The sequence below is a fragment of the Acetobacterium sp. UBA5834 genome, from assembly GCF_002435675.1.
GTDB lineage: Bacteria > Bacillota > Clostridia > Eubacteriales > Eubacteriaceae > Acetobacterium > Acetobacterium wieringae.
Window position 1 is genome coordinate 1 of the sequence record NZ_DJGY01000047.1, and the last position, 57,671, is coordinate 57,671.

At 43.7% G+C, this 57,671-nt stretch carries 48 protein-coding genes, 1 other RNA gene and 1 pseudogene (1 of these 50 running past the window's edge); 18 read left to right on the top strand and 32 right to left on the bottom strand.

The genetic code is table 11. From position 1 onward, the window contains the following. A partial coding sequence (locus B3F51_RS09265; protein ID WP_286946725.1) for a DegV family protein occupies positions 1-808 on the top strand: 808 nt, incomplete at its 5' end. A gap of 158 nt (positions 809-966) precedes the next feature. Here the strand turns inward: B3F51_RS09265 and B3F51_RS09270 are convergent. Further along, positions 967-2,394, bottom strand: a complete 1,428-nt coding sequence (locus tag B3F51_RS09270; protein ID WP_148638279.1) for a 2-hydroxyacyl-CoA dehydratase family protein — start codon at positions 2,392-2,394, stop codon at positions 967-969. Then, a complete protein-coding gene (locus B3F51_RS09275; RefSeq protein WP_148638280.1) occupies positions 2,394-3,542 on the bottom strand; it encodes a 2-hydroxyacyl-CoA dehydratase subunit D in 1,149 nt (382 codons plus the stop codon). Before B3F51_RS09275 ends, B3F51_RS09270 begins: the two co-directional genes overlap by 1 nt. A gap of 272 nt (positions 3,543-3,814) precedes the next feature. Between B3F51_RS09275 and B3F51_RS09280 the strand changes: the two genes are divergently transcribed. From B3F51_RS09280 to B3F51_RS09290, 3 genes are all read left to right on the top strand, one after another. Beyond that, positions 3,815-4,672: a transposase gene (locus B3F51_RS09280; RefSeq protein WP_148638281.1), complete on the top strand. Its 858-nt coding sequence runs from the start codon at positions 3,815-3,817 to the stop codon at positions 4,670-4,672. Further along, on the top strand, positions 4,602-5,477 hold the full coding sequence (locus tag B3F51_RS09285; protein WP_187389313.1) for a transposase: 876 nt from the start codon (positions 4,602-4,604) through the stop codon (positions 5,475-5,477). The genes B3F51_RS09280 and B3F51_RS09285 overlap by 71 nt, the downstream gene beginning before the upstream one ends. 119 nt (positions 5,478-5,596) lie before the next feature. Next, positions 5,597-6,385, top strand: a complete 789-nt coding sequence (locus B3F51_RS09290) for a type I restriction-modification enzyme R subunit C-terminal domain-containing protein (protein ID WP_148638282.1) — start codon at positions 5,597-5,599, stop codon at positions 6,383-6,385. Between the two features lie 226 nt (positions 6,386-6,611). Here B3F51_RS09290 and B3F51_RS09295 read toward each other — a convergent pair. The 13 genes and pseudogenes from B3F51_RS09295 to B3F51_RS09355 form a co-directional block, all read right to left on the bottom strand. Next, positions 6,612-7,852 (bottom strand): annotated as a pseudogene (locus tag B3F51_RS09295) (IS256 family transposase). 459 nt (positions 7,853-8,311) lie between these two features. Then, positions 8,312-8,710, bottom strand: a transfer-messenger RNA (tmRNA) gene (ssrA, locus tag B3F51_RS09300). 9 nt (positions 8,711-8,719) lie between these two features. Continuing rightward, positions 8,720-9,178, bottom strand: a complete 459-nt coding sequence (gene smpB, locus B3F51_RS09305; RefSeq protein WP_148638283.1) for an SsrA-binding protein SmpB — start codon at positions 9,176-9,178, stop codon at positions 8,720-8,722. A gap of 53 nt (positions 9,179-9,231) precedes the next feature. Then, on the bottom strand, positions 9,232-11,364 hold the full coding sequence (gene rnr / locus B3F51_RS09310; protein WP_070372028.1) for a ribonuclease R: 2,133 nt from the start codon (positions 11,362-11,364) through the stop codon (positions 9,232-9,234). A 14-nt stretch (positions 11,365-11,378) separates the two neighbouring features. Next, entirely contained in the window at positions 11,379-14,024 is a 2,646-nt protein-coding gene (mutS, locus tag B3F51_RS09315) for a DNA mismatch repair protein MutS (protein ID WP_070372029.1), read from the bottom strand. After that, positions 13,978-15,396 (bottom strand): tRNA (N6-isopentenyl adenosine(37)-C2)-methylthiotransferase MiaB, encoded by a 1,419-nt coding sequence (gene miaB, locus B3F51_RS09320; protein ID WP_286946732.1) that lies wholly within the window; start codon positions 15,394-15,396, stop codon positions 13,978-13,980. The genes mutS and miaB overlap by 47 nt, the downstream gene beginning before the upstream one ends. Before the next feature lie 243 nt (positions 15,397-15,639). After that, positions 15,640-16,833, bottom strand: a complete 1,194-nt coding sequence (locus B3F51_RS09325; RefSeq protein ID WP_070372031.1) for a cation diffusion facilitator family transporter — start codon at positions 16,831-16,833, stop codon at positions 15,640-15,642. 191 nt (positions 16,834-17,024) lie between these two features. Then, positions 17,025-18,518 (bottom strand): NAD(P)H-hydrate dehydratase, encoded by a 1,494-nt coding sequence (locus B3F51_RS09330; protein ID WP_228879381.1) that lies wholly within the window; start codon positions 18,516-18,518, stop codon positions 17,025-17,027. A gap of 132 nt (positions 18,519-18,650) precedes the next feature. Further along, positions 18,651-19,334: a peptidoglycan-binding domain-containing protein gene (locus tag B3F51_RS09335; protein ID WP_070372033.1), complete on the bottom strand. Its 684-nt coding sequence runs from the start codon at positions 19,332-19,334 to the stop codon at positions 18,651-18,653. After that, positions 19,327-20,064, bottom strand: a complete 738-nt coding sequence (locus B3F51_RS09340; protein ID WP_070372034.1) for a YebC/PmpR family DNA-binding transcriptional regulator — start codon at positions 20,062-20,064, stop codon at positions 19,327-19,329. The genes B3F51_RS09335 and B3F51_RS09340 overlap by 8 nt, the downstream gene beginning before the upstream one ends. A gap of 82 nt (positions 20,065-20,146) precedes the next feature. After that, complete coding sequence (locus B3F51_RS09345) at positions 20,147-20,950, bottom strand: GTP pyrophosphokinase (protein ID WP_070372035.1); 804 nt, start codon at positions 20,948-20,950, stop codon at positions 20,147-20,149. Positions 20,951-20,955: 5 nt separating this feature from the next. Further along, a complete protein-coding gene (locus tag B3F51_RS09350) occupies positions 20,956-21,891 on the bottom strand; it encodes a TIGR01212 family radical SAM protein (RefSeq protein ID WP_070372036.1) in 936 nt (311 codons plus the stop codon). Positions 21,892-21,964: 73 nt separating this feature from the next. Next, a complete protein-coding gene (locus B3F51_RS09355) occupies positions 21,965-22,375 on the bottom strand; it encodes a hypothetical protein (RefSeq protein ID WP_148638290.1) in 411 nt (136 codons plus the stop codon). Positions 22,376-22,515: 140 nt separating this feature from the next. On the opposite strand from B3F51_RS09355, the gene B3F51_RS09360 reads away from it, so the two are divergent. The 3 genes from B3F51_RS09360 to B3F51_RS09370 all read left to right on the top strand — a co-directional run bounded on the left by B3F51_RS09360 (position 22,516) and on the right by B3F51_RS09370 (position 25,514). After that, positions 22,516-23,298 (top strand): PP2C family protein-serine/threonine phosphatase, encoded by a 783-nt coding sequence (locus B3F51_RS09360; protein WP_286946736.1) that lies wholly within the window; start codon positions 22,516-22,518, stop codon positions 23,296-23,298. Between the two features lie 93 nt (positions 23,299-23,391). Beyond that, positions 23,392-24,528 carry an MGDG synthase family glycosyltransferase gene (locus B3F51_RS09365; RefSeq protein ID WP_148638294.1) on the top strand — a complete coding sequence of 379 codons (1,137 nt, stop codon included), beginning with the start codon at positions 23,392-23,394 and terminating at the stop codon, positions 24,526-24,528. Between the two features lie 140 nt (positions 24,529-24,668). Further along, complete coding sequence (locus B3F51_RS09370) at positions 24,669-25,514, top strand: DegV family protein (protein WP_286946738.1); 846 nt, start codon at positions 24,669-24,671, stop codon at positions 25,512-25,514. Between the two features lie 80 nt (positions 25,515-25,594). Here the strand turns inward: B3F51_RS09370 and B3F51_RS09375 are convergent, their stop codons facing one another. Together B3F51_RS09375 and leuS are read right to left on the bottom strand one after the other, a co-directional pair. Beyond that, a complete protein-coding gene (locus tag B3F51_RS09375; RefSeq protein ID WP_148638296.1) occupies positions 25,595-26,059 on the bottom strand; it encodes a ribonuclease H family protein in 465 nt (154 codons plus the stop codon). A gap of 5 nt (positions 26,060-26,064) precedes the next feature. Further along, positions 26,065-28,476 (bottom strand): leucine--tRNA ligase, encoded by a 2,412-nt coding sequence (gene leuS, locus B3F51_RS09380; protein WP_286946740.1) that lies wholly within the window; start codon positions 28,474-28,476, stop codon positions 26,065-26,067. A 305-nt stretch (positions 28,477-28,781) separates the two neighbouring features. Here leuS and B3F51_RS09385 point away from each other — a divergent pair, with 305 nt between their 5' ends. Together B3F51_RS09385 and B3F51_RS09390 are read left to right on the top strand one after the other, a co-directional pair. Then, complete coding sequence (locus tag B3F51_RS09385; protein WP_070372042.1) at positions 28,782-29,900, top strand: alanine/ornithine racemase family PLP-dependent enzyme; 1,119 nt, start codon at positions 28,782-28,784, stop codon at positions 29,898-29,900. 32 nt (positions 29,901-29,932) lie between these two features. After that, on the top strand, positions 29,933-31,051 hold the full coding sequence (locus tag B3F51_RS09390; protein WP_228879391.1) for an Ldh family oxidoreductase: 1,119 nt from the start codon (positions 29,933-29,935) through the stop codon (positions 31,049-31,051). Between the two features lie 73 nt (positions 31,052-31,124). Here B3F51_RS09390 and rbr read toward each other — a convergent pair whose 3' ends face one another. The 3 genes from rbr to B3F51_RS09405 all read right to left on the bottom strand — a co-directional run bounded on the left by rbr (position 31,125) and on the right by B3F51_RS09405 (position 34,239). Then, positions 31,125-31,721, bottom strand: a complete 597-nt coding sequence (gene rbr, locus B3F51_RS09395; RefSeq protein ID WP_070372044.1) for a rubrerythrin — start codon at positions 31,719-31,721, stop codon at positions 31,125-31,127. Between the two features lie 73 nt (positions 31,722-31,794). Further along, positions 31,795-33,576, bottom strand: coding sequence for a hypothetical protein (locus tag B3F51_RS09400; protein ID WP_286946743.1), 1,782 nt, complete (start codon positions 33,574-33,576; stop codon positions 31,795-31,797). 9 nt (positions 33,577-33,585) lie between these two features. After that, positions 33,586-34,239, bottom strand: coding sequence for an HAD hydrolase-like protein (locus B3F51_RS09405; protein WP_070372045.1), 654 nt, complete (start codon positions 34,237-34,239; stop codon positions 33,586-33,588). A gap of 236 nt (positions 34,240-34,475) precedes the next feature. Here B3F51_RS09405 and B3F51_RS09410 point away from each other — a divergent pair, with 236 nt between their 5' ends. Next, entirely contained in the window at positions 34,476-35,033 is a 558-nt protein-coding gene (locus tag B3F51_RS09410; protein WP_070372046.1) for a LemA family protein, read from the top strand. Positions 35,034-35,128: 95 nt separating this feature from the next. Next, a complete protein-coding gene (locus tag B3F51_RS09415; RefSeq protein ID WP_148638301.1) occupies positions 35,129-37,054 on the top strand; it encodes a DUF2207 domain-containing protein in 1,926 nt (641 codons plus the stop codon). An 88-nt stretch (positions 37,055-37,142) separates the two neighbouring features. Here B3F51_RS09415 and B3F51_RS09420 read toward each other — a convergent pair whose 3' ends face one another. The 3 genes from B3F51_RS09420 to B3F51_RS09430 form a co-directional block, all read right to left on the bottom strand. After that, a complete protein-coding gene (locus B3F51_RS09420; protein ID WP_228879398.1) occupies positions 37,143-38,075 on the bottom strand; it encodes a sugar-binding transcriptional regulator in 933 nt (310 codons plus the stop codon). A gap of 114 nt (positions 38,076-38,189) precedes the next feature. Then, positions 38,190-39,050 carry a sensor histidine kinase gene (locus B3F51_RS09425; RefSeq protein WP_070372049.1) on the bottom strand — a complete coding sequence of 287 codons (861 nt, stop codon included), beginning with the start codon at positions 39,048-39,050 and terminating at the stop codon, positions 38,190-38,192. Next, the gene (locus tag B3F51_RS09430; protein ID WP_070372050.1) at positions 39,047-39,760 is read right to left on the bottom strand and encodes a LytR/AlgR family response regulator transcription factor; all 714 of its coding nucleotides are present in this window, start codon (positions 39,758-39,760) and stop codon (positions 39,047-39,049) included. Before B3F51_RS09430 ends, B3F51_RS09425 begins: the two co-directional genes overlap by 4 nt. A 276-nt stretch (positions 39,761-40,036) precedes the next feature. On the opposite strand from B3F51_RS09430, the gene B3F51_RS09435 reads away from it, so the two are divergent. Further along, positions 40,037-41,035 carry a dihydroxyacetone kinase subunit DhaK gene (locus B3F51_RS09435; protein WP_148638304.1) on the top strand — a complete coding sequence of 333 codons (999 nt, stop codon included), beginning with the start codon at positions 40,037-40,039 and terminating at the stop codon, positions 41,033-41,035. A 256-nt stretch (positions 41,036-41,291) separates the two neighbouring features. Here B3F51_RS09435 and B3F51_RS09440 read toward each other — a convergent pair whose 3' ends face one another. The 6 genes from B3F51_RS09440 to B3F51_RS09465 form a co-directional block, all read right to left on the bottom strand. Next, positions 41,292-42,779 (bottom strand): FGGY family carbohydrate kinase, encoded by a 1,488-nt coding sequence (locus B3F51_RS09440; protein WP_070372052.1) that lies wholly within the window; start codon positions 42,777-42,779, stop codon positions 41,292-41,294. Positions 42,780-43,076: 297 nt separating this feature from the next. Continuing rightward, the gene (locus B3F51_RS09445; protein ID WP_286804795.1) at positions 43,077-43,889 is read right to left on the bottom strand and encodes a methyltetrahydrofolate cobalamin methyltransferase; all 813 of its coding nucleotides are present in this window, start codon (positions 43,887-43,889) and stop codon (positions 43,077-43,079) included. A 96-nt stretch (positions 43,890-43,985) separates the two neighbouring features. Next, positions 43,986-44,627 carry a cobalamin B12-binding domain-containing protein gene (locus tag B3F51_RS09450; protein WP_414632369.1) on the bottom strand — a complete coding sequence of 214 codons (642 nt, stop codon included), beginning with the start codon at positions 44,625-44,627 and terminating at the stop codon, positions 43,986-43,988. Between the two features lie 19 nt (positions 44,628-44,646). Continuing rightward, positions 44,647-45,801 (bottom strand): uroporphyrinogen decarboxylase family protein, encoded by a 1,155-nt coding sequence (locus tag B3F51_RS09455; RefSeq protein ID WP_228879409.1) that lies wholly within the window; start codon positions 45,799-45,801, stop codon positions 44,647-44,649. Positions 45,802-46,167: 366 nt separating this feature from the next. Continuing rightward, positions 46,168-46,935, bottom strand: coding sequence for a DeoR/GlpR family DNA-binding transcription regulator (locus B3F51_RS09460; protein ID WP_070372056.1), 768 nt, complete (start codon positions 46,933-46,935; stop codon positions 46,168-46,170). Between the two features lie 176 nt (positions 46,936-47,111). Then, on the bottom strand, positions 47,112-48,035 hold the full coding sequence (locus tag B3F51_RS09465; RefSeq protein WP_286946751.1) for a sugar-binding transcriptional regulator: 924 nt from the start codon (positions 48,033-48,035) through the stop codon (positions 47,112-47,114). A 206-nt stretch (positions 48,036-48,241) separates the two neighbouring features. Here B3F51_RS09465 and B3F51_RS09470 point away from each other — a divergent pair, with 206 nt between their 5' ends. From B3F51_RS09470 to lsrF, 4 genes are read left to right on the top strand one after another with little or no spacing between them, the layout of a single operon-like run. Next, a complete protein-coding gene (locus B3F51_RS09470; protein ID WP_187389314.1) occupies positions 48,242-48,868 on the top strand; it encodes a DAK2 domain-containing protein in 627 nt (208 codons plus the stop codon). A 26-nt stretch (positions 48,869-48,894) separates the two neighbouring features. Then, positions 48,895-49,215 (top strand): VOC family protein, encoded by a 321-nt coding sequence (locus B3F51_RS09475; RefSeq protein ID WP_070372059.1) that lies wholly within the window; start codon positions 48,895-48,897, stop codon positions 49,213-49,215. 43 nt (positions 49,216-49,258) lie between these two features. Then, positions 49,259-50,257 (top strand): dihydroxyacetone kinase subunit DhaK, encoded by a 999-nt coding sequence (locus B3F51_RS09480; protein WP_148638314.1) that lies wholly within the window; start codon positions 49,259-49,261, stop codon positions 50,255-50,257. Between the two features lie 2 nt (positions 50,258-50,259). Further along, the gene (gene lsrF / locus B3F51_RS09485; RefSeq protein WP_148638315.1) at positions 50,260-51,138 is read left to right on the top strand and encodes a 3-hydroxy-5-phosphonooxypentane-2,4-dione thiolase; all 879 of its coding nucleotides are present in this window, start codon (positions 50,260-50,262) and stop codon (positions 51,136-51,138) included. Between the two features lie 62 nt (positions 51,139-51,200). Here the strand turns inward: lsrF and lepA are convergent, their stop codons facing one another. Continuing rightward, positions 51,201-53,006 carry a translation elongation factor 4 gene (gene lepA / locus B3F51_RS09490; RefSeq protein WP_070372183.1) on the bottom strand — a complete coding sequence of 602 codons (1,806 nt, stop codon included), beginning with the start codon at positions 53,004-53,006 and terminating at the stop codon, positions 51,201-51,203. Positions 53,007-53,182: 176 nt separating this feature from the next. On the opposite strand from lepA, the gene rpsT reads away from it, so the two are divergent. After that, a complete protein-coding gene (gene rpsT / locus B3F51_RS09495; RefSeq protein WP_070372062.1) occupies positions 53,183-53,449 on the top strand; it encodes a 30S ribosomal protein S20 in 267 nt (88 codons plus the stop codon). 238 nt (positions 53,450-53,687) lie between these two features. Here the strand turns inward: rpsT and holA are convergent, their stop codons facing one another. Beyond that, positions 53,688-54,704, bottom strand: coding sequence for a DNA polymerase III subunit delta (gene holA / locus B3F51_RS09500; protein ID WP_286946755.1), 1,017 nt, complete (start codon positions 54,702-54,704; stop codon positions 53,688-53,690). Positions 54,705-54,762: 58 nt separating this feature from the next. Beyond that, on the bottom strand, positions 54,763-57,183 hold the full coding sequence (locus B3F51_RS09505; RefSeq protein WP_286946758.1) for a DNA internalization-related competence protein ComEC/Rec2: 2,421 nt from the start codon (positions 57,181-57,183) through the stop codon (positions 54,763-54,765). Positions 57,184-57,373: 190 nt separating this feature from the next. Here B3F51_RS09505 and B3F51_RS09510 point away from each other — a divergent pair, with 190 nt between their 5' ends. After that, on the top strand, positions 57,374-57,671 hold the 5' end (the start) of the coding sequence (locus tag B3F51_RS09510; protein WP_070372065.1) for an alpha/beta fold hydrolase. Its footprint extends 641 nt past the window's final position; the window shows 298 of its 939 coding nt (coding positions 1-298); the start codon lies at positions 57,374-57,376; its stop codon lies off the right edge, out of view.

Consider the following 57,671-nt stretch of genomic DNA (forward strand, 5'->3'; position numbering starts at 1 on the left):
AAATTATACAGGAAGCTTTCGTTTTCAACTTAACGATAAAGACTATGAAGATATTCATGGACAGTACATAACCCATCAAAATTTTTACCATTCCCTTCGCTTAGGGGATTGGGCTACATCAACTCAAATCAATCCCTATCGCTTTGAAAAAGTCTTTTCAAAATATGTCACTCTCGGATATGCCATTATTTATATTGGTTTCTCATCTGGTTTAAGTGATACTTATAATAGTGCGCTTCTTGCTAAAAAAGCCATCCTTGAGAGGCATAAATCTGCAGATATTTCTGTTATTGATACAAAAGGAGCCACTTCTGGTCAAGGTTTACTTGTCCATTCAGCTTGCAATATGCTAAAACAAGGGCGGTCCAAAGAAGACATTGTTCATTGGATCGAAGAAACCAAATTAAACGTGAATATCTGGTTTACAGTTGATAGTTTGGAACATTTAAAAAAAGGTGGTAGAATATCCCCAACGAGCGCTGCGCTGGGATCGCTCATCGACGTAAAGCCGATCTTAATGGTGAATAGAAATGGCAAGCTAGTTGCCGTGAAAAAAGTTAGACGAAGAAAAAAAGCCATCAAAACATTGGCCGCCGAAATCAAAGAACGCATTATTGAACCCCACAATCAGGTCATCTTTATCAACCATGGCGATTGTGCAGAAGATGCTTACCTTTTGAAATCAATCATACACGAGCAAAATAATGTTAAAGATGTAATCGTTAATTTCATTGGACCAGTAATCGGAGCTCATTCAGGACCCGGTACTTTGAGCGCTGCTTTTATTGGACAACCTCGTGAGATGTAAACCTCAAAAATTTAACTTCTAATTTGATCTTGTTTCAGATCAAAAATGCTCCCAAACGACTCTATAGTGATATCGTTTGGGAGCAATATAACTGGAGGATTCGAGCGCAATCGATCTATCGTTACTAAATGGATTTCTACTATCTATTACACGATCATTTACTCTGCAAAGCCCATCATTTCCATTTCTTTGTTGAGTTTTAAAACTTCAGCAAACGATTCAACTCTAGTTTTCTGCTGTTCTGGACTGTAAAGTCGACTATCATAGAAATCCGCTTCCATGATCATAACCGGTTTATTGATTGTTTTTTCAATGTAATCTTTCCCCATCACCGCTCCTAGCGACCATGGACGGCAGTTGAATAGGTAGGATAAAATAGCACCGTCGCAGTTGTATTGCTTCATTGAATCTGCTTCATATTGGTACAAATTTCCTGCATTGGAAAGCCCCGGTCTTTTGAAAAAGAATTCAGTGGCTTGTATTTCAGGTGTTGGGTTTTCAATAATCGGTGGCATTAATTCATATTTCGTGAATGCATCCATAAAAATATGTGTCACATGAAGACCCGCTTCTTCAATTATTTTTAAATTTTTAACATCACAGATGGTTCTCATTCCAAGATAAATTTTTGGTGAATTTTCTGGAAGAATTCCCTCGCCTTTTTCGACACGTTCTGTCGCCGCCTTAATGACCTTTTCGACTGCTCCCAACACTTTTTCTTCATGTTTAAGATCCGCAGCAACAAACATACTCCAATAGACGAGGGAGATATCAGCATGAGAAAAAATCTGGCGACTTGCTTTTGCATTCATATCAAGAAGATTAACAGTTGCATTGGCCAGAGTTCCAAAATACTGCCAACCTTTGTTAGTGTCTTCTGCATTAGCAACTAACCCAGTAAGCTCTTCGATGCGATTGAAGACGCGCTTGATTGAATTTGCATCATAATGAACTATTCGTTCATCCAAATTTTCTTCCCAAGTCCAGTCCATAACGCCTTCTAGGTATAATGGTTCAAATCCAAAAATTCTACTGAGCATTTCATCTGCTTCGGCTGCCTGATCACAAAACCAACCTGAGACAATAACCTGATCCGGAACCGGTAAAATCCCAAGCTCAAATAAACCTGCTTCAGCTTGATATTGTGCGCAATGGGCACGACCAGCAGCCTGTCCAACCAATTCACCTACTTCAAGTACCCGAGTATACTTGTCAAAAATGTTGCCTAGAACATTGATCGAATTTAACGTCGATGCGAAAATATAAATATCTGCATTTGTCCGTTTTTGAGCATAGTTCAAACCAAGTGTTACCGATGGTAGAATTGGATAATTAACCGCAATTACATATTTATGATCGAGTCGTGCATGGATTGAATCAATAAAATCTTCCACTAAAACTCCCACTAGAGTTGGAACTCCAGGAATCGAAAAATCGAAATTACTTGTGACATGTTCCACCGCATGATCAATATCCGCTTCAGACGCTGCATCAATTTTTTCTAACATTAATTCAATTCGAGAACGGTTACTTTCAATTTTTTCAACAGTCCATTCCATCAATTTAAATAATTTATCATAATACATTACTGTCTACCTCCTATGACGATTTCGCAAAGTGTTTCAACTCTTGTTTTTATATTACCTTTTTCAGAGGCATCATAATCTGTTTCGATTTTAACCATCGGCACCCCTGTTTTTTCCTGAATAATTTTATCAAAGTAGAAACCCTGCATATCATAAGATTCGCGATAAAGCATTTCATACCAGATGACGCCATCACAATTGTAGTTTTTGATATCATCGATCAGATAGTCAACCCGATGTGCTGATGGGCGGAACCATGCACCTTCTCTGCGTTTTGTGAAGTAAGCATCGGTGAGATCGGCATACAAGTCGCCGCTATTATACTCAACATTATTTAGAATATTTCTGACTCCGCCAGCAAAGTCTTCGCATACAATCTCCGCACCGACCTGATCGACAATTTCATAAAGACCATAATCGCCAAAAGCTAATGTGCTTCCTGTGAGATAAAGTCTAATTTTATCCGATTTTTCAACAGTCATCGTTTTAAGTTCTGCATAGATTTCGTTTAGACATTCAATTAAAAAATCCGGATCGGCTTGCATCGAATAATGCTGCAGCTTCATAAATTCAAAACCTGTGATCGGAGGGTTTTCAGCTTTTCGCAATTCGCTGATATTTTTCAAAAGTGACCGGATGGTGTTCTGTTTATTAATTTCCGCCTTGAGCTTTTCATCAGTAATTTGATTTCCGGTAAATTTTTCCAGCTTTGCTTTTACCCGCTTTAATGACTCCTGATAATAGTCAATCGCATCGGGTAATTTATTATGAGGTACCCCATAATACATGGTCTCAGTATCTGACCAATAACTGAACATATCACCAATACTTTTAACATTGCAATCAGTGGTGGGAATTAGGATTAATTCAGGCAGATCGTACCAGATATCGCCAGTCATTTTATAAGCAATCTGAGTTCTGCACCAGGTACATGTAAAACGAGTAATATAACGTAGACTTTCAGCAACCATCTCATAGCTGCCGCCCTTTCCCAGCGCCACTGGTATCGCTCCTGCTGCGTACGCTAGTTCTTCCGGAAAATAGCCTTCCGGAATATAACCCACAATTTTTGCTCCGTCTTTTTTCATTTTCACCAATTCTGCTGGCCGACGTTTCGCATGGTTTTCCAGCTTTGTGTAAATACCCATAATATCCTCCTTGTAAAAATTTATTAACACATGATGATCGCTGTTTACAATAGTTCCTCTATCTCAATAATCTGTTTTGAAAACCTTGACCTACACCACCACCTTAATTTGTAAATTTTAAATTTTTCATTATATAAATCTTAAACCTAACTTCGCATTGTGTGTATATTCCGACAGTGAAAGGTTCTTCCGTAAAAACCCGTAAATTAAGCTATATATTAAACCTGAAGTGATATAATAAAAGTATCAAATAGATAGAAAGGGTGGTAAAAATGGATTCACCAAATACTCTGATTTTGGATCATTACTTCCCATCCGATATTTTAAAGATCACGGAAATAATTGAAACTGATAACATCATTATCCATATGAAATCTCTTTCCAAAACCTGTATCTGTCCCAGGTGTCACCAGACACTTAAGCATTATCACGGTACCTATACAAGAAACGTTCAGGATCTTCCCATACTGGGAAAAAATGTTCAGCTCCGAATTAAAGCCCATGAGTACATTTGTGACAATGAAGCGTGTCCGGTCAGAACCGTTGCTGAAACATTCAATGGCTTTCTTAATGCAAACCGAAGAATGACTCAGCGCTGTGAAGATTTCATCTGTATGCTGGCAATGGAAACCAGTTGTGAGGGGTGCGCACGGATCTGTCAGGCAATGAATCTGCATATCAGTGGTGACAGTGTGATCCGCTTTCTGACAGAACATTATGAGGCTCAGCCAGCTCCGGTTTGTGGTGAAACAATCGGTGTTGATGATTTCGCCTTTAAAAAAAGAAGCCGATACGGAACGGTGATTGTTGATGAAGCCACACACAAACCGGTTGCTGTTCTTAATGGTCGTGACAGCAACACGCTGAAGGCCTGGTTGCAGCAGAACAGACAGGTCAGACGTGTCACTCGAGACCGGGCCGGAGCCTATGCTTCTGCCATTGGGGAAATCCTTCCTGATGCCATGCAGATTGCCGACCGGTTTCATCTTCATCAGAATTTACTGGAGGCCGTTCAGAATGCACTCAAATCAGTTGTTCCGGCTGATATAAAAATAGCAGTTGATCAGGAACCGTCTGATCGACAGAAACCGGAAGAAAAAACTGGAAAAGAAGGTTTTAAAAAAAAATAGTGTCCCGTTAAACACGGTCAGTTATGATGAAAACCGGATCCATCGCTACAATGCAGTTAAAGAATATATTGAGGCCGGATTCACCATCAGTCAAACGGCAAAAATCCTGCATTGCAGCCGCAAGACCGTACGAAATAATATTAATGGCGATTTTGATGCATTATGTCGCCGGGAACTGCGCAGTTGTGTGGATCGCTATTACGATTATATAATGAAAGCGTTGACCTCCGGGATGATCCGGAAAGACATCTATCGCGAAATTAGAAAGCAGGGCTATCCCGGACAAGTGTCCACCGCATATGACTATATGAACAAACTGATTGCGATGCATGGAATCGAAATCGCAGTTAACCGAAGCTCTTCGGTTGAAGCGATCACTCGGAGAAAGCAACTGAACAAATTTGACCATATAACCCGGCAAAGCATCTTCCGGTATCTCTGGATGAATGATGTCGTTGTATCCGGATATCGTGACTATCTGATGAAGACATATCCGATTATCGGTGAGCTTTATAAATGCATCAAAGAATTCCGCCAGATCTTTAAAGAAAAAAGTCTGCCCCAACTTTATTTGTTTATCGATAGGTACAAAACCTCTGAGATCAAACAGCTGGCAGTTTTTGCAACCGGACTGGAAAAAGATCTCGAAGCAGTAGAAAATGCTGTTGTAAGCGATTTGTCAAACGGATTTGTAGAAGGGGTCAACAACAAACTTAAAATGATAAAACGAACCATGTATGGTCGATGTGGTCAAAAATTACTGACGGCTAAATTGATGTACGATCCACATTCAAAGTCTGGATAACGGGTTTTTGCGGAAGAACCTGCATTGGTGCAATTGAAGCCGGTAATATCATATCCCACTTGGCGGGACTAGTTCCTGCTCATGATGATGATGAGTCCGCACGTCGGCTTGATGCACTAATGTACAAATTATCTATTGCTCATGTAACTGGTGATGATAACACTCAGCGTTCTATCATTAATCGAGTTAAAACAATTGCTTGTACCCTAGAGCCAAAGGCAACAATCCCTCAAGTACTGGAGCGCCGAGAGATAATAAATCAAGTGCAGCAGGATTGCTTTTGGGCGTCAGCTACACTTCTTGACATTGAAGAAGTACGCCAGCAATTACGTGATCTGATGCAATACCTGAAGAAAGAAATGCGCGCAAAAGTAATCAATGTAACTGATAGCGTCTTGCTAGAAAAAGAAGGAGAACGCTTTGCTGATGACCCTGCCATGGAAGGTTACTATCAAAGAGCTGAGCGGTACGTTAAGGATAATGAAAATAAACCTGCCATTCATAAATTAAAGAATAATGAAATGTTGAGTGATGCTGACTGGGATGAGCTTGAAAAAATATTCTGGCATGAGGTCGGTACAGAGAAAGAATATGAAGCAGCAGCTAACGGTGTTTCGTTGGGGCGTTTTATTCGTGGAATCACCGGGCTGTCACAAGATGCAGCTTTAGGGGCTTTCTCAGGTTTTCTAGATGGTACATTATTTACAGAACCACAAATTACATTCGTCCACTATATCGTAGACTGGATTACCCGGTGGGGTACACTGACCCCGGAAGATATGAAAGATGATGAATTTGCTGGCGGCGCAGACATCTTCGAAATTTTTAATGACAACCTAGATGCCTTCCAACGAATTAGGTCAACTATTGAAAGTATAAATTCGAATGCTATACGGGCGGCAGCATAGACAATATAAGCTTCAGCCAGACAAAAGTCTTAGCATGTGTTATACTTGTATTAGCTGTATAAGGAGTGAGTGTATGAAGAAAAGTCTGTAAATTGAAATCTTCTATGAAAAAAAATGAAATGGGGTAAAATATTTCAGAAAAATATGATTGTATTTTTAAGAATGTTATACCCCATAAAAATAAGCATGTCAAGAACAGGTGGTAAATCACCTGTTTTTTTAAGAGCTATTCTGAAAGACGACCCTCATACATAATGCTGAGTTCGCCGTAAATTTTACCCCATTTCTGTATCGGCATCGACCATTTTTTTGTTGCCTCAAAAGTTGCCAGATAAAGGGCTTTCAAAAGCGCCTTATCGCTGGGAAAAACACTTCTCTGCCGATTGAGTTTTCGATACGTGGCATTCAGGCTCTCAATGGCATTGGTCGTATAAATCACTTTTCGGACATCGGCTGAAAATTTAAAAATTGGCGAAATGGCATCCCAGTTCTGCGACCAGCTGTTCATGCTGTTCGGGTATCTGTCAGACCATTTTTCAAAAACCTGGTCCAGGGCTTCCAGCGCCCGCTCCTCGGATGCAGCCTGGTAAATGGATTTCAGATCCGCTGCAAAATTTTTACGGTCTTTGTAGGAAACATATTTGAGAGTGTTGCGGATCTGATGAACAATGCATCTCTGATATTCAGTATTCGGAAAAGCCGCTGAAATAGCTTCCTTGATGCCGGTAAGTCCGTCAGCGCAAATAATCAGAATATCTTTTACGCCCCGGTTTTTCAGCTCATTAAAAACACTGAGCCAGTATTTTGAGCTTTCATTTTCACCGATGCGAATCGTCAGAACTTCCTTATATCCGTCCGTATTGATCCCGAGAATAACATAGGCTGCAATTTTTCGGATGATGCCATTATCCCTTACCGAGTAATGAATCGCATCAATATAAAGTACCGGATAAACTGCTGACAACGGCCGGTTCTGCCAGTCTTCAATTTCCGGCATGATTTTATCTGTAACATCGGAAATAACCCTTCTGAAGCCTCGAAACCATAGATATCCATCAGCGTTTCGGAAATCTGCCGGGTGGTCACTCCTTTGGCATACATTGAAATGATTTTCTGGTCAATATCTGATATGTCCTTCTGTTTTTTTTTCACAACCAGCGGTTCAAACGATGACTGTCGATCCTGCGGAACCCGGATTTTCATACTGCCATAACGGCTGTTGATCTGTTTGGCTTTATAGCCATTTCGGGAATCTTCGTTATCGGATCGTTCGGATTTTTCATAGCCAAGATGGGCATCCATTTCCGCTTCCATCATCTCTTTGATCGTGCCCCCCAGCAGATCTTTCAGTGCATCCTGAATATCACCAGCAGATTCAATATCATATTCCTCCAGAAGCTGCCGTATGATGTTTCGTTTTCCTTCCGTCATTTTAACTTCATGTACGGGATTTTTCTTTTTTGCCATAATAAAAGCCTCCTATGATTTTTTTAGTTTATCACAGAAGACTTCTTTTGTCTTATTTACAGAATAACTTTCACATTCTCTAAGGAGTTCCTAAAAACGTCTTGTTTAAAGCGAGGCGTTTTTTGCTATTTATTTGCAGCATAAATAGTTTGCATTAAAAATTCGTCTCCATAAATAACTGCACTCATTTCAACATTGATGCAAAAGTACTAGTTGATAAAACGGTTTCGAACAAAATGCACACCCCTGTCAAAAAATGCACCCTTTTGCACACCCCTACTCTGCAAAAAATCTTTTCTACACTTTGGTTCCTTATCTAAATCCTGACTACCAACCATTTTATTTATATCGAATTTATATCTACTCTTAAACCGCTTTGCAAAGCCATTTTCACCACAATACAAAAGGCCACCTCATCACAAGGTGGCCTTTAATGGTATTAATTATTACGTACGATTTTGGTGGAGGTGAGGGGAGTCGAACCCCTGTCCGAAAGTCCATTCACAGGAGCTTCTCCGAGTGCAGTCATTGTTTATTTTCTTATTCCCCTCTTTCTCCAATGACATAGAAAAAGTGGAACCAGCCTCTTGATCGTTAATGGTGCGAGACACTACCAAAAACGGTTCCCTGCTTCAATGAACGCCGAAACCCAAAACCACAGGTTGAGTTGGGAGGCGTGCAGCATTAATTATGCTGCGAAGTCTTAGTATTAAACTTTAGAGCGAATTACGCTGCTAAAGCTAACCCGTAACTTTTTTCTGTTTTTGCGTTTATATTTATGCGCCATTTTTAACGATGATTGGCAACATCGACTCGCTACTCAAGCTTCAAAACCCCCGTCGAAACCAGTACACCCCCAAATAATAACTAGCCATTATGCCGCATACTTTTTTGAATCCGCCGGTCGGAATCCCGCTCGGCAATGGCATGTCGCTTGTCATAAAGCTTCTTACCTTTAGCCAGGGCCAGTTCCATTTTAACCCGGCCATCCTTAAAGTACAGACTCAGTGGTACCAGAGTATAGCCTTCCCGTTGCTTCAGCCCGATCAGTTTTCGGATCTGCTGTTTGTGAAGCAAGAGCTTTCGGATGCGCAGCGGGTCTTTATTGTAAATATTCCCCTGCTCATAGGGATCGATATGCATCTGATAAACGAAAACCTCGCCGTTGTGGATATCGGCAAAACTTTCCTTCAGGCTGACTTTTCCGGCCCGGATCGATTTCACTTCCGTCCCTGATAAAACCAGGCCCACCTCATAGGTATCTTCGATGGTAAAATCATGACGTGCTTTTCTATTTTTGGCCACAATTTTAATAGTCTCACCCATACGCAACTCCTCTGTTTCTTCTCTAGCATCACATTATAACACGGATTCCTTAATTAATCCATAGGTACAAAATCAATTTGTTTGGAACTCACGTCAGCTTTTGCCACTTTTATTTTGATTTCCTGGCCCAATCTAAATATCTTTCCCCGATGTTCCCCAATATGCTGATGCAGATCCGGGTCATAGTTATAATAATCATCCTTTAAATCTGCCAGCCGCACCAGACCTTCGATGGTATTTTCCAGTTCAACAAAAAAGCCAAAGGAGGTAACCCCACTAATCCGCCCGGTAAATTCATCACCAAGATGGCGGGTCATGTACTCGGTCATCTTGAGCTTGGTGATTTCCCGTTCGATGTTCTCCGCCCGGCGCTCTGTTTCAGATGCGTGGCTGGCCACCGCATCAATATTTTTCTCCAGATAATCCAATGATTTTTTATTGATTTTTCCAGTCATCGCCTTGGCCAGATAGCGGTGGACAAAAAGATCCGGGTAGCGACGGATCGGTGAAGTAAAGTGGGTGTAAAAGCTTGCCCCGAGGGCATAGTGACCCAGATTACGGCCTTCATAAACGGCCTGTTGCATGGTCCTTAGCATCAGCAGGGTAATCACCCGTTCTTCATTTTTACCTTCAATATCTACTACCAACTGCTGAAAGTCGTGACCGGAAGGTACCTGATCGTCGTTTTTCCCCAGCTTAAAGCCGTAGCGATTGATAAAGGTGCGAAAGGCGACCAGCTTTTCAGGGTGAGGTTCGGGATGGTTCCTAAAAATAAACGGTGCATCCAGTTTGGAGACGTGCTCGGCGATGGTTTCATTGCAGACCAGCATAAACTCTTCAATGATGCGGTGAGAAATCAACCGCTCATCAATGATCACTTCTTCAGGAAACCCATGATTATCCAGTAATATCTTGGCTTCAGGGAAATCAAAATTAATTGCCCCCCGGTTTAAGCGGCGCTTGACCCGCAGAATTTCATGCAGCTCCTCCATTAACACCAGTTCACTGCGAAAGGGTTTTAGCTCAGCGGCTTCATCGATCCGGTCGGCCAGCAGCGCATTAACCTTTTTATAGGTCATCCGTGCCTTGGAACAGATCACCGATTTAAAAATATCATAGCGCACTACCTGGCCATCTTTATTGATTTCCATTTCACAACTGAAAGTCAGTCGGTCCTTGTTGGGCACCAGACTGCAGACATCATTGGAAAGCTTAAACGGCAACATCGGCACTACCCGATCGACCACATAGACGCTGGTGCCCCGTTCCAGGGCGGACTCATCAATGGCACTGCCCGGCCGGACATAGTGGCTGACATCAGCAATGTGCACCCCCAGCAAAAAATTACCATCTTTTGTTTGGGTTAGCGAAACGGCATCATCAAAGTCCTTGGCATCATCTCCATCGATGGTAAAAATCTGCTGGTCCCGCAGATCCCGCCGTTTTTCCAGTTCACTCTCCGATATCCGGTCGCTTAACTGATTGGTTTCCCGCTCCACGTCATTGGAGAAATCCATCGGGATGTCATATTCTTTAATGACTGAGAGGATATCAATCCCCGGTTCGCTTTCATTACCAAGAATTTCCAGGATCTCGCCTTCGGGATTTTTACCAGTCTCCGACCAGGAGACGATCTGGGTGACCACCTTATCGCCGGTTACAGCTTTTCGACCCCGCCGTTCGGGAATAAAAATATCCTTACAAAGGCGATCATTATCCGGTACCACAAAACCAAAGCCCTTGCCTTTTTGATAACGGCCAATAATTTTCTGATGTCCTCGGGCAATGATTTCGACCACTTCTCCTTCTGGTCGTTTATCTCCCGGTTTAGACGTTAGGCGCACCCAGACAGTATCCATGTCCAGAGCGCCATGGAGGGCCTTCTCGGGAATAAAAACATCTTCCGAGAAAATCGAGTAATCCGGAATAACAAAACCAAAACCCCGCTGGTTGCCCCGCAGCACCCCAACGATTTTAGGAGCACCATTGCCCTTTTTGTAAGTGCCGTTGCCGTCTTTCTCGACCTTACATTTGACTTCCAGTTCTTTTAACACATGGGACAGCATCTGGCGATCCTTCTTTTTAGACAAACCGATAAAATCCGATAATTGATCGAACGTCATATTTCGATATTTTTTATCATTCATCAAACGCTTGACAATGCGTTTTAATTCTTTGGTTTTCATCTTTACTCCGATCACTATAGTTTTTTTCGTAATTGGTCGATCACAATCATGACTTCCAGGGGGCTCATTTTTTCAATTTGCATTTCCCGAATGGTTTCGAGTGCTTCTGCTTCGGCATCGGTCATCGTCTGAGCAACATCAAAGAAATTCAACTGGTTGCCGCTGTCACCGTATAGAACCGTCGGTTCGGCCACCAGCAGCTCCTGGCGGTAGGTATCTTCGCCCGATTCCAGATGGCCAAGAATTTCCTGAGCCCGCCGGGTGACTCCGGCCGGAAAACCGGCCAGCTTGGCGACTTCAATGCCATAACTCTGATCAGCTGGACCGGGAATGATTTTTCTTAAAAAGATCACTCCATCGGGGGTATCCTTAAGCCGGATAGAAAAATTCTTAATCCCCGGTTTTAAGGTCTCCAGTTCAGTCAGTTCATGATAATGGGTGGCAAACAGAGTTTTGGCCCCGATGCTGTCCGGATTGTGGAGATATTCCACCACCGCCCAGGCAATGCTGATGCCGTCAAAAGTAGAGGTGCCCCGACCGATTTCATCAAGAATTACCAGACTGCGGGCGCTGGCATTTTTTAAGATATTGGCCACCTCGGTCATTTCCACCATAAAGGTACTCTGACCACTGGCCAGATCGTCACTGGCTCCGACCCGGGTAAAAATCCGGTCGACGACGCCGATGCTGGCCGCATCGGCAGGAACAAAGGAACCAATCTGAGCCATCAGGGTAATAATCGCCACCTGGCGGATAAAGGTCGATTTCCCGGCCATATTTGGTCCGGTAATAATCAGCATCCGCTGATCATCCTGATTGAGTAGACAATCGTTACCAATAAAATGGTTGGTTCCAATCATATCCTCCACCACCGGATGGCGACCGTTTTTGATCAGTATCGTACTGTCTTCCCGAATCTCCGGACAGACAAAACGGTTTTGAAGCGCCACTGCCGCCAACGCATAGATGGCATCGAGTTCCGCCACTTCCCGGGCTTTTTGCTGAATCCGGGGGATTTCTTTGAGCAGACCATCACGGATTTCCTGAAACACCTGGGTTTCGCAGCGTAGCAACCCTTCCTGGGCTCCGAGAATCCGACTTTCCATTTCTTTTAGCTCCGGCGTAAAATAGCGCTCGGCATTGGCCAAGGTCTGTTTACGAATATAGTCCTCCGGTACCTGGTCAAAATTGCTTTTGGTCACCTCAATAAAATAGCCAAAGACCCGATTATATTTCACCTTCAGATTTTTTATCCCGGTGCGCTCCCGCTCCTGGCATTCCAGATCGCAAATCCAGTCCTGACCCTTCTCAGCAGCTTCCCGAAACGCATCGATTTCTGGATGGAAGCCGGTTTTAATCACGTGTCCGTCTTTTAGAACCAGTGGGGCCTGATCATCGATCGCCTGCTCAATTTGTTCCCATATATCAGTAAGCAGCTCATCCGGATCAAACAGTGCAGTAAGTGGTTCTGCGTCCAGCTGCACCACAAAATCCCGGATTAATGGCAGCGCCCCCAGTGATTGTTTGAGGGCCAGCAGATCCCGGGGATTGACGGTGCCAAAAGCCAGCTTGCCACAGAGCCGTTCCAGATCATAAACCCTAGTCATAATCGTTTTAAACGATGGTAGATCGGCGGCATGATTAAAAAAAGCTGCCACCCCACCCTGACGCTTAAGAATCGCATCACGATTTAAAAGCGGCGCCTCGACCCAGCGGCGCAGGGTGCGTCCGCCCATGGCGGTAACAGTCTTATCCAGAACCCCAAGCAGACTGCCTTTTTTTTCCAAGGTTCTAAGGGTCTGGGTCAGCTCCAGATTGCGCCGGGTCGACAAATCCAGCACCATATAGTCCCTACTGTTATAATAGCGGATCGTTTTAATATGGGTCAGGGCCCGTTTCTGAGTTTCATCGAGATAAAGTAGCAGTGCCCCGGCGGCAGCAATGGCATGATCCCGGCGCTCCAGATCAAGCGCCCCCAGAGCAAAAACCTGAAACTGTTCAGTAATCCGCTGGCTGCCGTTTTTGACCGAGAAGTATTTTTCCGGATAAAGACTGGCCAGTATTCCAAAACGGTTTTCGATCAGGGTCAATGCCTGACCGTCTTTAAACAGTGCCCCATTAAGAATCACCTCAGCCGGTAATAACCGCCCGATTTCATCGGACAGCTGGGACAGCCACTGATCGCGACTTCTGGCTTCGATCTGGGTGACGTAAAAATCCCCGGTTGAAACATCCAGACTGGCTATCCCGAGGCTATTGTTTTCCAGAAACAGGGCCATCAGATAATTGTTTTTCTTGGATTCCAGCAATTTTCCTTCAGAGATGGTACCCGGTGAAATCACCCGAATAATTTCCCGACGGACAATCCCCTTGGCTTCTTTGGGGTCTTCAACCTGTTCGCAGATGGCTACCTTATAACCTTTTTCGACCAGCCGGGTAATATAGTTCTGGGCCGCATGATGGGGCACCCCACACATCGGCGCCCGTTCTTCCAGCCCGCAATCCCGGCCAGTCAGGGCAATTTCCAGCTCCCGGGAAGCAGTCAGGGCATCATCGAAAAACATCTCATAGAAGTCACCAAGCCGAAAGAAAAGCAGGGCCTCCGGTACCTCCTCATGAATTTGCAGGTATTGGGTCATCATTGGAGTGAGCTGCGCCATCGGTGTCCTCCTGTGGAATTTTTTCACCATCCAGACTAAAGGTTTTGGCCTGGGTAATCTTAACCATCAGCTGTTTGCCAATATCGCCGGGTTCACCGGGAAAATTGACCACCTTCCCGGTTCGGGTCCGGCCAGTCAGCCGTTCGGGGTTGTTGCGGCTGGTTTCTTCCACCAGCACTTCCACCACCTGATTTTGATAAGTCTGATTGATGTCGTGGCTGATCCGATGGAGCACTTCCAGGCAGCGGTTGATCCGTTCATGCTTAACCGAGTCGGGAATCTGATCGGCCATGGTTGCTGCCGGAGTGCCAGTGCGGATCGAATATAAAAAGGTAAAGGCTGAGTCAAAGTGACACAACTCAATCACTTTGAGGGTCTCTAAAAAATCTTCTTCCGTTTCGCCGGGAAAGCCAACAATCAGATCGGTGGTGATGGCCACCCCGGGAATTTTTCTGCGGATCGCGTCAACCCGATTGAGAATATCATCCTGCGTGTATTTGCGGTTCATCACTTTTAAGACCCGGCTGCTGCCGGATTGGATCGGCAGATGGATATAATTACAAACCTTGTCACACTCGGCGATGGCATCAATCACCGCATCGGTGAGATCTTTTGGGTGGGAGGTCATAAACCGGATCCGTTTGAGGTTTTCAATGGTATTAAGCTGTCGCAATAAATTGGCAAAATTAACCTCATCCCCCAGATCATTGCCGTAAGAATTAACGTTTTGGCCCAGCAGTGTCACCTCCACACAACCATCGGCCACCAGGGCGGCGACCTCGGAAAAAATACGCTCCGGCTGGCGGCTGACTTCCCGGCCCCGGGTATAGGGCACAATGCAGTAGGTGCAGAAATTGTTGCAGCCATTCATAATTGTCACAAAGCCCTTAAAGGGATATTTGCGGTCCACCGGCAGATCTTCAATGATCGCATCGGAATCTTCCCAGACCTCCACCAGCCGCTTGCCATTGACCATGTAGTTGTTAAGCATCTGCGGCAACTGATGAAAATTATGGGTCCCAAAAACCAGATCAACCTGGGGATATTTGGTGACAATCTGATTGACGATTTCGGGCTGCTGCATCATGCAGCCGCAGACCGCCAGAATTAAATCAGGATTATTTTTCTTAACCGTCTTATAGGCGCCAATATTGCCAAAGACCCGCTCGTCGGCGTTTTCCCGAACCGAGCAGGTGTTAAGAATGACCAGACCGGCCTTGTTGACATCCATTTCTTCGACGTAACCCAGGGCTTTTAACATTCCCGAAATTTTTTCGGAGTCATTTTCATTCATCTGACATCCGAAGGTAAAAATACGAAAACTGCGGGACGCATTGTTTAAGATTCGTTGTGCAGGTTTTTTCTTGCTCATGCTATTTTGTTTCTCCTAAGATCTGAATAAATTAGGCAATTGCGAAACTGCCGTGAGCTTTGCGCCCAGTTTCGCACGAAACAATTTTTACACTGTACGGCGGACAGTTCTCTGAACTGTTCGCCTACACGTTACAAAATTGTTTGTGGAAACTGCACCCAAAGCAACCATTGTTCAGTGCTTTTTATTTCTCAATTACCTATCTGAATAAATTAATCGGGACTTGCTTGCCCGGCTACCGATTTAAACACAAAACTCGTCCTGATTGGGGACATAGTGATTATAATCAACCGTAATCACGGCGTGATAGGTCGGGTTTATTTTGTATATTTCATTGGCAATCATCATGCTCAGCTCCTCATCACTCCACGGTGCATCGTAGGGAACCACCACATCAAAAATCAGGTTGGAATGGTTATACCCCCACACCACTCGAAAATCGTGGATGTGAATCTCCGGTGAAAGTCCGGCAATGGTCTGTTCCACCTGTTCTTTCAGCGCCGTCGTTTTTTCATCGTTAGTTATAACCGGATCAAGATGAATAATCAGATGAATGTTCAGATCTTTAAGAAAATCCCGTTCAATCTGATCGATGACACTGTGGCTGATCAGGCAGTCGAGTTCCGCCGGTACCTCACAGTGAACTGAGGCATAGGTTTGGGTTTCCCCATAGCTATGAATCATCAGATCATGAAGACCAATGATGTGTTCGTAACTACGGATTTTTTCATAAATCTGATCGACCAGTTCATTCGACGGCGCTGTGCCCAGAAGCGGGCTGATGGTTTCACGAACCAGATTGATGCCACTGATGATAATGAAAATGGCCACCACCACCCCCATATAACCATCGAGGTCAAAGCCGGTCAAATAGGTAATGATGGTTGCCACCAATACGGCCGAGGTTGCCAGAATATCGTTGCGGCTGTCAATGGCAGTCGCCATCAGCGTCAGCGAGTTGATGGTTTTCCCGATTTTTCGATAAAACAGGCATTGCCACAGCTTAATCAAAATCGCAATGATCAAAACCACCACCGTAATCATGCTAAACTGGGGCAATTCCGGATGGAGAATTTTATCAAACGAACTCTCAATCAGCTGTAACCCTAAAAAAAGAATAATAAAGGAAACCACCAATCCGGAAATATATTCCATCCGCTGATGACCAAAGGGATGGTCGGCATCGGCCGGTTTGCCGGACAGTTTAAAACCCAGCAGGGTCACCAGTGATGAGCCGGAGTCGGACAGATTGTTGACCGCATCGGCGGTGATCGAAATGCTGTTAAAAACCAGTCCGATAGTTATTTTAATGAAAAATAGCAACAGATTTGAAGCAATCCCCATGATACTGGCCAATTTTCCGTAGTTTTCCCGCACCCGGGAATTTCCGGTATTCTCATAATTTTTGATCAGCTTTCTTACTAATATATTTGTCACAACGCTATTCCTTCCCAGATCATTCACTCCAGTTATCCCAAATTCAATTATCCGATACCACTAAATTCCTGGCCACGTTTTTAAAAAACTGGTAAATTTAGCCATTAACTTCATCTGATTATTATAACCCAAAATCTTCAAATCACCAAACAAAGAGAAAAAATCCCGGTAATTCCGGGATTTTGAACAACTTACTTTAAAACATATTTTAAGGATTCAATAATGCTATGTGCGGTTAGGGTACTCTGGCCAAAATGCTCGGCATAATAGTCCCCAGCCTTGCCGTGATAAAAAACGCCAGCCCGGGCAGCTTCAAAAAGATTGACGTTTTGTCCGGCAATTCCGGCAATCATCCCGGCCAGAACATCGCCACTGCCACCCGTGGCCATTCCCGGATTTCCTGTGGAATTAAACCAGATTTCGCCATTGGTTCCAAAGATCATCGTCCGATATCCTTTTAATACCACCACGACCTGATATTCCATCGCAAATTTCTGACCGTACCCAATAGGATCTTTTAAGATGTCTTCCCGAGGCACGTCAATAAGCTTGGAAAACTCAGCAAAATGAGGGGTAATAACCACCGGAGTTTTTGATTCTTTTAAAGAATCCACCACCACGGCCAGATGATGAATCCCATCGGCATCAATCACCACCGGCAGACTGCCTTCCAGTAAATGCTCCAGAATAAAGCTATAATTCTTGGCCCGGCCAATCCCCGGTCCAATTAAAATTACCTTTTTGCGGTCATGCTTGATGTCGTCCGAGGTAATATTACAGTCATAGGTCTTAATCAAAGCTTCAGCCGGGGCCCGGGCCACCACCGGAATATAAATATCCTGGGGCACATAGCAAGTCACCAGACCGCCACCGCTTTTCAGGGCCCCTTCGATTGAGAGGATTCCAGCCCCGCTCATCCCCTTGGAACCGGCAATCACAACCACTGAGCCGTAATCGTATTTATGGGTATTCTTTTTTCGTTTCTGCGGAAATTTAAGATCACTTTCCTGAGTATAGTATTTTTCATTGGGAATGCTGTTTTCATCAATCCCGATATCAATCAGAATGGTATCACCAGTATAATCAGGTCCATCATTTAACAGACAACCGGTTTTATAATTCTGGATCACAATGGTCTTATCGGCAAAAATCCCATTTCCAATGGTCAAACCAATATCGCCCCTGAGGCCAGACGGAATATCAATGGCAATTTTCTCCCGATCAAAATCATTAACCAGATCAAAGATGCGATTGTAACTGGCCGGAATTTCTTTATCCACCAGGCCAGTACCAAAGATGGCATCAACCACATGGGTAGCCCGTTTCATAATCAGACTCAGATCTTCCAAATCAGCGTCATCCTGCAGGGTGCGGATGGGAATATTTTTATCTTCCAGCCGCTTAAGACTGATCTGACTGTCTTCCGACAATTTTTCCCGATCTGCAGTCAAGAATAAATGGACGGTATAACCATCCTCAATCAATGACCGGCCGATGACCAGTCCATCACCACCGTTGTTGCCTGGTCCGCACAAAATGATAATCTGAGCCTTTTCATCAAGATCTACCTTGATAACTTCGGCGCAAGCATGCCCCGCCCGTTCCATCAATTCAATGCTGGGTGTCCCGGCAGCTACGGCATGGCGATCCATAACCGCCATTTCTTTTGGTGTGACAACTTTCATTTCTTTCCTCTTTTCCCATCCATGAAAAATAATCCTATGTGTATTGTCATTATATCAAATAGACGGTTTTTGTAAACCATCAAACGAATAAAGCCGCCAATTCTGACGGCTTTATGATAATCCTATTTAATTTTATCTTAATGCATCCAGTGCTTTGATGGTTTTAGCATCAATTTTTCCGGTTTCGGTGAGCCCATTAGCTTTTTGGAAAGCCTTCACCGCCGTCTCAGTGGCGTCATCAAAGGTTCCCGTGGCCGACTCGGCGGCCAGATATTTCTGGGCCACTAAAATCTGCTGATAGGTTTGCAGCACTTTTCCGCTGTCGCCTTTTTCAAATTTAACGTCTTCGGCAACCAAAGAGATAATGGTGGAGCGATCCAGCTTCCCGGTTTGCTCCAGACCCTTCATCGCCTGATAGGTTTTAATCGCCGTCTGCACCTCTTCTGTCAGCTCACTGGAGGGTTGACTGATCAGAAAACCCAGTGAATATAAGATCTGTTGATATTCAAGAATCTCTTCATTTTTATCACCCAACGTGTATTCGGTTATAACGATGGTAGTACCATCGTCGGTTTTAATTTCTGTTGTCTTATCTTCGCTCTCCGCTTCACCATTATTGATGGTCAGCATTTCGGGTTCCATCCCGACGGCAATGGAATAAACATCAGAAATCCCCTTTTCGGTCATGGTCAACTGATCCGCAGCCGAATAGACATCCTCAATCACAAAGGATGAAGTCAAAAAAATCAAAAATATGGTCATCACGATATAAAGAAAAACATCTTTAAATCGTTTGAACGGGGTATTTTTATTCATCTTCCTCACCTGTCCAGTTATGCCAAACTGCCTGAACATCTTCATTATCATCAAACATATCGATCATTTTTAACATTTTTTTAATTTCAGTGGCATCGATCAGTTCGACTTCGGTGGATGGGATCATGGCAATTTCAGCCGAAGCCAATTCGTAGCCTTCCTGTTTCAGGGCATCACAAACCTGGCCAAAATCCACCGGCTCGGTGCTGATTTCATAACCTTCTTCAGCAGTTTCAATATCTTCGGCACCGGCATCAAGAGCCAGCATCATCAGTGCCTCTTCATCCAGACCATCAGCTTTTTCGATCATGATCTGGCCTTTTTTAGTAAACAGAAAACCCACACAACCACTGGTACCGAGATTTCCGCCATTTTTATCAAAGGCATGACGAACATCGCCAGCAGTCCGGTTTTTGTTGTCCGTTAGGGTCTCAACAATCACCGCAACGCCACCCGGTCCGTAACCTTCATAGGTAATTTCTTCATAGACACTACCCTGCAATTCACCGGCACCTTTTTTGATCGCCCGGTCAATGTTGTCATTGGGCATATTGGCAGCCTTCGCTTTGGCGATGGCTTCTTTTAATTTTGCATTCATATCCGGATCGCTGCCACCCTCACGGGATGCCACCGCAATATATTTTGCTAACTTGGTAAAGATTTGACCGCGTTTCGCGTCTGCTTTTCCTTTTTTGTGTTTAATAGTCGACCATTTTGAATGTCCAGACATCGACAACCTCCTCGTTTATATATGTTTTACAATGTGTTATTATAACATACTGTTCTTTTTTAACAAGCATGTTTTTTGATTCTTAAACCTCTGCCTCAATCTTATTGACTTCCGACTCCAGTTCTTTTCGCAGTAAGATCAACTGGATAATGTCCTCCTGAGCAAACAGGTCATCAAATATTTTTTCGTAGTGGGAGGCCTTATCACCATGATTGAGTTTGTATAAATGGCCAATATTATCGAGTATGCTGGTAACCAGACTGGATTTAATACCAAACAGCCGCTGGGCACTTTGGATCTCCTCACGGATCGATGACATTTCCCGATCCACTTCGTTGACGGCATTGGCCGCATTGATTAGCCGCATTTTAATGGCTTCCGGGATGTTTTCTTTATATTTATAGTTTAAGGAATGCTCGATGATCGACCAGAAGTTCATGGCCAAGGTACGAATCTGAATTTCCACGAGGATGGACTGCTTACCGGACACACAAAAAACCGGGTAACGGATAATCAGATGATAGCTTTTATAGCCGCTTGGCTTGGCTTCGTTCAGATAATCCTTAACCTTGACAACATCCATATCGCAGTTTGTCCGTTTGCGAATCAACTCAACGACCTCGTAAATGTCTTCTTCAAACTGGCACATAATACGAATACCGGCAATGTCCTGAATGGTTTCCTCCAGGGCTTCAATATCAACGCCATACTTATTAATTTTTTCCAGAATACTGGCCACGCTCTTAACCCGGCCATAAACCGATTCAATCGGGGAGTATTCACCAATTTTCTCATACTGCTCTTTTAAACTTGTGAATTTTAATACGATCTCATCCACTGCCTGATGATAAGGGATGAGAAATTCTTGCCAATATTTTGTTCCCAAGGACTTTACCTCTTTTTATTTTTCCCAGAGAATTTTCGTCCCTGGTAATTATTTTCCTGCTCCATGCGAGCGTCAAGCTCATCTTTAATTTTCCACCAGCTGGTATTCCAGTTGGTAATAACAGAGTCCTCTTTGGGCACCCGGCCAATTAGCCGCTGTACCACAATTTTGGGGTCAAGATACTCCAAAAATAAAATCCCCCGGGTGATATAGTCATCCTTCGGGAGAAGTGTCAGCTTTCTGTCTTGATACCACTGTTCCAATAGCGTGTCTTTTTCGATGTATAAACTATGACACTTAACAAAATCAGTTTTTTTGCGGGATAAAAGCTTCGCACCGCTGATCACATCAGCTTCGCTATCCCAGGGTAAATCCAGAATCATATGGGTGCAGGTTAACAGACCGGCTGCTTTAATCCGATCGATGGCCTGTTCGTAGTCAGCCAGGGTATGCCCCCGCTTAATGATTTTCAGGGTTTCTTCGTTAGCGCTCTGCAATCCCAACTCAATTGTTACCTCAACGCCCTGTTCGGCTTTAACTGTTTCCAGAAAATAAAGCTGCTCGTCGGTGATACAATCCGGCCGGGTTGAAACCGAAATCTCCACTACATCCGGGCGAAGCGCTGCCAGAATCCATTTCTTAAAGTCTGAAAATTCACAATAGGTGTTTGAAAAGCTCTGAAAATAGGCTATAAACTTTTTTGCGTGATAGCGTTTGCCAATATAGGCAATATTTTTTTCCAGCTGTTCGCTGACGGACAACTGATCCGACAAGGTTTCGTTGCCTCCACCCTTGGCACCGCAATAGACACAGCCACCGCTCCCCCGGGTACCGTCGCGGTTGGGGCAGGTCACCGGGATATTGATTGGAATCTTATATACTTTTTCGCCATAGCGTTCTTTGAGCCAAATCGAATAGATGTTATATCGATAGTCTGTCATGGGTTTTATTTATTTCCTCAATAAGATTAAACAGACGAACCGTTTTATTGCTAATCAGGTTCGTCTGAAATGTTTATATTAATTTAGTGACACATTCTGGCAATTCTTCTTTTTCACAGCTTAAGCTGAGAACGAATTTTATATCATGTTTTTCTGTAAGCTGTTGAATTTTTTGAACAATTTTACAAATGTCCTCTGATGACTGATAATTAATCAGCCGTAAGGTATTATCAATAAAAACAATTTTCACATCATAATTCTCAGCAATAACCCCGCTAATGAAGCCAAAAAGCTGATCTGTTCCAACGATGCCAAACTCCTCCAGGTTTGTGAATCTGATTTTAGTATCTACTTTTACTCGATATTTGTCTCTGTCATTAAGAAAAATGATATCCCCTTCGCAGGTCTCCAGCGCAGTGTTTGCCATGTCAATCATTTTTTTTGTTTTGCCGCTTCCTTTTGAACCGTATACAAATTCAATCATTTTAGACACCTCATTTCATATTGATAACTTCATTATAAGGGTAAGTATCAATAATTTCAATCATTTTTAAAGAAATCAGCATAACATTTCAAAATAATATGCTATAATAAAAAAAAATTGAACCTTACGGAGGTCACCGTTTGAATACCTCAGATCACTATGAATCGCTTGTGTCACTTTTTGATAAGCAATTACAATTTGCGCAAAACCTACAAAAGAAGATTATTCCGTCCCCTGGCTCTTTTGTATCCAATCACTATCATTTTTACAGTTATTTAAAACCCTTTCGCAAAGTCGGCGGGGATTTCTATGATTTTCATTTTATGGATAATGGCAAGATCAGTCTTTTAATCGCTGATGCCACCGGTCACGGTATCGATGCGGCAATGATTACCAGCATGATCAAACTGAGCTATTCCTATACCATGAAAGACAGTCACATCAACCAGTCTCCCAGCCTGGTGTTAAAGCAGATTGAGTCCGATATCAGCCAGCAAATGGACAACACCTTCTTTACCGCCATCGCTCTGGTCTTGGATCCCAGTGAAGATGTTTTATATTTTGCCAACGCTGGACACCCCGATGCAGTGCTTTTAAAAGCCAATCACAAGATCGAGCTGCTTAAACCCAACCTGCCGATGCTGGGATTGCAGCAATTTATGAAAACCATGCACTATTTTGATATGCGCATCAATTTTTCCCGAAACGATAAACTGCTGCTCTTTACCGACGGCCTCGTCGATGCCAAAAATCCCCAGCGTGAAGAGTTCTCGATGGACCGGATCATCTCAGTTATCAAACAGAACCCGGATCTGCCGATCAACCTTCTGGGCAGCCATATCATTGATGCCTGTGCCAAATTCAAACAGGGTCAGCCCCCATCCGATGATATCTGCATTTTAGGGATCGAGGTCGATGACTAGTTTTCTAATGGAAATCTAATCCTTTCTGACTAAACTAATGGTATACGTTATTTGGAGGTTTTCGCCAAAAATCTCATGAAAGGACGGATTACCATGTTAGAACCTAAACGAATATTAATCTTAACCTGCTCCCACGGGTCGGGCCATAAAATGGTAGCCCAAACCCTTAAAGAAAGCTTTGAAGCCCGGGGTCATCTTGTCTCGGTGGAGGATCTGTTCGATAAAACCAATCCCACGCTCAACCGGATGATTGAAAAATCCTATCTGCTTTCCTATTCGATTGGTAGCAGCTTTTACGAACGGGTTTATTACGATGTCGAAGAATATGCCCATAATAAACTGATGTACAACCTCTGGAATTTTACCAGCAAAGCCTTATTAAAAATGGTTGACGCATTTAAACCGGACTGTATTATCAATACTTATGGCTATACCATCTCAGCCATTCTAAAAAAAGATAATTACCCCCATATCAAGCTTTTTACCGTTGTCACTGATTTTTGTATTCCTAAACCCTGGATTCATCAGGAAACCGATCGTTATTATGTCGCCTGCGAAAACGTTGAAGAGACGCTGATCGGCGAGAGCATTCCTCGGGAAAGAATCTTAAAAACCGGGATTCCCATCCGGGACGCTTTCTATGCCAGGGAAAACCGTCAGGCCATTCTAAAAAAATATAATCTCGATCCCCATAAAAAAATCCTGATCATTTTTGCTGGAACCTATGGGGTACTGAAAAACATCAAGGAAATTTGTCAACGGACTGATCGGATGAATAATCTCCAGACCATTGTCATCTGCGGCAAAAATCAACATCTCCAACGGGAACTTGAAATGGAAAACCTGCAAAATACCCGAATCTTCGGTTTTGTTCCGGATATCCATGAATTTTATACTGTTGGTGATCTGATGGTCACCAAACCTGGCGGCATCACCCTGAGTGAGGTGGTAGCCAAAAAAATTCCGGTTATTCTTTATAATCCCACCCCTGGTCAGGAAGGCGAAAATGCCTGTTGGTTTAAACGACAGGGGGCCGCAGTTGTTGCCAATAATTTTAATGAACTGATCCTTGCCATTGATGCACTCAAGGAAAACGAAATTAAACGTTTTTCAATAAAAAACAGTCTGAGCAAAATTTATTATGGTCATGCAGCCAACCTGATCACCCAGGACGTTCTAACTCAGTTAACACTAGCAGATGGCGTTCCATATCTGACAGAATCCATTTAAACTAACGAAAGCTCTTTTTAAGCATATTCGTTTACCATTGGCTTGTTTACTGACAGGTGAATGTGAACTTTAGCTGCTCTGCTGATCAGCATCGTAAAGATAAATCTCTAAAGATAAATGATTGAAAAGAGGAATTAAATGTGAAACCACGAATAATCAGTGATAGCTCATGTGATTTACCTAAAGATTTTCTGGAAAAGGACGGGATTGATTTTTCGCTGGTTCCTTTAAAAATAATCGTTGGCAATCACGAATTTATCGATGATGAAACCCTCAATCCCAAAGAACTGATTGCCGCAATGAAAGCTGAAAAAACAGCGACCTCCTCGTCATGCCCCTCCCCCGAGGATTTTGCGGCAGAACTGCGAAAAAATAAGGAAAGTTATGTGATTACCATGACTTCTGGATTAAGCGGCATCTACAACAGTGCCCGGGTTGCTAAAAATATGGTTCTTGAAGAAGATGATTCCCTAAAAATCAGCCTCTTCGATACCCACGCCACCTCCCCGGTGATGATTTTAATGGTGATGAAACTCCGGGATCTGATCAAAACCGGCGATATGGATTTTGACACCATCAGTGAAAAATTATCCCTTTATCTGGAGACTCTGAATCTACGGTTTTTACTCCAGGATCTTTCTAATCTGGTTAAGAGCGGCCGGATGAATCGAGTGGCTGGCGCAGTCGCTTCAGCACTCTCAATCATGCCCATTTTCAGATCTGATGATAAAGGCGAAATTCAGCTGGTCACTAAGGCCCGGGGCATCAAAAAAGCCCTGTCCAGTCTTGCCAGCATGGTTGAAGAAAAAATCAAGACCCAACCCCAGTTTCCGGTGGTCATTACCCATTGCAATAATCTCAGTCAGGCTGAAATTCTCAAGGATCTGCTGGAAAAACGCTTTGATCTCAAAGAAATTTACATCTTTCCGATGCACGGCTTAACCACCTACTATTCCAACGATAAAGGCCTGCTCATGGCTTTTTAATAAACGCTTAAAATCACATAAATAAAAGGACTTAAGCCAGATTTGGTTTAAGTCCTTTATTTTTAACTAAATTATTAGCATTATTCCGTCAGTCGGTACTCATCCATGGCCTGATTTACCAGCAAATCAGCCCGGTTGTTGTAGGGATTGTCAGCATGGCCTTTAACTTTGTGAAAAATGACCTTGTGGCGGTTGACCAACTGATCCAGTTCGATCCAGATTTCCCGGTTTTTTAACGCCCCGGCTTTACCCCGACTCCAGTTCTTAGCCTTCCAGCTGCCAATCCAGTTCTGCAGATAGGCATTGACGACATAGGCCGAATCGCTGTAAATATGTACCTCACAGGACTCCTTTAATAGTTTCAGGCCTTCAATCACCGCCAACAACTCCATCTGATTGTTGGTGGTGTTTTCATAGGCCTGCTTATACTCTTTGGTCACATTCTTTTCGGGATAAATCAGCACCCCGCCAATGGCGCCCAGATTCTCACCTTCCTTGCCATTACCCCGGCAACCCCCATCGGTATAGAGATGAATCACTTTCATCGTTGCTATTTTACCACGATGTTGAAAATTTTTCCGGGTACGTAAATCTCTTTGACAACCGTTTTCCCCTGGGTATACGCCTGGATATTTTCCTGAGCCAGAGCAATCGCTTTGGCTTCGTCTTTATCGGCAGCCACTGGAATGGTAATCGTTCCCCGCACCTTGCCATTGATCTGAACTGCCATTTCAATGACATCATCGACCGTTTTAGCTTCATCATATTGCGGCCAGACGGCATCATCAAGAGTTCCACCGAAGTCCATATTCTGCCAGATTTCCGAAGTGATATGGGGCGCGACCGGATAGAGCAATTGCAGAAAAGTCTTAAAGGCGTCGCGGGTAATTGAACCTTCCCGGTTGAATTCATTAAGCAGGGTCATCAACGCCGCAATCGCGGTATTGTATTTCATTTCTTCATAATCATCGCTGACTTTTTTAATGGTTTTATGAATGGCTGTTTCCAACACCTGACCATAGCCCGCTTCATCAGTCACAATCTCCTGAAGTTTCCAGACTCGATCAAGAAAGCGGCGACAGCCTTTTGCACCATTATCGGACCAGGGCGCCGCTTTTTCATAATCCCCGATAAACATAATGTAGGTTCTCAGGGTATCGGCCCCAAACTCCTCAATGATAACATTGGGGTTGACCACGTTGCCCTTGGATTTGGACATTTTTTCACCATCGTTGCCAAGAATCAACCCTTGAGCGGTTCGTTTGGTATAGGGCTCCCGCACCGGTACACAGCCAATGTCAAACAAAAACTGATGCCAGAAGCGTGAGTAAAGCAAATGTCTTGTAACGTGTTCCATCCCGCCGTTATACCAGTCCACCGGCATCCAGTATTTCAGTTTTTCCGGGGAGGCAAAGGCTTCATCGTTCTTGTTATCAAAATAACGCAGGAAATACCAACTGGAACCGGCCCACTGGGGCATGGTATCGGTTTCCCGTTCGGCCGGGCCACCACACTCGGGACAAGTGGTTTGATACCATTCGGGGATATTGGCCAGTGGCGACTTACCGGTATCAGTGGGGGTATAACTTTCCACCATCGGCAATTCCAACGGCAGCTGATCTTCAGGCACCGGTACCATTCCGCATTTGGGACAGTGGACAATCGGTATCGGTTCACCCCAATAACGTTGTCGGTTAAAAGCCCAGTCCTTCATTTTATAATTGATGGTGCGTTTACCCAATTTTTCCTTTTCCAGGAAGTCGATGGTTTTTTGGATCGCCTCTTTGACTTCCAAGCCGTTTAAAAAGCCGGAGTTAACCATTTCGCCCGAATCGGTATTGGTATATGCCGCTTCGGTAACATCGCCACCTTTGATAACTTCAATAATTGGCAGCTTAAATTTTCTGGCAAAATCCCAGTCTCTTGTATCATGGCCAGGCACAGCCATGATCGCACCGGTACCGTAGCCCATCATGACATAGTCGGCAATAAAAATCGGGATCTCAGTATTTGTCACCGGATTGATCGCCTGGATGCCCAGGATCCGCACCCCAGTTTTATCCTTAGCCAACTGCACCCGTTCAAATTCAGTTTTGCGTTTAGCCTGTTCCTGATAATCAACCAGCTCATCCATATTGGTAATCGCTTCGGACAGCTCGTTAATCAGTGGATGTTCGGGCGCAATAACCATAAAGGTGGCGCCAAACAGGGTGTCCGGCCGGGTAGTAAAGACCCGCAGCGCTTTGTCATAACCGGCGATGGTAAAGTCAACTTCAGCACCCACCGATTTACCAATCCAGTTTTCCTGTTCCAGGCGGATCCGCGGCAGATAATCGACGTCATCCAATCCTTTTAGCAGTTCTTCGGCATAGTTTCTGATTTTTAAGAACCAAACGTCTTTTTCCAGCTGCACCACTTCGCTACCGCAACGGTCACACTTGCCGTCCCGGAAGTCTTCGTTAGCCAGCACCACCTTACAGCCGTTGCAGAAATTGACATAGGTTCGATCCCGAAAAGCCAGGCCATGTTTAAACAATTGTAAAAAAATCCATTGGGTCCATTTATAATAGCTGGGATCAGTGGTATCAATTTCTTTATCCCAGTCAAAGGCATAGCCAATCCGTTTTAACTGATTGGTAAAGACTGCAATATTCTCATCAGTCACTTCCCGGGGATGACGGCCGGTTTGAATGGCATAGTTTTCAGTCGGTAAGCCAAAGGCATCCCAGCCAATCGGAAAGAGGACGTTAAAGCCTTCCATCCGACGTTTTCGGGCAATCACTTCCAGGGATGTGTAGGCACGTACGTGACCGACGTGAAGCCCGACGCCAGAGGGATAGGGAAATTCAACCAGTCCGTAAAATTTTTCCTTATCTGAGTTTTCTTCCATCCGGAAGGTTTCATTTTCTTCCCAATGCTTCTGCCAGCGCTCTTCTATTCTTTTATGCTCGTATGTTGACATATTTCCTCCATTTACTCGCCTGCCTGTATCTCCCTGCTTAAATCAGAACAACAGTAAGCTTTTGCTTTTATTATTTTTGACGACCTGTTCAATAGCCTATTAAACATCTTTAAAAGATAAAAAATCCTTTATTTTATCCGCCGCTGCGAAAAAAAAATCCGCTCCCCCGAAAAGGGACGAACTTTTTCCGGTCTCCTAATGATCTTCAACCCTCATTATAAATAAGGGCGGAACAGCTGTCAATCATTTGTGCTTTTTTTTCGCTTATGATATACTAAACTCCAGAAAACTGCAAAGGAGCATTTATGTATCCCTTACTTAAAATCAATAAGCAAAAAATAGTTGAAAATACGCAAGCCATTATCCAGCGCACCAATAAATTAGGGGTCGCTGTCACTGCTGTCACTAAATGTACCGGCGGCAACCTGGAAATTGCCCAGGCTTTTCTGGATGGAGGCGCCACCACAATCGGTGATTCCCGGATAAAAAACCTTAAAAATTTGGCCCCACTACCCTGTGAAAAATGGCTGATCCGGGTGCCGATGCCCAGTGAGGTTAATCATGCCGTTGCCTATGCGACACTATCTTTAAACAGCGAAATAACAACCATCCGGCTGTTAAATCAGGCGGCCCAGGCTCAGGGCAAAATCCATGGCATCCTCTACATGCTTGACCTGGGGGATCTGCGTGAAGGTCTATTTATTGGTGACGGAAATCCCGCTAAACCAGAAATTGAAGCCTTAATCGCAGCCGCTTTTGCGAAACTGGATCAGGATATTAAAGAAATTGCCGCTATGAAAAATATCAAACTCCGTGGTATTGCCACCAATGCCACCTGCGTTGGTGCCACCATCCCCACTCCCCAAACCTTTGGGGCTTTTTTTAAGGTTAAAGCCCGGATTGAAGAAAATTATCAGCTTCCCTGCGAGATTGTTTCCGGTGGGAATTCCAGCGCCTATTATCTGGTCGACAATGAAACGCTTCCTGGGGAAATCAACAACCTGCGACTGGGCGATGTGATCCTGTTTGGACGGGAGTCGGCCTATTATCACTGCTATGATTATCTCCATCAGGATGCCTTTATTCTGGATGTTGAGATCCTTGAGTTGCAGGATAAACCCACCTATCCCGTTGGTGAAATCGGGCGCAATGCCTTCGGCGAAATCCCCACCTTTGAGGATAAAGGAATCCGTCGTCGAGCCATCTGCGGTCTGGGTCGCCAGGACACCGATACTGACCATATCTTTCCCCTTTTGCCGGGACTGACCATCGAAGGTTCCAGTTCCGATCATCTGGTGATTGACGTCAGCGATGCCAAAACCACCTATCAGGTCGGCGACATCATCAGCCTGCGCTGCGATTACGTCGGGGCGCTTCACGCTGCCACTTCATCTTATGTTGACAAAATTGTTATCACCCAATAAATATATAGCGAATTAGACAAGGAGAATTATTAATGAAAGACGAAACCACCTACCGCATCCCCTTTGACATTCTGGAAGCATTCATGACCGATGCCTTAAAAGGGATTGGTGTACCTGAAGAAGACGCCAAGATCTGTGCCGACATCCTGATTAGCTCCGATAAACGGGGAATTGATTCCCACGGCATCGGCCGTTTAAAACCAATCTACTACGACCGAATCAAGCAGGGCATCCAAAATCCGGTGACGGAATTTGAAGTCGTCAAAGAAACGTTTACCACTGCGGTCATCGACGGTCACGATGGCATGGGCCATGTCATTGCTAAAAAAGCCATGCAAATGGCGATTGATAAAGCCAAGATCTACGGCATGGGAATGACTGTCGTCCGAAATTCCACCCATTATGGTTTTGCCGGTTACTATCCGCTGATGGCCATCGAAAACAATATGATCGGGATGACCGGCACCAATGCCCGTCCGTCGATTGCACCAACCTTTGGGGTCGAAAACATGCTCGGCACCAACCCCATCACCGTCGGGGTACCCAGTGATGAGCCCTTCCCCTTTGTGCTGGACTGCGCCACCTCAGTTTCCCAGCGAGGTAAAATTGAAGTTTATGACCGGGAAAACAAGGATCTCCCCGATGGCTGGGTCATTGACCGCCAGGGACGAAGCCGTACCGATACTAAACAGATCCTGATCGATTTAGTCAAAGGTGAGGCTGCCCTGACACCGCTGGGCGGCATCGGCGAAGACACCGGTGGCTATAAGGGTTATGGTTATGCCACCTTCGTGGAAATCCTCTCGGCGGCCCTCCAGAGCGGGTCTTTCTTAAAAGGCCTACTTGGTTTTGACGCCAATGGCAAGGCTCAGCCCTACCATCTTGGCCATTTCTTTATTGCTATTAACATCGAAAACTTTACCGAACCAGAATCCTTCAAGAAAATCACCGGCGACATCTTAAGAGACCTTCGGGCCTCAGAGAAAATGCCCGGTCAGGAACGAATCTATACCGCCGGTGAAAAGGAGTATGAAGCCTGGCTCGATCGCAAAGACAAAGGCACCCCGGTAAATGAAGCGCTGATTAAAGACATTCTCGATATTAAAGCCGAATTGGGACTTAAACAATACCACTTCCCATTTGAAAAATAACGAAAGCTTTCTTAATAGAAAGCAAAAAGAAACGGATTAAACCCCGTTTCTTTTTACTTTTACAATTATATTTTTAATAGGTTTCGACAAATAATTCAAAATAGGCCTGGGCATGTTTGCAGGCTGGACATTCATCAGGTGCTTCAGCACCTTCATAAATATAACCACAGTTGCCGCATTTCCATTTGACATCACTGAACCGTTTGAAAGTACGGCCTAACTCAATGTTCGCCGCCAGTTTCAGATAACGGGTTTCATGGGCCTTTTCAGCGACACAAACCTGAAGCCAGGTTTCGGCTATTTCGTCAAAGCCTTCCTGTTTGGCGATTTCCGCAAATTTCGGATAAAGCTCGTTCCATTCTTCGTTTTCTCCGGAAGCTGCATGCAATAAATTGTTTTTGGTATCCCCCAGGGCAACTGGGAAAGTAGCACTTACTGGAATTTCAACCGCATTGCCCAATGTGTATTCATTGGCCGCAATGTGCTTGTAGAACAACTCACCATGTTCTTTTTCATTGTTGGCTGTTTCTGTGAAGATCTCACTGATCTGAACATAACCTTCTTTTTTGGCGATGGATGCAAAATACGTATAGCGCATTCTTGCCTGAGATTCACCTGCAAAAGATGTCATTAAATTAACTAACGTCTGTGTTCCTTGTAATTTACCCATTTTTTCCTCCCTTATAATGATTATAAACTTACTCTAATTATATACCAGATTTGGCAAAAATGAAACATCTAAATTATTCTGATTTATTTAGCATATCTATAAACTGAATCAGTGCCTGAGCAGCCTGGAACGGTCCATTCTGTTCATAGCCAGGAATGCCCAACTGGGTCCGGATCATACCGATTTTCACACCTGTTTCCTGCATTTTTTTGAATGTTTTCTTGGCAATTTTTTCATGCTCGTCTTTTAACTGCACCGCGCCAAAGGGGTTTGCAAAGTAGGTTGTCGTAATCCCCACTTCTCCAGTGGTACCCTTGGCCATCCGCTTGCCCTCAGAAAAGACTGCATAAGCTTCATCCAAATCATTAAACAGCTCAATCGGTGGAGTAGTTTCACTGATTTCTTCGTAGTTATTAATGTAAAAGACAAAGTCTACTCGGGTCGATTTGGAAATTTCTTCATAGGACATCTGCGGCACAATAACCCGGGCATTGACAATGTTGGGATTCATGAAGATACTGCGGTCCATAGTACTGTAGGCATACCCCGGCTGAAGGTCATCAAGTCGCACAAAAGCGCCTATTTCGGTACCTACGGCCATCAGCTCGCCTTCTTTACTAAAATGAAGGGAGCCCATATCATCGATCAGAATATCAAAGTCACACGCCAATTCTTTCGGAAGTTTGTTGATGGCTTCCAGGGTTTCTGATTTGCCAGCCCCACTATCTCCAATCAGCATGATGTTGGCCGATTTTCGTCCGCCTACCCGAATCTTGGCAAAGGCACCATGAACCGGCATCGCCTTTTTCTCAATTTGAATGATATTATGGAGGGTCAGCATCATTTTTTTCATATAACCAAAGTAATCAATCTCAGCGGTGTCAGGCAAGAGCCCATAATAGACGTCATCTTCTTTGGCGACAAAGCCCAATTTTTCATCATCCTCAAAAAGCGCTCCGTCCAACCCAAAAAATACCACCGCATCTGGTTTTTGTTTGGTAAATTCTTCTGGTGTAGCCATTTCAAAGAGATTGAACAGGCCTGCTCCCAGGGCTAAAAATTCTTTTTGAACATAAACAATCGACAGTAAACGGCCGACCTTTACGGGGATGGCGAACCATTCATCGCAATCCAGGTAGAATTTTTGTAAAATCCGTTTATCCTTCACCGGAAAAATCCCATCACGCTTGCTGGACTGCGTATAAAAAATCACCGGTGGTTCAAATATCGCCTCCCAGACGTAGGGTACCTTGTACAGTGAATCATTTTTGCTCTTAACCCCCCGGTCAAACTCAAATTTGTCGGTTAGAAAAGCTACCTGAGCACCACTGGGCAGCTGCCGATAAATACTGACGCTTTTCCCAGTAACATTGAAGTGGATATTGCGATAAAGATCCAACACCATTTTTTTGAAGGCATCATTGTTGGAGGCTAGGGAATAAGCCTTGGATCGTTTGGTATTTTCGTCCGGACTGTATTCATCGGTTTTAATCATAAAACGTTGAATACTGCGCCAATAGTTGTAAAACCCTTCCAGAAATCCCAGAAACAGCTGGGAATATTCTTCATAGGTAAACTGGATATCAAAATAGCCGGATTGGATAATCTCATCCAGAGCATTAATATTCAACAGATAAACAAAATCAATGAAGGCCGTTTCATTAAACTCGCCCTTGCCATTTTTAAAGGGCTCCAGTGTTTGCAACAGATAGGACTTTTTTACAGTCAGTTCATCAATAAATGTCTTAACCAATTTTTTGAACAGGGTAGACTTAATAATCTGGCCAAAATTGGTGAATTTGAGATCACCCTTGATCAAAGCTGTCCGTTCCAAATTAATATTTTTTGATTCCATGTTTTCCTCCTAGATATTTACTATCTCCAATAGTTCGATAATACTGCTAACCAGGTGGGTGGCTCCAGCCTGTCGTAGTTCATCTTCACTGCCGCAACCATAAGTAACCCCCACTGAATCAATTCCTACTTCTTTGGCACCAATGATGTCAAAGTGACGATCCCCAACCATCACTACATCGGCTAAATCCTTGACTCCATTGTCGTCTAAAAGATTCGTAATGATTTCTTTCTTGTTACTGCGAGTTCCATCATTATATGTTCCATAAACTCGATTAATTGAAATATCAAGCTTCAAACGCTCAACGATTTTCCGTGCATTGGTTTCGTTTTTTGTTGTCGCTACGGCCAGGAAACAGCCTTTTTCGCAGAGTGTGGCAATGGTCTCTTTAACGCCCTGGTAAAGCTTGGCCTGGTACATCTGGCCATTACCTACATATTCTTCCAAGTAAAATTCGTAGCCTTTTCTAGCCTCATCCAATGAAAAGCCATAAATATCCTGAAACGTCTTAAGCATCGGTGGACCAATCAATGCATCAACATTTGTGACTTTCGGATCAGGAACATTCATTTTTTTCAGGGCATATTCAAACGAACAACGGATTGTTTCTTTCGAATCGATCAGGGTTCCATCCAGATCGAATAGTATATGTGAATAACTCATCGTTTCTCCTTGTCAACTTTTTATAATTCATTCAGAATTTTTGTTCGTATTAATTATAATATAGAAGCTACCTTCCAACAAGGCAAAATATTACTCTAAACTGGATAAAATCGTCAAAGAAGGATACTATTTAACGACTTTCTCCCCAATCAAAAGTATCCCTTAATTATATTGTGGCCCGTATGGTGACGTGATATAATAATACCAGTAAAATTGTTTAAGGAGGATTATAAAAAATGATTGCTATTCCAATTATTCTCGGTCTTTTTGTGATCATCGGTCTATGGCTTATTTTATCACGAAATAGCTTTGTCAGTATTAAAAATCAGGTGGAAGAAGCCTTTTCCACCATGGATGTTTATCTTAAAAAGAGATATGATCTGATTCCCAACCTGGTCGAAACGGTTAAAGGTTATGCCACCCATGAATCAGAAACCTTCACTAAGGTAACGGCAGCCCGAACAGCCGCCATGAATTCAACCAGCATTGATGAAAAAATTGCCAATGAAAACGCGTTATCCGGCTCCTTAAAAAGCCTTTTCGCAGTTGCTGAAGCCTATCCCCAACTGCAGGCAAACAGCAATTTTCTGGATTTACAGCAGCAGTTAAAAATGCTGGAAGATGAAATTGCCAACTCACGAAAATACTATAATGCCGTTGTCCGCACCATGAACACCAAGGTTGAATCCTTCCCCAGTAATTTGGTTGCCAGTATCTTTGGCTTCAAAAAACAACCCTTCTTTGAAGTCGGGTCTGCTTCCGAACGGGAAAACGTTCAGGTTAAATTTAACTGATTTAGCTCTGAATCATCGGGATATCTATTTTATACAACAAAAATAGACGGCGCTGTTACGGTGCCGTCTATACAAATATTTGGGAGGTAAACCATGTGAAAAAGCAACGCAAACCGATCATTCTTACACTTCTTGGATTTCTTCTTTTAGGAATTCTTTTTCCCGGAAGCACCTTTGCCCAAGAATATTTTGATATCAACCAGTATGATGTCACCATGAACGTTTTAGAAAACCATGCCTATCAGGTTCAGGAAAACATCACGGTCACCTTTACAGAGCCCCGCCACGGCATCTATCGCTATATTCCGTATAGCGGGACATTTTATCGGGAGATCAACGGACAGCCGGTAGAAACATCCTACAATGCCCGGTTAATTGATGTCACTGTGGATAATTTTAATTATGAGACCTCCACAGAAAATGGCAATGTCGTGATTCAAATTGGGGATGGCGACAAATATGTCAGCGGCACCCAAACGTATCCGATTTCCTACGTCTGGAATCCCGGCGATGACAAAATTGACAGTATGGATGATGTGTACTTTAACATTATTCCCCAGAATTGGGATACCAGCATTGAAAACGCCCATTTCAAAATTATCATGCCAAAGCCCTTTGATCCAACTCAGGTAGAATTTATCTCCGGCGGCTACGGCAGCACCATCACCGATGCTGTTGATTTTACCGTCAGCGGAAACACCATTGAAGGCACTTTAAACCGGCCCCTTTCCAATTATCAAGGAGTCACCCTTAAAATCAATCTGCCAAACGGATATTTTGTCGGTGCCTTTACAGGCGATGAGTTTCTCCCCTTTATGTATCTTATTTTTGGCCTGTCCCTGCTTGGCGGTGCCTTGATTTGGCTCTTCACCGGACGGGATAAAAAACCGGTGGAAACCGTAGAATTCTATCCGCCACAGAATTTTACCCCCTCCCAAATCGGTTTTATTGTCGATGGTGCCCTGGATAAACCAGAGGTTATGTCTCTACTCATGTATTGGGCCGATAAGGGTTATATGACCATTGAACAGGTTGACAAGAAAAAATTCATCTTCCATAAGGTTAAAAATCTTCCCGAAAACGCTGAAGATTTTGAGCATACCTTGTTCAATAATCTTTTTGATCAAAAAGACAGTTTTTCAACCGTCAGTGTTCCAGCCAGTTTTTACGACACCATCGTGGCCACCAAAGAACAGATTAAAAGTTATTTTGATCTCCCTGATCATCAAATCTTTACTCCAGCTTCAAAAATCGGTCTGGCGGTCATCAGTATTTTTATGACGCTGCCGCTTTTAGCTTATGTCATTAATGGCGCCTATAAACTTGGCATGCTGACCTCATTTTTTGAAGGTCTGATTTTTATCGGGATTGTCGCCTGTTTTGCCGCTGCTCCCACGATTGTCGGCGCTAATATTATCACCTCTGCCCTACGCAATCGCAAGGGTGTAGCCCGAAAAAAAACAGTGGGACGCCTGATCCTGGGAATTATAATCCTGTTTGTAGCGATGCTCCTGTTACTCGTTGTTAATTTTCTCTTGGAATACAATTCACTTATGCCAGCACTGTTGGCACTTGGAGCTACCTTCGGCACCGCCTTTTTTCAAATTATTGCTACCCAGCGAACAGAAACGGGTCGGTTATGGTTGGGCCAGGTACTTGGCTTTAAAAACTTTATTGAGAAAGCTGAAAAAGACCGGATTCTGGCCCTGGTCAATGAAAACCCCCAGTATTTTTTCAATATTTTGCCCTACGCCTATGTATTGGGGGTAACCGACAAATGGGCCAAAAATTTTGAGTCGATTGCCATTGAGCAGCCCAACTGGTATTATGGCACCACTTACGGCAACAATTTTACTTCAGTGTTATTCGTATCGAGTTTAATGCGAAGTATGAACACAATCACATCGGATATTATTGTTCCGCCCAACTCCGGATCCGGAGGATTTGGCAGTGGCGGCTTCTCCGGCGGCGGTGGTTTCTCCGGCGGCGGTGGCGGCGGTGGCGGCGGTGGCAGCTGGTAAGGCGCTTTCTTTCACCGAGTATAATCAACAAAATATCATGCTTTAAAAAAACGCCAGAGCATATCACATTGCTCCGGCGTTTTTTGTATTAGACGTTTTTTTGTTCATCCATTTGTTTGATTACGTCACTTGCCAACGCTTCAGTGATCACCAAATGCTTAATATACCCAGTTTTTAAACCACTGATTACTGAAAAAACGTTGGCTTCCTGGGGTACAAATCCAATCACATCGCGTACTCGGGCCAACAGATCAAGCGGAATTTGGATCGAATAGTCCTCATCACTCCGTATCTGTTTCCCCTGGGGATTAAAAAAATATGAAAGCAGGCAGCCCACCGCTTTTTCATCGATCAGTTTTTTTCCAAACCGCATCGCCGACCCATGATCCGGTACGGAAGGATAGCTGCCCAGGGTTATAAACGCCGTCGTAAGTCGTCTCCAATAATCCTCAACTTGTTTAAAATCTTCCGACTCCATCACTTCCAGTTGTTCCTCTGCCGTGGCAGAGATAGCCGGGCAATTAAGATACTCCCCGTGATAGCCGGTTTTATCGGCAAGCTCTTTGACCAGTTCATCGGGATGGTATCCCTGTTGCGGTGCTGTTATTGCACCGATTAATGGGCAGATTATTCCAACGCTGATCCCCCCCCGTTTTTGCTGGGGTAAAGCAGAAATTACTTTGTTGGTATTATAACCCCAACCCAGCCCCAACAGCTTCGCTTTGGGTAAGAATTCCAGTAAAACTTCAGCACCGGTCTGATAAAGATCCTCCGGGAGTGAGACCACGTGACAACTTTTGAGATTAAAACGGTCACACAACTCGTTACCGAGTCCTCTGATTGTGCGATAGTAGGATAAGACATCAATTTTTACAATACCTGCTTTTCTGGCCTTATTCAGAAGATAGCTAACCGCAGGTCGGGATATCGCCAATTCGTTGGCAATCTCCGACTGGGTTTTATTCTGCTCATAGTACAATTGAGCGACATGGATTAACCGGGACAATTCTTTTTCTTTCAACGAACCACCTCAACCTAATGCTTTAAGTGCCTGTATAATATATCGCATCCACTGGCTTTTGTCAATTTTACAAAGACCATTTTTCACTGCTTGTATGGTTGTGATCAGAGTACACTAATCCAGCGGAATCAGAATCGTACATTTAAAGCGGTCATCAAGAATTTGATAAACCATATTTCCTTGGTAACTTTTTAAGACTTGTTTAACATTAGAAATCCCGTATCCATAATGATCTGCGTCATTCCGCTTGCTGCTTACAATATTGTTTCCTGACTTTTGAATCGTTTTTTCATCAACCGTGTTTTCGATATCAATCAGTAAGCTCTCCCGCTTATAATACATATTAAACTTAATGATTTTTTCCTGATTCCGTCGGCAATCCCGCATACACCCCTCAATGGCATTATCGAGGAGATTTCCCAAAATGATGGATAAATCAATGCTGTTAATCTTTAGTTTTTCTGGAATGGCAATGTAGTGGACAAAATTAATCTGATGATCGGCGGCAACCTTAATCTTATAATTCAGCAGTGCATCCACCACATGATTTCCTGATCGGTTCAGATCTGCAGAATTTTGGAGCAGTTCGTGAAATTGCCGCAGATAATTTTCAATTTCATCACTGGCATGGTTTTTGATCAAATACTCCAGCGTAATCAGATGATTATTCATATCATGCCACAATCCCCGTACTTCGTGGTTCTTTTCGAGCATTTCTTTGTAGTGCTTCTGTTGCAGTTCCAATTGGGCATTAGCATTTTTATATTGATTGATCTTTTCCGATTCATGCTCGAGAACATTTAAGATCACAAAAATAACGACGTTGATGTAGACCAGGGCCCCTAGAGAAACAATCCCCAGCAGATGCCGGTTATCAGCATGAACATCAATAAAGTAGAGGTTCAAACCGATAATGAAACTGATAAACGGAATACTAAAGAGCATCATATTCCGAATGATTAATGAAGCTTTCATTCGATTAATCCTGCCATGTACCGGGTAAAAGCATCGTATACTTTCTGATTTCGTTTGGGACTAATCGGAATCATCGTACCATTTTTCAAAATTGCAGTTTTTGTTTTGATGCTCTTGACATTTTTCAAATGAATAATATAAGATCGGTGGCACAAGACAAACCGCAACGAATCCAATTCTTTTTCCAGTGCTGAAATCGTATAATAGTATTCATATTCGGACTCGAAGGTTGCTACTTTAATTTTTCGACCGAGACTCTCAAAATATAAAATCTCATCACATTTTATAAATACGCGTTCATTATTTATTTCGATTTCATGATAATTATTCTTTGACAACCTGATATCATGCTCAAGTTTCTCCAAAACATGAAACACCTTTTCTTCCGGCAGTGGCTTTAATAAAAAATCACTGGCATTAACCGAATAGCCTTGGATGGCATATTCAATTAATGAGGTTGTAATAATAATCCGCACTGTTGCATTGGTTTTTCTGATTTCATTAGCAACATCTATTCCATCCTCGTTATCCAACCGCATATCAAGAAAAATAATGTCAAATTTTATGCCCGTGCGATTGGCTTCAACAAGTTCATAGCCATGCTTAAATGTGGTCAAACAATACTCTGCTTCAAATGGATACCGTCCAATTAAATCTACCAGAATTTTTTTATGTTGTTCCTCATCTTCGCAAATCGCAATTTTCAACATTCTTTCACCTTTTTCTATCCATAATCTTATCTTAATTAATTAATATATTATATCTTATAACCGTCCGGGTTACAATCTTTTACGTTCATTTAAACCATAGTTTTGATTTTGGTGACATTAGATTTAGTTTTCATGACATCGATATTGTTTTAATCAACAATATTTGCTAATATTTTATCAATCCAATACCGTGCTGATTTTATCCCAGTTCTGGATACTTACCCAGGATCAGTTTTGGGGCACCACCATTCAAACTCTAATAAAGGAACCTCTGTCATGAATCTGAAAAAGTTTATTAATAAACCAGAAAATATCACTTCCGAATTACTTGAAGGCCTTGCTCTTGCCAATCCCTTTCTACTTGAGGTAAAACCAAATAACCTTGTTATCAACAAGGGCCTAAAAACCGCTAACCGGGTTACCATCGTCGCCTTGGGAGGATCGGGTAATGAGCCAGCACTGGAGGGATTTGTTGGTGAAGGAATGATTGACATTGCTGTTGTTGGCGATATTTTTGCAGCACCAGGGCATAAGGCAGTCCTCGAGGCGCTCCAACTTGCAGACAAGGGCAAGGGGACTCTTTTAGTTGTGTTAAATCATGCCGCCGACATGCTGGTTGGGACCCGTACCATGGAAGAGGCAAACAGAATCGGTATGAAGGTATCAATGGTTGTAACCCGAGAAGACGTGGCCTATGCACCACGTTGTGATGCCGACAGACGCCGGGGGCTGGTGGGCTGCGTCCCACTTTATAAAATTGTTGGTGCTGCTGCTGCTCTGGGAAAATCACTCCATGAGATTACCGCTATTGCTCAGGATTTTGCCGATAACATGGCAACCATCGCGGTAGCCAATAAAACTGCGACCCATCCCCAAAATGGTTCAGCTTTTGCCATCCTCGGTACCGATGAAATGGAAATTGGGATGGGCCAGCATGGCGAAGGCGGCGGTGGTCGACACAAAATGAAAACTGCCGATGAAACAGCCATCCTGATGACAGATTTACTGATTGACGATTTAAGCCTATGTGCTGGTGAAGAGATCATGGTTATTGTCAATGGAACCGGAGCCACCACCGTTATGGAAATGTTGATTATTTTCAGATGTGTGCACAAATATCTGAGCTCCAAGGGCATCCGGATTGTGGCCAATTGGGTTGAAGAAGTTCTGACGGTTCAGGAACAAGCAGGCTTTCAGTTATTTTTTGCTCGCATGAATGAACAGTACCTCGAATATTGGAACGCCCCGGCACGCACGCCCTATTTGGTGCGATAGCCGATATGTATTCTACTAGAAGTACCCACAGCGAACTTTGCGATTGTTAATCGTTCACAGAAAATAATTTCATTTTTGTCTCCCACTTTTTTATCAATCGGTGTCTTAATCAAAATTAGCCCCTGCAAATTATCTGAATTTGCAGGAGCTATGATTTCATAATACTCTATTTTTTTTGGAACAAACATCAAATCATTATGTTCCGATCAGTAAGACTAACCATAAACCTTCTGTCATGATGCTATTTTGATTACCCCTAGTAGTTCCAGTTCATTGAACGCTTAATGGCTTCCTGCCATCCATCATATGCTTTGTTGCGTTTCTCAGCAACGATTTCCGGGGTAAAGCTTGCTTCAATCGTCAGGGCTGCATCAAAATCTGCTTCTTTCCATAACCCAACATAAAGTCCTGCCATTTCTGCCGCACCTAAACTGGTTGCCTCTACCGAGAATGGACGGTCTACCTGAACATCCATCATATCCGCCATCATTTGCGCCAATAGGTTGTTTTTTGAGGCTCCGCCGTCAATCCGTATCGCTTTCATCTTTATGCCCGCTTCATTAGCCACAACATCCATAATATCTTTTAGTCTAAAGGCGATCCCTTCCAGGGTGGCACGGATCAGATGGGCTTTCTTCGTTCCCCGGGTGATGCCAAATATCGTTCCCCGGGCAAAAGGATCATGATAAGGAGCGCTCAATCCTGCCAGGGCTGGAACAAAGTACACCCCATTGGTATCTTCTACGGATCGGGCCAGGGCTTCAGTATCACTGGACTCGGCAATCACTTCCAAGCCATCTCTCAACCATTGAACGGCAGAACCAGTCACCGATTCATATCCTTCCAGGGCATACGTCATCACATTTCCAAGTTTCCAGGCAATAACCGTATTCAGTCCCTGATCAGAAATGACGCATTCGGTACCAACGTTGATATCCAAAAATGAGCCCGTACCATTGGTGATTTTTCCGGTGCCTGCCGTTCGGCATCCCTGGGCAAATAAGGCCGCATGTTGGTCGGCAATCACACCGGTAATCGGAATTTCTGCACCCAGAATATCTTTCTGCACGACTCCATAATCTCCGGAGTCCGTAATGATTTCTGGAAATATTTTTGTATCAATGCCAAGAAAAGCAAGGAATTCCTCATACCATTTCCCGGTTCTTAAATCAAGGCTGCCCATAACCGAGGCATTGGAATAACTGACGGCATGTTTTTTTCCACCGGTTAATTTCCAGATCAGCCAGGTATCGATGGTACCAAAGAGGGCTTCGCCAGTCGCAATTTTTTCTTTGATCAGAGGCACATTATTAATGTACCAATTCAGCATCATCGAAGAATAAACCGGTCCCAATGTCCAACCGGTGGTCTTTCTTGCTTTTTCGCCCCATTCGCCAGCATTTAATTCCTGACAGAAGGCGGCGGTTCGGGTATCCTGCCAAACGATGGCATTGTATAAGGGTTCACCGGTTAGCTTATCCCATACCAAACATGTTGCCCGCTGATTGGTAATCCCGATGCAGGCAATTTCTTCCGGTGAAATCATGGCCTCGCCAATCGCCTTTTGACACATAGCCACGCTTTTTTCGTAAATTTCCACGGCGTCATGCTCGACCTTGTCTTCACTGGGGGTGTACTGGGTGAATTCTTCATAACTCTGAGCTACAATTTGCAGTTTTTGATTGAAAATCAAAGCTCGCGTACCGGAGGTTCCTTCATCAATGACGAGTACATACTTTTTCATTTCTTACTCCTTTTAAATTTAATTTATGTAATTCCTAACATGATCTACTAAAATGTCTGCGTATATTCATTGGTCCTAATCGCAAACAAACGTTTACATCTTCGTTTCGATAAGTCAATCCCTGACGTTGCCTTAGAATGAAAAATAATGGTTTGTTTTGATTGCAAAATAGGGAATGCAAACAAATAAATTGGAGGGCATGGGCTAACTGAATTAACACTTTGATTTTTAGCATCCAATCTATTCCAAGGCAACTTCAGAGATTGACATGATTCATTTCGTTAAAACGTACGTCCGTCAGACTTTCTTTTTATTTGGACTAATGATCCCGGTACGAAATGCTTTACTGTACCTTCGGCAATTCCGGTCTTGTCCAAGTAGCGCATCGGTCGCAAAAATTGTTGCCATCATATCTTTGTTCGTTGGATCCATTACCGCTGAATCCATTCCCGCTTGAATTGCCAGTGCCATGAAGGTTCGATTAACCTGAGCCCGTCCTGGCAACCCAAATGAAATGTTACTTAATCCTGACGTAATATGTATGTCCGGGTACACAGCTCTGATCGCTCTGATTTCCGCCATGAAATTTATAAACGATTCGTTATCAGTCGCCAGTGCCAATAAACAGGGATCAAGATGAATCCGATCCGGTGCAATGCCGTATTTTGCTGCTTTTTCAACCATTATTTCGGTGATCTTTACCTTCGTTTCAACATCTTTGGGAATTCCATGATCATCGCAGGTTAAGCCGACTATTTCCCATGCGGTTCCTGCCAGCAACGGCAACAACACGTCACATTTATCTCCCTCCCCCGAAATTGAATTCAGCAATCCTGGTTGTTTCGCATATTTAAAAACAGCTTCAATAACCCGGGGGTTGGGGCTGTCAATGCACAGTGGTGTCTCAGTGGCCTCCTGAACAACATCCATGAGCCATTTCAGGGCTTCGATCTCCAGTTCCGGTGCGGTACTGGCACAAACATCAAGATAATCTGCACCCGCCTCTGCCTGCGTGATCGCCAGGTTTGCGATAAAAGCGGAATCTCTTTTTTCAATAGCGTCTTTGACCAACGGAATGGTTCCGTTAATTTTTTCTCCGATAATTATCATGTCTTCTCCTGTGTACTGGTTGTTGCATTTTTACTTTACAAAAGTGATTTATGCAACAACCACAATTGGTTTTCTTTATTCTGATTTAGCTAGTTGTTATTTTAGGCACAGTTCAACAGCCAGAGCAGCTGCACCACCAGCATCCTTCGCAAAGGCATCACATCCCATTCGATCACAGAAATCCTGTGTGATGGGTGCGCCACCAATCATAATTTTGACATTGTCGCGAATGCCCGCATCGACAAACGCTTTAACAACCTTTGGAGTTTCTGGCATGGTAGTGGTGAGCAAGATCGAACAGGCGACAATGTCAGCGTGATGCTCAATGGCCGCTTCAACAAATTTTTCGGCTGGCACATCAATGCCGATGTCAATTACTTTTAAGCCCCTACCTTCGAGCATCATCCCCACCAGGTTTTTCCCGATATCATGCATATCTCCCTGAACACTGCCCAGAATAACAGTTCCCAGCGACTTCGAGTCCTGATCGGTTAATAAAGGTTTTAATACTTTCGATCCTTCCATCATCGCATGACATGAACACAATACTTCCGGGATATAAAGTTCATCACGACTGAATTCTTCGCCAACAATCGCCATCCCCGCCATCATCGCATCAAGAACTTCCTGAGCATCGCAACCGGCATCAATGGCTTCCTGAACTAAACCCGGCATGGCCCGTTCGTCGCCGTCATAAAGCGTCTCTGCAATTTTTTTTAAAATCTCCAATTTTTTCACCTGTCCTTTTTTATACGTTTTATTCTAAATTGATGGGGTAATTTCCGAATTTATGAACACATTTTACCATGTGAACCAGATTTTCTGCACTGACATCACCCTGTACATTGTGCGCCGGGGATAATAAAAATCCACCGCCAGGTGCTAAAGCTTTAATCGCATCACGAACCTCATGGGTAATCTCTTCTTTTGTACCAAAAGGCAAAATCTTTTGAATATCAATATTGCCATGAAAAACAATGTCGTTCCCAAATTCCTTTTTCAATTCATAACGATTCATATTAGCTGCTGCTGGTTGAACCGGGTCAAGCACATCCACACCGCAATCAATCAAATCTGCGATAAATGGTTTGATAGCTCCACAGGAATGCAGCATAATCTTGGCTTGCGGATTGTATTGATGCAAGGTCTTTTTGGCATGTTCAAAATGTTCTTTTAAATGGGGTTTTACAACTTTTTTAAATGTTTTTGGCGACATCAGTGGACGATCCTGCATCCCCAGATCTTCTCCGCTGAGTCTTAAAATGTCAACGTATTCACCGACCTCAGCCATAATAACTTCATTGGTGCGTTTTTGAATCTGACAGATTTTATCCATTAGAGCATGGGCGAATTCCTGATTATTGACGATATCCCGATACCAAAGCTCGTGGCCCCGCATATAGGTTGCAAGTTCAAAGACCGCTCCAGCAAATTTTGCCAGAATTGCGAGATCCGTCGTTTCCCGAACCTCGTTCATTTCTTCCTTTAGTCCGGCGTAACGTTTTGGATCTTCAGGATCCGGCCAGACATAGTTCTCCAAGTCTTCAATAGATGTTGCATGTGCCAATGGTGGATTGACCAGTTCAAAGTAGAAATGTCCGCCATCAATGGCAGTTTTTTTCCAGTAACAACCCCATTCATCAGTAAAACTGCCGTCTTCAAAACTCTTGGTATGAACCGAAACACCGGATCGCGGGGAAATGTAATACATATCAATCCCGAGTTTTTTGATCATCTCAATTGGCATCTGAACTTCAGTCCATCGACCCATCCTGGGGTTCTCTGGCAAATATTCCATATCCAATAGCTTTTTCATATCGCGGTACACATCAATCGTCAGTACCATATCAACTGGCACCCGGTCTGGTTCCTGGTGATTGGCTGCTGCCATCACTCTTTCTCTTGAATTCATTATTTCCTCTCTTTCAACACATAATTAATTCGCAGTTTTCTTAGATATTTTCGAGGCCTCGATTTTTTATTTCGTAAAATATTTTACTTTACCGCTTATTTCAACTACAATATAACACGACATCATCTTCTTGTCAATATTTTATGATAGTTTTGTGTTAACATTATAGTAACTTTATGTTAATATGTTTGATTTAATCGAACAAATATGCTTTTTTTAATTAATTCAATGTTTATTTTTTACGAATTTATAGCATCTTATTTGACTGTCGTTTTCCAAAAATCCTTTCATCAAACAAAAAAACGCATCGTCATTTTCGATGCGTCCCAAAGTATTAATACAATACCATAATTGAAACTATTATCTTTATATAATTTCGATGTTATTGCTCTTACAATATTCCCGATAAATCTCCGGAGTTTTATCGTCAAGAATAAAACCGTCAAATACATTTAAATCAACCATTTTTGTCAATGCAACCTTATCAAACTTCGAATAATCTGCCAAAAGATAACATTTACTACTGATTTCATAAATAGTTTGATTGATTTCTACCTCTTCAAACGCCCCATGGGTAATCCCCTTGTCAATCGATACTGCCATGACGCCCATAAAAGCCTTATCAATATTAAATGTTTTTAGGAACTCATTTGCCTCTTTCCCATAAAAGGCACCAGAAAAACTACGTAGCTTTCCTCCCGGCATATAGACTGTTATTCCAGAAATGGCCGAGGCTTTTAAGGCCACATTCAGTGAAAGCGTAATCAAATTGACATCCTGAATATCTTCGATATAGTCAAGAATCAGCTCCACTGTGCTTCCGGCATTAAGTGCAATGGTGTCGCCATTATCAATGATTTTTGCCGCTTTTTGAGCAATTAACCGCTTCTCTTCAATATTCTGGGTCCGTTTTTTATAAATATCCATTTCCGAGGTCGTCTGATAGTTTATTTTTTCTTTTCTGAAAGCACCGCCATAAGATAATGTAATCCCATATTCCTCGGCCAGATATTTTAAATCCCGACGGATTGTCGCCTCACCCACACCATACTTCTCCGAAAGACTGGCAACTTTAACCGAACCTTTGTTCATAATTGTATTTAAAATTTCTTTTCTACGATCAATATGCAACATCTCAGTTTCTCCTCATATGTGTTCTTTTTTATATTTATCAAGCTCATGGTTATTCTGATCATCGAGAACACATTTCTCAAAATTTATCTGAAATCAAATTCGAAAATTGATCTCTATACTAAATTGTACCCACAAATCCTCATTATTGCAAGACTAACCTATTAGAATTGACCTTATCAATTGCTTTGATTTTGATCGATCACGTCCTTGGCAGTTTGCTCAGCAATCACCAGATGTTTGATGTAGCCAGTTCGCAAGCAGCTGATGACCGCACTGGTGTTGGACTCCGGCGGAACAATGCCAATAACATGTTTGATCCGAGCCAAAAGCCGTAAGGGAATCTGGATGGCGTAATCATCATCCCCTTCGATACGCTCGCCCTGCAAATTAAAAAAGTAAGACAGCAGACTCCCGACCGCTTTCTCTTGCGTCAGTTTCTTGCCAAACCGCAGCGCTGTTCCATGATCTGGTACCAGAGGAAAACTGCCCAGGGTAATAATGGCGGTATCGGTTTTTCGCCACCGCTCAAGAATAGTATGATAATTCGTGGTATTCATAAATAATTCCTGATCTTGTTCTGTGGTGGGAAAGGCTGGGCTGATCAGGTATTCCGCCTGAAACCCAGTCTTACGAGACAAATCGGTGGCCAATTCATTGGGGTGATAACCGCGATGCGGAACTGTTGCTGTTCCTATCAGCGGACAGACGATACCCTGGGCGGTTTCGCCAGTCTTTGCCTGGGGCAAAGCCTCGATCACTCTATTGATGTTATAACCCCATCCCAAACCCAACACTCTGGCATTAGCAAGATACTCCATCAAGACCCTTGCTGCCGTTTGGTGAAAATCTTCGCCAGACTCCATTACATGACAGGTTTTCAGATTGAATCGTTGACACAGTGACTGACTCAAGCCCATTTGGGAGTGATCATAGGACATGATATCAATCTTCACGACCCCTGCTTTTCTGGCCTTCGTTAATAGATTGCTCACTGACGGGCGGGAAATATTCATGATCCGGGCGATTTCTGCCTGAGTTTTATTCTCTTCATAATATAACTTTGAAATTTGGATCAGTCGCAATAACTCTTTCTCTTTCATCTCGTTGCTTCACTTTCTTTACAAATGTCAGTTTTTATATTGTTTAATATATAACAATAGTTATCATATGTCAATATATTTCGATTTTTTGTTACTTATTAAATATTTATCTACTTTAATGCTAACATATGCTATTTTTGATTGACTTGCCTCCTGACACTTGTTATACTGATGGCGAAGATGTAAACGATTGTGGAGGTGAACCAATGCCACTTGAACCATTAAAAATCAAAACGATGCTCCTTACTGCCGCCCGGGAAATAGCCGATCATGTTGATATCCTCACTGATCTGGACTGTGCTCTGGGCGATGGAGATCATGGTACGACCATGAAAAAGCTGACCCAGGTGATGTTTGACCAGATTGAGCCCTGGAATGAAACCACCAACCTGAAAGACGGCCTGGAATCCCTCACGGATGCCCTGGAAGATGTCAGCGGTGGTTCCGCCGGGCCATTGTTTGCAGCTTTTGTCTATGGCATGGCAGAAGCTGCTGAATCCGATGCGCCAACTACCGATGATTTTATCAAGCAGATTCTACTTGGTGCCTATGACGAGTTCTTCACAACTTCGAAGGCAGTAATTGGGGATAAAACGATGATGGATGCCATCGCTCCGGCTACTGAAGTGATCCGCAATTCCACTACCGATATGAAAACAACGCTGGAAGAAGCTGCCCGGGCAGCCCGAAGCGGTTCTGATAACACCGCCGGAATGCTGGCAAAATATGGACGAGCCCGCTACATTGGCGACCGCTGTTTAGGTCATAAAGATCCCGGTTCAGTCACCTTCGCCTATTTCTATGAAGGACTGGCCACAGGATATTTTGTATAATATTTATTATCTGAAGGGAGAAAAAAATGTACGAAATCATGCACGTCGGGGTTCCCGTTAAGGAACCGGTTTTAGAGGAGTTTTATGCCGAGGGTTTAAAGGTTCACATCTCCGGACCGGATAACAATCCTTTCAAATTTGAGTATCTGCGATTTGAAGAGGGTACTCCGTTTCATCCGGATGTGGTTAATTTTACCCACATCGCCTATAAAGTCCCCAACATCGATGCTTTTATCAAGGATCACCAGGCGACTGTTCTAAATGAACGGATGACGGTTGATGACCATCTGGATATTGCTTTTGTCAAAGTTAACGGTACCGTTCTTGAACTGATGGAAATGAAATAACCATTCTCACTCATCAAATTTAAATAAATAAGGGGGAAAAACCATGACGATGAAAAAATTTATTAACAATCCAGATAATATTACGGCGGAATTATTAGAGGGCCTGGCCCTGGCAAACCCCAGCATTCTTGAGGTGACTGACCACAACCTGATCATCAACAAAGGACTGGCCACTGCCGATCGGGTTACCATTGTCACCATCGGTGGCGCCGGTCATGAACCAGCTCTGGAAGGCTTTGTCGGCGAAGGGATGATCGATATCTCGGTTGTTGGCGATATTTTTGCGGCCCCCGGTTATAAAGCCGTGGTGGAAGCCTTAAAACTGGCTGACAAGGGCAAAGGCGTGCTGTTGGTGGTCTTAAACCATGCCGGTGATATGCTAGCCGGTGACCGAACCATGAAAGAGGTCGAAAAACTGGGACTAAATGTTATTAAAGTGGTCACCCAGGAAGATATTGCCAATGCCCCCCGCTCTGACGCCGCCAACCGTCGTGGCCTGGTCGGCTGTGTGCCGCTTTATAAAATCTGTGGCGCTGCTGCCGCCCAGGGAAAATCACTAGCCGAGGTAGCCGCCATTGCCCAGGATTTTGCCGACAATATGGCGACCATTGCAGTGGCCTGCAAAACGGCTACCCATCCACAAAATGGCGCATCCTTTGCGGATCTCGGCGAGGATGAAATGGAAGTTGGGATGGGTCAGCATGGTGAAGGCGGCGGCGGTCGCCAAAAAATGGCCAGCGCTGATGAAACTGCGGTGATCATGGCCGATGCCCTCCTTAACGATCTCGATCTGAAAGCGGGAGAAGAGGTGATGGTGATCGTTAACGGTACCGGCGCCACCACCATCATGGAAATGCTACTGGTCTTCCGACGGGTTCACAAATACCTCAGCGAAAAAGGTATCAAGATTGTGGCCAGCTGGGTTGAAGAGGTTTTAACGGTTCAGGAACAGGCCGGTTTCCAGCTTTTCTTTGCCCGGATGGATCCGGAAAAACTTGCCTTTTGGGAAGCTCCGGCTAAAACGCCTTATTTGAGTCGATAACTATGGCAGATCAGGATTCAATCAAAAAGGCCAAAGATTTTAGTTTTGACCACCCCATGGAAAAACGGAGTTTCCACGTTAAAGGGATGGACGATGTCGACTGGGGGATGAAAACCCGGCTATCAAAAATTTTTGATCCTGTCAGCAGTCATACCGTCATGCTGGCCTTCGATCATGGCTATATCATGGGCCCCACTCAGGGATTGGAGCGAATGGACCTGGCCATCCCCCCTCTACAGGACTATGCGGACGTGCTGATGGCCACCCGGGGAGCCCTGCGTACCTGTATCCGACCGGATCATAACAAAGCAATTGCCCTGCGCTGTTCCGCTGGTAGTTCAGTGCTCAAAGAAGATATGAGTAAAGAAATCATCGGCGTCAATATCGAAGATGCGATTCGGATGAACGCCACCTGTATGGCGATTCAAGCCTTTATCGGGTCGGAACACGAATGCCAGAGCATTGAAAACATCATCAGAACTGTCGATGCTGGCAACCGTTATGGCATCCCGACCCTGGGCGTCGTGGCGGTGGGCAAAGAGATGGAACGCACTACCAAATACTTTTCCCTGGCCACCCGGATGCTGGCAGAATTCGGGGTTCAGATTGTCAAAGTCTACTACTGCGATAATTTTGAAGAAGTGACTGCTGCCTGTCCGGTACCGATTGTCATTGCTGGTGGCAAAAAGGTTCCTGAGCAGGAAGCTCTTGAAATCACCTACCAAGCCCTTCAAAAAGGCGCTGCTGGGGTGGATATGGGCCGAAATGTCTTCCAGGCCGCCAACCCGGTGGCAATGATTCAGAGCATCCGCAAGGTTGTTCACGAAAAGTTCACTGGCGCCGAAGCCTTTGAATACTATCGTGATCTTTCTTCCCGTTGACAAAAATATAAAAAATCGGATTGGACGAGCTCTTCATCCAATCCGGTTTTTCTTTCATTAAATCAGGAATCCAGTTTAAGAACCGCCATAAAGGCTTCCTGGGGTACTTCCACGTTACCAACCTGACGCATCCGCTTCTTACCTTCTTTTTGTTTTTCCAGCAGTTTTCGTTTTCGACTGATGTCGCCGCCATAGCACTTGGCCAAAACATCTTTTCGCATCGCTCGAATCGTTTCCCGGGCCACCACCTTGGTGCCAATGGCTGCCTGAACCGGAATTTCAAACATCTGTCGGGGGATTTCTTCTTTTAATTTTTTGGCAATCCCCCGTCCCCGGTTTGCTGCCTTATCCCGATGGACAATAAAGGACAGGGCATCCACCAGTTCGCCATTTAACAGAATGTCAAGTTTAACCAGATCCGAGGGCCGATATTCCTTGATGTCATAGTCAAAAGAAGCATAGCCCCGGGTTCGGGATTTCAGGGCATCAAAGAAATCATAAATGATTTCATTCAGGGGCAGTTCATATTTCAGGATCACCCGGTTTTCTTCGACATAATCCATAGTCAGATAAACACCCCGACGTTCCTGACACAATTCCATAATCGCCCCCAGGTATTCAGAGGGCACCATGATGTCAGCATTGACAATCGGTTCTTCCATGGTTTTAATCTCAACCGGATTGGGCAGGTTGGTGGGATTATCCACCCATAACTCAGTACCGTCGGTTTTGATGACTTTGTAAATAACACTGGGGGCCGTCGTCACCAGATCCAGATTGAATTCCCGTTCCAGTCGTTCCTGGATAATTTCCATATGCAGCAATCCGAGGAATCCGCAACGAAAGCCAAACCCAAGAGCCATTGAGGTTTCGGCCTCATAAAGCAGTGAGGCATCGTTAAGCTGTAGCTTAGCCAGGGCCTCTTTTAAATCTTCATAACGGGAGCCGTCAGCCGGATAAATTCCACAGAAAACCATGGAGGTTACTTTTTTGTAACCCGGCAAGGGTTCCTTGGCTCGATTATTAGTTTCGGTGATGGTATCCCCTACCCGGGTGTCCCGGACATTTTTAATCCCGGCGTTGACATAACCAACATCACCAGCACAAAGCTCATCCATGGGAAACAGACCTTTTCCAAAGACGCCAACCTCATTAACTTCAAAGCTTTTACCGACAGCCATCATATCAATTTTCATGCCTTTGCGGATTTTCCCCTGAACGACCCGAACCGAGGCAATAACCCCCAGATACTGGTCATAATAGGAGTCAAAAATCAGCGCTTGCAACGGTGCATCCACATCACCATCAGGTGGCGGTACTTTTTTGACAATCGCCTCCAGCACTTCCCGGATGTTGAGCCCGGCTTTGGCCGAAATCAGCGGCGCATCCTGAGCTTCAATGCCTATCACATGCTCAATCTCGTCCTTGACCCGCTGCGGGTCAGCACTGAGCAGGTCGATCTTATTGATAACCGGGATAACCTCCAGATTATTCTCCATAGCCAGATAAACATTGGCAATGGTTTGAGCTTCGATTCCCTGAGAACCATCCACAATCAGCAAGGCCCCTTCACAGGCAGCCAGACTACGAGATACCTCGTAGGTAAAATCGACGTGACCCGGGGTATCAATCAGATTTAAAATATACTCTTCGCCATCATCAGCAGTATACAGCAGCCGAACCGCCTGCAGCTTGATAGTGATGCCCCGCTCCCGCTCAATATCCATATTATCCAGAAACTGTTCTTCCATGTCCCGTTTGCTCATCAGCCCGGTGTCTTCAATCAGCCGATCCGCCAGAGTTGACTTGCCATGATCAATATGGGCAATAATCGAAAAATTTCGGGTATGTTTTTGTTTGTTTGTCAATTTTTTGTCCTCACCTTTCAAATCTATATCAATGGTTAAATTATGTTTTAATTCCTGTTTTTATACCTAGATCAATATTCTATCAAGAAATATTTTTTTTGTCACGTTTTTTCTTGATAAGTCACTGTAAATGTGTTAGAATTGCTATGTTATAAATAAATGAGGGGGGTGAACCCATGGCTAACATTAAATCGGCTATGAAACGAGCTAAAACAAATGAAATCAGTCGTCTGCGAAATAAGATGGTGAAAACTAATCTTAAGACAACCGTGAAGAAATTTGAACTTGCAGTTACTGAAGGTAACGTCGAAGCAGCGCAGGAAGCTTTTCGTTTAGCAACAAAGAAATTTGATATGGCTGTTACAAAAGGTGTTTTACATAAAAACACAGCAGCGCGTAAAAAAAGTACTTTGGCTAGAATCTTAAACAAGATGACTGCTTAATTACCTCATTTATATATTCCCAAAACCCGTGTCTCTAGGGTCTATCCAAAGATGTACTTACTCAGGTACATCTTTTTTTATTGTTTAAAAACAACCAAACTTTTTGTCGGTGCAAAAAATTTGCTACAAAACTGGCGGTTATCGCAATCCTACCGCACCACCAATAACTAAGGGTTCATTAGTGGTGCATGTCTATCCTTTTTAATAATCCCGCGCATTGATCCAAAGCATTTGGGTTTTATCCAATCTTCATTAAAAATAATTCCAGGGCAAAATTCTGATCGATTTCCCCCAGTTTCATCTGAGCATCAAGGTCGGCTCCAAGTAGCATAATTTCCCATAAACTGTCAATCGGATAATGCTTACCGGTTTTTAACAGCTTATTGACGATAAATGGGGCCAGCTTCATTTCTGAAGCCACTGTTTTAGCAGGCAGTCCCCGGGCGCTGTATATTTTAACCATCAGCAGCATCCGAATTTGCCGAAGCAATAGACTAAAGACCCCAAAAGGGGATTCACCTTCCAGATAAAAGTGATTCAGCATCAGCAGGGCTTGATCTTTTTGCCCGCTGACGGCATAGTCAATCAATTTGAAAATCCCCTCTTCAATCGACTGCGGTAAGATCAGCAGGATATCTTCTTTGGTGATTTCATTGCGATCCCCAGCATAGTCAATCAGACTGTTGAGTTCATTGTCGACCATCTCCATGGTTTTTTTCTCATTCATCAAATACATCGAACGCTGAATAAACAGCTCCAATTCACTGCGACTGATTTTTTTATTGGCATTTTTAACCCGCCGGGTAATCCAGGCCTTAAGGTCGCTGGCATCCAGTTTTTCAAACACCACCAGGGTACCTGTCTTGATCAGACTTTTATACAGTTTTTTACGCTTATCCGGTTGTTCCCAGTAGATAATTAAGAGTGTCGATGGACAGGGTTTTTCCAGGTAGGCTGCGATCCGATCCAAATCCTTTTTATCGGAAATCTTATCCAACTGGGCCTCTTCCCGGACAATCACCATCCGCTTATTGCTCATCATCGGCAGGGTTTCACAGGTAGCCAACAATTCTGAGACATCCAGATTTTTATCGCTATAGGTGGTCAAATTCAAGGGCTCCAATCCCTTGGCCAATTCTGTTCCGATCAGTGTTTTTTCCATCATATGGCCGATGTACTGTTCCGGACCGGTAAACAGATAGACTGGACTCAGTTCTCTATTTTTTAAGCTTTTATTGAGTTCTTTGTAATTCACATTGTTTCTCCAATAATTTAGGTTAAGTTTTGCTTTTTTTATAATTGTTTTAAACTTTTTAATTTACATAGCTTTTAATGCGAATGAATTCACCATTGCTGGTAATTTCCACAGCGCCCTTTTGATCGGTTCGCAATGCTGTGATGGCTTCTTCCTCCAGACGATTCATTACTTCATCGTTGGGATGATTAAAGGAATTATTGGCACCCACTGAAATCACTGCAATTTCCGGCTCCACCACCTGTAAAAAAGCCAGTGAAGATGAGGTTTTACTGCCATGGTGAGGAATTTTGATCACTTGAAAGTCCCGTTCATCGCTTTCGGCCTGCAATTCGGCAATCAACTGTTTTTCGACCTCGGTTTCTACATCTCCACACAATAATAGATTAAAATTTTGATAGGAAAGAGCCATCACCAGCGACGCATTATTCTGCTCTTCATCCGCTACCGGACGGACCGGACCGTCTGGATTATAAACCGTAATGGTTACACCGTCACGCCCTTTTACCACCGACCCCTTTTTTAACAAAGACACTGGAACCAGCTGCTGATTGAGGAGTTCGTCGTTATTGGTCTGAACACTCATAAAGAGATTCTCGACCGGATAACCGTCAAAGATCAGTTCTTCAACCCCCTGACTGTGATCGACATGGTTATGCGTTAAAAAGATGGCATCCAGCTCCCGGATGTTTTTAGCATAAAGAACCGGGTAGAGTACCCGATCTGCGACCCGATTGGTTCGTTCAAAAAGATAGCCGCCCCCATCAACCAGATAATTCTGACCACCCGGAGTCTCAATTAAAATACTGTCGCCCTGACCCACATCCAAAACAGTAACGACCAGATTTCTGGGAAACAGCGGTGTTGCTGCCACAATCAGCACCAACACCAGTGCAAAACTGATTACCGTATTTCGAACATAGGGTTGCCGGAGATAAAAATAACCGGAAAACAGAAAGACCAGCAACAAAACGAGTGCCATTTCAGCCAGGGATAATCCGCCCCGACTGATTCTCACAAAATCTACGGCATTTCCCAGATCATTAATTCCTTTGAGCATCACCACGATGGATTCCCCTAAAAATTCGATCGGCAGTGATATGACAGGGGCTAACCCGGGAACAATCGCAACGATTGCAAAAAAAATCATCCCCGCCAACAAAAAGACGCCAATCAGCGGTACCACCAGCAAATTGGATAGGAAACTCATCAGCGTAAAGCTCTTAAAATGGTATAAGAGAATCGGCAGGGTTCCCACTGTGGCGCAAAAAGTCAGCACCAGACCTTGAATCACCGGTCCCGCTTTGATTTTTTGGTTAACCCGTTTTTTATTTCGGTGTTTTTCATAGTCATACAACAACGGGAGATAAAAAAGAATGATCCCCAACATTGCACCCATGGAAAGTTGAAATCCGGCCTGAAAAAGCTGGGCAGGCCAAATAAAAAGAATTATTATTCCCGCCAAACACAGCTGATTCAGGGCATCCCGCTCCCGGTGCAGTCCCTGGCCACCAGTGACACAAAGAAGCATGATGGCAGCCCGGATCACCGGCGCCACAAATCCGGTGAGGGCAACATAAAAAAACAAAGCCGGGACTAAAAACAAAATCCAGTGCCGCTTGTTAATTTTCAACACGATCAGCAGGTAAGATAGCATCAAGAATACATAACCCACATGGAGTCCGGAAACCGATAAAACATGGGTCACTCCAGCGTCCTGAAAGCTCTGGGTAAGTTCCTCATTGATATTTTTCTCACCAAAAACAACGCCCTTGAGCAAATCTGCCACATCGTTTGAAAAATTGAGCTCCGCCTGGTGTTCCAGGTGGTGTTTAATACCCAGTATCCGATCATACAGACGCACCTGCTGACCAACTCGGCGGATATTTTCCGGCTTAACCGTCAGCAATCCCTCAATTGACAGAGCTTTAAGATAGAGCCCATAATCAAATCCGCCGGGGTTTCTTTGACCTGATGGTTGAGATAATTTTCCCTTCATTAATACCAGATCCCCAGGCACCAGATCAAGTTGCGGCTCTTCATGGGTCGTTAATGTCACCTGGTCATCTTCGGTATCTTCGTCACTTTGATAGTAGACGGTTGCTCTGATCCCAGCAGTCTTGTCAAAACGATTGTTTTCATCGTCAGCATCTACTATTTCACGAGCTGTCAGATTGATCGTTAACCGATTTTCGGTGCGAATCGGGTAATCATTAACGACTCCGATCAGGGACACCTCCCGTTCATAAAAGCTGCCTAGAATATCCGTCTCCGGGAAGGCTCCGGAGCCCAAAACTACCCCAAAACCGAACAAGCCAAGAACAAATGCCACCTGGCTTATTTTGGTATCTTTAAGCAAAAACGGCATTATTGCCAGCAAAACAGCTGCGCCAAGCAACAACCACACTGGCCAGTGGTCAAAAACCCCAATAATGCCCAGGCTCAGGGTAAAAAAGCCCCATAATAACGGTCGTTTCATTGATTCTGGCTGAGTCGTCTATTCGTGCTCAGTACCGTTAATTTCATTGTCAATACCCCTTATCCCATGATATTATCTCAATTATACACTGATTACCGCTTTTTTAGTACGGGAAACCTGTTTTTTTTAAGATATTTTGTTATAATGTGACAATAGATTTAAGAAGACCAAATGAAAGAGGGGACCGCAAATGATTGATTTAACAACCAATGGTTTTTATGCATCTGATGAGGTCAAACTGACCTATTACGAAACCCCCTGCCCCGCAAAACCAAAGGGTATTGTTCAGATTGTTCATGGCATGGCTGAACATGCCCAACGCTATCATGAGTTAATGAATTTTTTATTTCGCAATCACTACCTGGCAGTGACCCACGATCAAAGGGGCCATGGCCAAACCGGCAAAGACGCTGGTAACCTGGGCTTTTTTTCCAGTGGCAACGGCTGGGAGCGGGTTGTTTCCGATGTCAAAGAAATTTCTGGTGCGC

Excerpts from the sequence above, each read along its gene's own strand:
- B3F51_RS09350 (WP_070372036.1), bottom strand. The coding sequence starts at position 21,891 with ATGACAGACTATCGATATAACATCTATTCGATTTGGCTCAAAGAACGC.
- B3F51_RS09290 (WP_148638282.1), top strand. The coding sequence starts at position 5,597 with ATGTACAAATTATCTATTGCTCATGTAACTGGTGATGATAACACTCAG.
- rpsT (WP_070372062.1), top strand. The coding sequence starts at position 53,183 with ATGGCTAACATTAAATCGGCTATGAAACGAGCTAAAACAAATGAAATC.
- B3F51_RS09390 (WP_228879391.1), top strand. The coding sequence starts at position 29,933 with ATGAAAGACGAAACCACCTACCGCATCCCCTTTGACATTCTGGAAGCA.
- B3F51_RS09340 (WP_070372034.1), bottom strand. The coding sequence starts at position 20,064 with ATGTCTGGACATTCAAAATGGTCGACTATTAAACACAAAAAAGGAAAA.
- lsrF (WP_148638315.1), top strand. The coding sequence starts at position 50,260 with ATGGCAGATCAGGATTCAATCAAAAAGGCCAAAGATTTTAGTTTTGAC.
- B3F51_RS09280 (WP_148638281.1), top strand. The coding sequence starts at position 3,815 with ATGGATTCACCAAATACTCTGATTTTGGATCATTACTTCCCATCCGAT.
- B3F51_RS09430 (WP_070372050.1), bottom strand. The coding sequence starts at position 39,760 with ATGTTGAAAATTGCGATTTGCGAAGATGAGGAACAACATAAAAAAATT.
- B3F51_RS09440 (WP_070372052.1), bottom strand. The coding sequence starts at position 42,779 with ATGAAAAAGTATGTACTCGTCATTGATGAAGGAACCTCCGGTACGCGA.
- B3F51_RS09330 (WP_228879381.1), bottom strand. The coding sequence starts at position 18,518 with ATGAAAGTTGTCACACCAAAAGAAATGGCGGTTATGGATCGCCATGCC.
- B3F51_RS09445 (WP_286804795.1), bottom strand. The coding sequence starts at position 43,889 with ATGATAATTATCGGAGAAAAAATTAACGGAACCATTCCGTTGGTCAAA.
- miaB (WP_286946732.1), bottom strand. The coding sequence starts at position 15,396 with ATGAGCAAGAAAAAACCTGCACAACGAATCTTAAACAATGCGTCCCGC.
- smpB (WP_148638283.1), bottom strand. The coding sequence starts at position 9,178 with ATGGGTGAGACTATTAAAATTGTGGCCAAAAATAGAAAAGCACGTCAT.
- B3F51_RS09275 (WP_148638280.1), bottom strand. The coding sequence starts at position 3,542 with ATGGGTATTTACACAAAGCTGGAAAACCATGCGAAACGTCGGCCAGCA.
- B3F51_RS09505 (WP_286946758.1), bottom strand. The coding sequence starts at position 57,183 with ATGAAACGACCGTTATTATGGGGCTTTTTTACCCTGAGCCTGGGCATT.
- leuS (WP_286946740.1), bottom strand. The coding sequence starts at position 28,476 with ATGTCAACATACGAGCATAAAAGAATAGAAGAGCGCTGGCAGAAGCAT.
- B3F51_RS09455 (WP_228879409.1), bottom strand. The coding sequence starts at position 45,801 with ATGAATTCAAGAGAAAGAGTGATGGCAGCAGCCAATCACCAGGAACCA.
- rnr (WP_070372028.1), bottom strand. The coding sequence starts at position 11,364 with ATGAAAACCAAAGAATTAAAACGCATTGTCAAGCGTTTGATGAATGAT.
- B3F51_RS09470 (WP_187389314.1), top strand. The coding sequence starts at position 48,242 with ATGCCACTTGAACCATTAAAAATCAAAACGATGCTCCTTACTGCCGCC.
- B3F51_RS09425 (WP_070372049.1), bottom strand. The coding sequence starts at position 39,050 with ATGAAAGCTTCATTAATCATTCGGAATATGATGCTCTTTAGTATTCCG.
- B3F51_RS09335 (WP_070372033.1), bottom strand. The coding sequence starts at position 19,334 with ATGAATAAAAATACCCCGTTCAAACGATTTAAAGATGTTTTTCTTTAT.
- mutS (WP_070372029.1), bottom strand. The coding sequence starts at position 14,024 with ATGGCGCAGCTCACTCCAATGATGACCCAATACCTGCAAATTCATGAG.
- B3F51_RS09365 (WP_148638294.1), top strand. The coding sequence starts at position 23,392 with ATGTTAGAACCTAAACGAATATTAATCTTAACCTGCTCCCACGGGTCG.
- B3F51_RS09375 (WP_148638296.1), bottom strand. The coding sequence starts at position 26,059 with ATGAAAGTGATTCATCTCTATACCGATGGGGGTTGCCGGGGTAATGGC.
- B3F51_RS09405 (WP_070372045.1), bottom strand. The coding sequence starts at position 34,239 with ATGAGTTATTCACATATACTATTCGATCTGGATGGAACCCTGATCGAT.
- B3F51_RS09400 (WP_286946743.1), bottom strand. The coding sequence starts at position 33,576 with ATGGAATCAAAAAATATTAATTTGGAACGGACAGCTTTGATCAAGGGT.
- B3F51_RS09385 (WP_070372042.1), top strand. The coding sequence starts at position 28,782 with ATGTATCCCTTACTTAAAATCAATAAGCAAAAAATAGTTGAAAATACG.
- B3F51_RS09475 (WP_070372059.1), top strand. The coding sequence starts at position 48,895 with ATGTACGAAATCATGCACGTCGGGGTTCCCGTTAAGGAACCGGTTTTA.
- B3F51_RS09460 (WP_070372056.1), bottom strand. The coding sequence starts at position 46,935 with ATGTTGCATATTGATCGTAGAAAAGAAATTTTAAATACAATTATGAAC.
- B3F51_RS09465 (WP_286946751.1), bottom strand. The coding sequence starts at position 48,035 with ATGAAAGAGAAAGAGTTATTGCGACTGATCCAAATTTCAAAGTTATAT.
- B3F51_RS09410 (WP_070372046.1), top strand. The coding sequence starts at position 34,476 with ATGATTGCTATTCCAATTATTCTCGGTCTTTTTGTGATCATCGGTCTA.
- rbr (WP_070372044.1), bottom strand. The coding sequence starts at position 31,721 with ATGGGTAAATTACAAGGAACACAGACGTTAGTTAATTTAATGACATCT.
- B3F51_RS09355 (WP_148638290.1), bottom strand. The coding sequence starts at position 22,375 with ATGATTGAATTTGTATACGGTTCAAAAGGAAGCGGCAAAACAAAAAAA.
- B3F51_RS09480 (WP_148638314.1), top strand. The coding sequence starts at position 49,259 with ATGACGATGAAAAAATTTATTAACAATCCAGATAATATTACGGCGGAA.
- B3F51_RS09435 (WP_148638304.1), top strand. The coding sequence starts at position 40,037 with ATGAATCTGAAAAAGTTTATTAATAAACCAGAAAATATCACTTCCGAA.
- B3F51_RS09270 (WP_148638279.1), bottom strand. The coding sequence starts at position 2,394 with ATGTATTATGATAAATTATTTAAATTGATGGAATGGACTGTTGAAAAA.